The organism is Pararhizobium sp. DWP1-1-3, from assembly GCF_049896125.1.
Taxonomy (GTDB): Bacteria; Pseudomonadota; Alphaproteobacteria; order Rhizobiales; family Rhizobiaceae; genus Pararhizobium.
The window spans coordinates 50,790-104,508 of the sequence record NZ_JAFCTR010000004.1 but is presented as its reverse complement, the minus strand read 5'-3'; the positions used below and the strand labels follow the sequence as shown (position 1 = coordinate 104,508).

General features: G+C 59.0%; 65 protein-coding genes (2 of these 65 only partly in view). 29 read left to right on the top strand and 36 right to left on the bottom strand.

Annotated elements, in window-relative coordinates; genetic code table 11:
* Positions 1-216: the end of a hypothetical protein gene (locus tag ACP7BS_RS11575; protein ID WP_426238230.1), read on the top strand. 231 nt of this gene lie to the left of the window's left edge; 216 of the gene's 447 nt are visible here — the last part of the coding sequence; its start codon lies off the left edge, out of view; the stop codon is at positions 214-216.
* Positions 217-219: 3 nt separating this feature from the next.
* On the opposite strand, the gene ACP7BS_RS11570 is transcribed toward ACP7BS_RS11575, so the two are convergent.
* Positions 220-1,242, bottom strand: coding sequence for an SDR family oxidoreductase (locus ACP7BS_RS11570; RefSeq protein ID WP_426238229.1), 1,023 nt, complete (start codon positions 1,240-1,242; stop codon positions 220-222).
* 109 nt (positions 1,243-1,351) lie between these two features.
* On the opposite strand from ACP7BS_RS11570, the gene ACP7BS_RS11565 reads away from it, so the two are divergent.
* Positions 1,352-1,903 carry a TetR/AcrR family transcriptional regulator gene (locus ACP7BS_RS11565; protein ID WP_426238228.1) on the top strand — a complete coding sequence of 184 codons (552 nt, stop codon included), beginning with the start codon at positions 1,352-1,354 and terminating at the stop codon, positions 1,901-1,903.
* A 3-nt stretch (positions 1,904-1,906) separates the two neighbouring features.
* On the opposite strand, the gene ACP7BS_RS11560 is transcribed toward ACP7BS_RS11565, so the two are convergent.
* Positions 1,907-3,046, bottom strand: a complete 1,140-nt coding sequence (locus tag ACP7BS_RS11560; protein ID WP_426238227.1) for a DUF2336 domain-containing protein — start codon at positions 3,044-3,046, stop codon at positions 1,907-1,909.
* 78 nt (positions 3,047-3,124) lie between these two features.
* On the opposite strand from ACP7BS_RS11560, the gene ACP7BS_RS11555 reads away from it, so the two are divergent.
* On the top strand, positions 3,125-3,835 hold the full coding sequence (locus tag ACP7BS_RS11555) for a hypothetical protein (RefSeq protein ID WP_426238226.1): 711 nt from the start codon (positions 3,125-3,127) through the stop codon (positions 3,833-3,835).
* 9 nt (positions 3,836-3,844) lie between these two features.
* Here ACP7BS_RS11555 and ACP7BS_RS11550 read toward each other — a convergent pair whose 3' ends face one another.
* Positions 3,845-4,447 carry a flavin reductase family protein gene (locus tag ACP7BS_RS11550; protein WP_426238225.1) on the bottom strand — a complete coding sequence of 201 codons (603 nt, stop codon included), beginning with the start codon at positions 4,445-4,447 and terminating at the stop codon, positions 3,845-3,847.
* A complete protein-coding gene (locus ACP7BS_RS11545; RefSeq protein ID WP_426238224.1) occupies positions 4,447-5,031 on the bottom strand; it encodes a nitroreductase family protein in 585 nt (194 codons plus the stop codon). The genes ACP7BS_RS11550 and ACP7BS_RS11545 overlap by 1 nt, the downstream gene beginning before the upstream one ends.
* 112 nt (positions 5,032-5,143) lie before the next feature.
* Here ACP7BS_RS11545 and ACP7BS_RS11540 point away from each other — a divergent pair, with 112 nt between their 5' ends.
* Positions 5,144-6,151: a hypothetical protein gene (locus ACP7BS_RS11540; RefSeq protein ID WP_426238223.1), complete on the top strand. Its 1,008-nt coding sequence runs from the start codon at positions 5,144-5,146 to the stop codon at positions 6,149-6,151.
* Between the two features lie 4 nt (positions 6,152-6,155).
* Here ACP7BS_RS11540 and ACP7BS_RS11535 read toward each other — a convergent pair whose 3' ends face one another.
* On the bottom strand, positions 6,156-6,998 hold the full coding sequence (locus ACP7BS_RS11535; RefSeq protein WP_426238222.1) for a lysophospholipid acyltransferase family protein: 843 nt from the start codon (positions 6,996-6,998) through the stop codon (positions 6,156-6,158).
* Between the two features lie 209 nt (positions 6,999-7,207).
* Complete coding sequence (thrS, locus tag ACP7BS_RS11530; RefSeq protein WP_426238221.1) at positions 7,208-9,196, bottom strand: threonine--tRNA ligase; 1,989 nt, start codon at positions 9,194-9,196, stop codon at positions 7,208-7,210.
* A gap of 241 nt (positions 9,197-9,437) precedes the next feature.
* Here thrS and ACP7BS_RS11525 point away from each other — a divergent pair, with 241 nt between their 5' ends.
* The gene (locus ACP7BS_RS11525; RefSeq protein WP_426238220.1) at positions 9,438-9,650 is read left to right on the top strand and encodes an antitoxin MazE family protein; all 213 of its coding nucleotides are present in this window, start codon (positions 9,438-9,440) and stop codon (positions 9,648-9,650) included.
* A complete protein-coding gene (locus ACP7BS_RS11520; protein ID WP_426238219.1) occupies positions 9,647-9,994 on the top strand; it encodes a type II toxin-antitoxin system PemK/MazF family toxin in 348 nt (115 codons plus the stop codon). The genes ACP7BS_RS11525 and ACP7BS_RS11520 overlap by 4 nt, the downstream gene beginning before the upstream one ends.
* A 49-nt stretch (positions 9,995-10,043) precedes the next feature.
* On the opposite strand, the gene ACP7BS_RS11515 is transcribed toward ACP7BS_RS11520, so the two are convergent.
* Genes ACP7BS_RS11515 through ACP7BS_RS11505 form a run of 3 tightly spaced genes read right to left on the bottom strand, consistent with a single transcriptional unit; the run spans position 10,044 to position 11,414 of the window.
* Entirely contained in the window at positions 10,044-10,595 is a 552-nt protein-coding gene (locus ACP7BS_RS11515) for a DUF1697 domain-containing protein (RefSeq protein ID WP_426238392.1), read from the bottom strand.
* Positions 10,592-10,963, bottom strand: a complete 372-nt coding sequence (yidD, locus tag ACP7BS_RS11510) for a membrane protein insertion efficiency factor YidD (protein ID WP_426238218.1) — start codon at positions 10,961-10,963, stop codon at positions 10,592-10,594. Before yidD ends, ACP7BS_RS11515 begins: the two co-directional genes overlap by 4 nt.
* A gap of 1 nt (position 10,964) precedes the next feature.
* Positions 10,965-11,414 carry an iron-sulfur cluster assembly scaffold protein gene (locus ACP7BS_RS11505; protein ID WP_426238217.1) on the bottom strand — a complete coding sequence of 150 codons (450 nt, stop codon included), beginning with the start codon at positions 11,412-11,414 and terminating at the stop codon, positions 10,965-10,967.
* A 340-nt stretch (positions 11,415-11,754) separates the two neighbouring features.
* On the opposite strand from ACP7BS_RS11505, the gene folE reads away from it, so the two are divergent.
* From folE to ACP7BS_RS11490, 3 genes are all read left to right on the top strand, one after another.
* Positions 11,755-12,372 (top strand): GTP cyclohydrolase I FolE, encoded by a 618-nt coding sequence (gene folE / locus ACP7BS_RS11500; protein ID WP_426238216.1) that lies wholly within the window; start codon positions 11,755-11,757, stop codon positions 12,370-12,372.
* A gap of 24 nt (positions 12,373-12,396) precedes the next feature.
* Complete coding sequence (gene hisI, locus ACP7BS_RS11495; RefSeq protein ID WP_426238215.1) at positions 12,397-12,849, top strand: phosphoribosyl-AMP cyclohydrolase; 453 nt, start codon at positions 12,397-12,399, stop codon at positions 12,847-12,849.
* Between the two features lie 213 nt (positions 12,850-13,062).
* Positions 13,063-14,037 carry a patatin-like phospholipase family protein gene (locus tag ACP7BS_RS11490; RefSeq protein ID WP_426238214.1) on the top strand — a complete coding sequence of 325 codons (975 nt, stop codon included), beginning with the start codon at positions 13,063-13,065 and terminating at the stop codon, positions 14,035-14,037.
* A 72-nt stretch (positions 14,038-14,109) separates the two neighbouring features.
* Here the strand turns inward: ACP7BS_RS11490 and ACP7BS_RS11485 are convergent, their stop codons facing one another.
* Both ACP7BS_RS11485 and ACP7BS_RS11480 read right to left on the bottom strand, forming a co-directional pair.
* The gene (locus tag ACP7BS_RS11485; protein ID WP_426230105.1) at positions 14,110-14,538 is read right to left on the bottom strand and encodes a CBS domain-containing protein; all 429 of its coding nucleotides are present in this window, start codon (positions 14,536-14,538) and stop codon (positions 14,110-14,112) included.
* 254 nt (positions 14,539-14,792) lie between these two features.
* Entirely contained in the window at positions 14,793-15,527 is a 735-nt protein-coding gene (locus ACP7BS_RS11480; protein WP_426238213.1) for a rhomboid family intramembrane serine protease, read from the bottom strand.
* A gap of 425 nt (positions 15,528-15,952) precedes the next feature.
* Between ACP7BS_RS11480 and ACP7BS_RS11475 the strand changes: the two genes are divergently transcribed.
* Both ACP7BS_RS11475 and ACP7BS_RS11470 read left to right on the top strand, forming a co-directional pair.
* Entirely contained in the window at positions 15,953-16,597 is a 645-nt protein-coding gene (locus ACP7BS_RS11475; RefSeq protein ID WP_426238212.1) for a PAS domain-containing protein, read from the top strand.
* A 90-nt stretch (positions 16,598-16,687) separates the two neighbouring features.
* Positions 16,688-17,296 (top strand): PilZ domain-containing protein, encoded by a 609-nt coding sequence (locus ACP7BS_RS11470; RefSeq protein WP_426230102.1) that lies wholly within the window; start codon positions 16,688-16,690, stop codon positions 17,294-17,296.
* Positions 17,297-17,387: 91 nt separating this feature from the next.
* Here the strand turns inward: ACP7BS_RS11470 and ACP7BS_RS11465 are convergent, their stop codons facing one another.
* The 3 genes from ACP7BS_RS11465 to ACP7BS_RS11455 all read right to left on the bottom strand — a co-directional run bounded on the left by ACP7BS_RS11465 (position 17,388) and on the right by ACP7BS_RS11455 (position 18,693).
* On the bottom strand, positions 17,388-17,807 hold the full coding sequence (locus ACP7BS_RS11465) for a DUF1801 domain-containing protein (protein WP_426238211.1): 420 nt from the start codon (positions 17,805-17,807) through the stop codon (positions 17,388-17,390).
* 82 nt (positions 17,808-17,889) lie between these two features.
* Positions 17,890-18,276, bottom strand: a complete 387-nt coding sequence (locus ACP7BS_RS11460; RefSeq protein WP_426238391.1) for an ester cyclase — start codon at positions 18,274-18,276, stop codon at positions 17,890-17,892.
* A 192-nt stretch (positions 18,277-18,468) separates the two neighbouring features.
* Positions 18,469-18,693 carry a hypothetical protein gene (locus ACP7BS_RS11455; RefSeq protein ID WP_426238210.1) on the bottom strand — a complete coding sequence of 75 codons (225 nt, stop codon included), beginning with the start codon at positions 18,691-18,693 and terminating at the stop codon, positions 18,469-18,471.
* A gap of 130 nt (positions 18,694-18,823) precedes the next feature.
* Here ACP7BS_RS11455 and ACP7BS_RS11450 point away from each other — a divergent pair, with 130 nt between their 5' ends.
* A complete protein-coding gene (locus ACP7BS_RS11450) occupies positions 18,824-19,432 on the top strand; it encodes a transglutaminase-like cysteine peptidase (protein WP_426238209.1) in 609 nt (202 codons plus the stop codon).
* 268 nt (positions 19,433-19,700) lie between these two features.
* Here ACP7BS_RS11450 and ACP7BS_RS11445 read toward each other — a convergent pair whose 3' ends face one another.
* Positions 19,701-19,826, bottom strand: coding sequence for a hypothetical protein (locus ACP7BS_RS11445; protein ID WP_426238208.1), 126 nt, complete (start codon positions 19,824-19,826; stop codon positions 19,701-19,703).
* Between the two features lie 138 nt (positions 19,827-19,964).
* Here ACP7BS_RS11445 and ACP7BS_RS11440 point away from each other — a divergent pair, with 138 nt between their 5' ends.
* From ACP7BS_RS11440 to ACP7BS_RS11430, 3 genes are all read left to right on the top strand, one after another.
* The gene (locus ACP7BS_RS11440; RefSeq protein ID WP_426238207.1) at positions 19,965-20,699 is read left to right on the top strand and encodes a hypothetical protein; all 735 of its coding nucleotides are present in this window, start codon (positions 19,965-19,967) and stop codon (positions 20,697-20,699) included.
* Between the two features lie 197 nt (positions 20,700-20,896).
* A complete protein-coding gene (locus tag ACP7BS_RS11435) occupies positions 20,897-22,387 on the top strand; it encodes a D-alanyl-D-alanine carboxypeptidase (RefSeq protein WP_426238206.1) in 1,491 nt (496 codons plus the stop codon).
* An 84-nt stretch (positions 22,388-22,471) separates the two neighbouring features.
* Complete coding sequence (locus tag ACP7BS_RS11430) at positions 22,472-22,738, top strand: hypothetical protein (protein ID WP_060505114.1); 267 nt, start codon at positions 22,472-22,474, stop codon at positions 22,736-22,738.
* A gap of 63 nt (positions 22,739-22,801) precedes the next feature.
* Here the strand turns inward: ACP7BS_RS11430 and ACP7BS_RS11425 are convergent, their stop codons facing one another.
* Positions 22,802-23,239: a DUF1489 family protein gene (locus tag ACP7BS_RS11425; RefSeq protein WP_426238205.1), complete on the bottom strand. Its 438-nt coding sequence runs from the start codon at positions 23,237-23,239 to the stop codon at positions 22,802-22,804.
* A 71-nt stretch (positions 23,240-23,310) separates the two neighbouring features.
* On the bottom strand, positions 23,311-24,711 hold the full coding sequence (locus tag ACP7BS_RS11420) for an L-serine ammonia-lyase (RefSeq protein WP_426238204.1): 1,401 nt from the start codon (positions 24,709-24,711) through the stop codon (positions 23,311-23,313).
* 255 nt (positions 24,712-24,966) lie between these two features.
* Here ACP7BS_RS11420 and ACP7BS_RS11415 point away from each other — a divergent pair, with 255 nt between their 5' ends.
* The 3 genes from ACP7BS_RS11415 to ACP7BS_RS11405 all read left to right on the top strand — a co-directional run bounded on the left by ACP7BS_RS11415 (position 24,967) and on the right by ACP7BS_RS11405 (position 27,230).
* On the top strand, positions 24,967-25,659 hold the full coding sequence (locus ACP7BS_RS11415; protein ID WP_426230095.1) for a DUF599 domain-containing protein: 693 nt from the start codon (positions 24,967-24,969) through the stop codon (positions 25,657-25,659).
* Between the two features lie 86 nt (positions 25,660-25,745).
* A complete protein-coding gene (locus tag ACP7BS_RS11410) occupies positions 25,746-26,753 on the top strand; it encodes a heparan-alpha-glucosaminide N-acetyltransferase (protein ID WP_426238203.1) in 1,008 nt (335 codons plus the stop codon).
* Positions 26,754-26,756: 3 nt separating this feature from the next.
* Positions 26,757-27,230 carry a methyltransferase family protein gene (locus tag ACP7BS_RS11405; protein ID WP_426238202.1) on the top strand — a complete coding sequence of 158 codons (474 nt, stop codon included), beginning with the start codon at positions 26,757-26,759 and terminating at the stop codon, positions 27,228-27,230.
* A gap of 27 nt (positions 27,231-27,257) precedes the next feature.
* On the opposite strand, the gene ACP7BS_RS11400 is transcribed toward ACP7BS_RS11405, so the two are convergent.
* The 3 genes from ACP7BS_RS11400 to mgtE all read right to left on the bottom strand — a co-directional run bounded on the left by ACP7BS_RS11400 (position 27,258) and on the right by mgtE (position 31,346).
* A complete protein-coding gene (locus ACP7BS_RS11400; RefSeq protein WP_426238201.1) occupies positions 27,258-29,231 on the bottom strand; it encodes a PhoX family protein in 1,974 nt (657 codons plus the stop codon).
* Between the two features lie 136 nt (positions 29,232-29,367).
* Positions 29,368-29,754: a MerR family transcriptional regulator gene (locus tag ACP7BS_RS11395; RefSeq protein ID WP_060638414.1), complete on the bottom strand. Its 387-nt coding sequence runs from the start codon at positions 29,752-29,754 to the stop codon at positions 29,368-29,370.
* 164 nt (positions 29,755-29,918) lie between these two features.
* Positions 29,919-31,346, bottom strand: coding sequence for a magnesium transporter (gene mgtE, locus ACP7BS_RS11390; RefSeq protein WP_426230091.1), 1,428 nt, complete (start codon positions 31,344-31,346; stop codon positions 29,919-29,921).
* 257 nt (positions 31,347-31,603) lie between these two features.
* Between mgtE and ACP7BS_RS11385 the strand changes: the two genes are divergently transcribed.
* Positions 31,604-32,098, top strand: a complete 495-nt coding sequence (locus ACP7BS_RS11385) for a peptide deformylase (RefSeq protein ID WP_426238200.1) — start codon at positions 31,604-31,606, stop codon at positions 32,096-32,098.
* A gap of 35 nt (positions 32,099-32,133) precedes the next feature.
* Here ACP7BS_RS11385 and ACP7BS_RS11380 read toward each other — a convergent pair whose 3' ends face one another.
* Complete coding sequence (locus ACP7BS_RS11380; RefSeq protein ID WP_426238199.1) at positions 32,134-32,397, bottom strand: hypothetical protein; 264 nt, start codon at positions 32,395-32,397, stop codon at positions 32,134-32,136.
* 84 nt (positions 32,398-32,481) lie between these two features.
* Between ACP7BS_RS11380 and ACP7BS_RS11375 the strand changes: the two genes are divergently transcribed.
* Positions 32,482-32,871 (top strand): hypothetical protein, encoded by a 390-nt coding sequence (locus tag ACP7BS_RS11375; protein ID WP_426238198.1) that lies wholly within the window; start codon positions 32,482-32,484, stop codon positions 32,869-32,871.
* A 347-nt stretch (positions 32,872-33,218) separates the two neighbouring features.
* Here the strand turns inward: ACP7BS_RS11375 and ACP7BS_RS11370 are convergent, their stop codons facing one another.
* Positions 33,219-34,085 carry a hypothetical protein gene (locus tag ACP7BS_RS11370; RefSeq protein ID WP_426238197.1) on the bottom strand — a complete coding sequence of 289 codons (867 nt, stop codon included), beginning with the start codon at positions 34,083-34,085 and terminating at the stop codon, positions 33,219-33,221.
* Positions 34,086-34,297: 212 nt separating this feature from the next.
* Between ACP7BS_RS11370 and ACP7BS_RS11365 the strand changes: the two genes are divergently transcribed.
* The 6 genes from ACP7BS_RS11365 (at position 34,298) to ACP7BS_RS11340 (ending at position 37,807) form a co-directional block, all read left to right on the top strand.
* The gene (locus ACP7BS_RS11365; RefSeq protein WP_426238196.1) at positions 34,298-34,474 is read left to right on the top strand and encodes a hypothetical protein; all 177 of its coding nucleotides are present in this window, start codon (positions 34,298-34,300) and stop codon (positions 34,472-34,474) included.
* Positions 34,475-35,230: 756 nt separating this feature from the next.
* A complete protein-coding gene (locus ACP7BS_RS11360) occupies positions 35,231-35,413 on the top strand; it encodes a hypothetical protein (RefSeq protein ID WP_426238195.1) in 183 nt (60 codons plus the stop codon).
* 59 nt (positions 35,414-35,472) lie between these two features.
* On the top strand, positions 35,473-35,670 hold the full coding sequence (locus tag ACP7BS_RS11355; protein ID WP_426238194.1) for a hypothetical protein: 198 nt from the start codon (positions 35,473-35,475) through the stop codon (positions 35,668-35,670).
* Positions 35,671-36,188: 518 nt separating this feature from the next.
* Entirely contained in the window at positions 36,189-36,521 is a 333-nt protein-coding gene (locus ACP7BS_RS11350; protein ID WP_426238193.1) for a response regulator, read from the top strand.
* A 339-nt stretch (positions 36,522-36,860) separates the two neighbouring features.
* Positions 36,861-37,271: a response regulator gene (locus tag ACP7BS_RS11345; RefSeq protein WP_426238192.1), complete on the top strand. Its 411-nt coding sequence runs from the start codon at positions 36,861-36,863 to the stop codon at positions 37,269-37,271.
* Positions 37,272-37,513: 242 nt separating this feature from the next.
* A complete protein-coding gene (locus tag ACP7BS_RS11340; RefSeq protein WP_426238191.1) occupies positions 37,514-37,807 on the top strand; it encodes a hypothetical protein in 294 nt (97 codons plus the stop codon).
* A 349-nt stretch (positions 37,808-38,156) separates the two neighbouring features.
* Here the strand turns inward: ACP7BS_RS11340 and ACP7BS_RS11335 are convergent, their stop codons facing one another.
* From ACP7BS_RS11335 to ACP7BS_RS11325, 3 genes are all read right to left on the bottom strand, one after another.
* Positions 38,157-38,564: a DUF1515 domain-containing protein gene (locus tag ACP7BS_RS11335; protein WP_426238190.1), complete on the bottom strand. Its 408-nt coding sequence runs from the start codon at positions 38,562-38,564 to the stop codon at positions 38,157-38,159.
* A gap of 2 nt (positions 38,565-38,566) precedes the next feature.
* Positions 38,567-38,794 carry a hypothetical protein gene (locus tag ACP7BS_RS11330; protein ID WP_426238189.1) on the bottom strand — a complete coding sequence of 76 codons (228 nt, stop codon included), beginning with the start codon at positions 38,792-38,794 and terminating at the stop codon, positions 38,567-38,569.
* Positions 38,795-38,971: 177 nt separating this feature from the next.
* Positions 38,972-39,655: a lysozyme gene (locus ACP7BS_RS11325; protein WP_426238188.1), complete on the bottom strand. Its 684-nt coding sequence runs from the start codon at positions 39,653-39,655 to the stop codon at positions 38,972-38,974.
* A 331-nt stretch (positions 39,656-39,986) separates the two neighbouring features.
* On the opposite strand from ACP7BS_RS11325, the gene ACP7BS_RS11320 reads away from it, so the two are divergent.
* Entirely contained in the window at positions 39,987-40,841 is an 855-nt protein-coding gene (locus tag ACP7BS_RS11320; protein ID WP_426238187.1) for a Hint domain-containing protein, read from the top strand.
* A gap of 766 nt (positions 40,842-41,607) precedes the next feature.
* On the opposite strand, the gene ACP7BS_RS11315 is transcribed toward ACP7BS_RS11320, so the two are convergent.
* Both ACP7BS_RS11315 and ACP7BS_RS11310 read right to left on the bottom strand, forming a co-directional pair.
* Positions 41,608-42,138, bottom strand: a complete 531-nt coding sequence (locus ACP7BS_RS11315) for a hypothetical protein (protein WP_426238186.1) — start codon at positions 42,136-42,138, stop codon at positions 41,608-41,610.
* Positions 42,139-42,148: 10 nt separating this feature from the next.
* Complete coding sequence (locus ACP7BS_RS11310) at positions 42,149-43,483, bottom strand: hypothetical protein (RefSeq protein ID WP_426238185.1); 1,335 nt, start codon at positions 43,481-43,483, stop codon at positions 42,149-42,151.
* A 122-nt stretch (positions 43,484-43,605) separates the two neighbouring features.
* Between ACP7BS_RS11310 and ACP7BS_RS11305 the strand changes: the two genes are divergently transcribed.
* Positions 43,606-43,884: a hypothetical protein gene (locus ACP7BS_RS11305; protein ID WP_426238184.1), complete on the top strand. Its 279-nt coding sequence runs from the start codon at positions 43,606-43,608 to the stop codon at positions 43,882-43,884.
* Positions 43,885-43,939: 55 nt separating this feature from the next.
* A complete protein-coding gene (locus tag ACP7BS_RS11300) occupies positions 43,940-44,233 on the top strand; it encodes a hypothetical protein (RefSeq protein WP_426238183.1) in 294 nt (97 codons plus the stop codon).
* 209 nt (positions 44,234-44,442) lie between these two features.
* Here ACP7BS_RS11300 and ACP7BS_RS11295 read toward each other — a convergent pair whose 3' ends face one another.
* The 9 genes from ACP7BS_RS11295 to ACP7BS_RS11255 form a co-directional block, all read right to left on the bottom strand.
* Positions 44,443-46,491: a hypothetical protein gene (locus ACP7BS_RS11295; protein ID WP_426238182.1), complete on the bottom strand. Its 2,049-nt coding sequence runs from the start codon at positions 46,489-46,491 to the stop codon at positions 44,443-44,445.
* Complete coding sequence (locus tag ACP7BS_RS11290; protein WP_426238181.1) at positions 46,491-48,674, bottom strand: hypothetical protein; 2,184 nt, start codon at positions 48,672-48,674, stop codon at positions 46,491-46,493. Before ACP7BS_RS11290 ends, ACP7BS_RS11295 begins: the two co-directional genes overlap by 1 nt.
* A 190-nt stretch (positions 48,675-48,864) precedes the next feature.
* The gene (locus ACP7BS_RS11285; RefSeq protein ID WP_426238180.1) at positions 48,865-50,082 is read right to left on the bottom strand and encodes a tail fiber domain-containing protein; all 1,218 of its coding nucleotides are present in this window, start codon (positions 50,080-50,082) and stop codon (positions 48,865-48,867) included.
* Positions 50,054-50,533: an N-acetyltransferase gene (locus tag ACP7BS_RS11280; protein ID WP_426238179.1), complete on the bottom strand. Its 480-nt coding sequence runs from the start codon at positions 50,531-50,533 to the stop codon at positions 50,054-50,056. The genes ACP7BS_RS11285 and ACP7BS_RS11280 overlap by 29 nt, the downstream gene beginning before the upstream one ends.
* Positions 50,530-52,134: a hypothetical protein gene (locus ACP7BS_RS11275; RefSeq protein ID WP_426238178.1), complete on the bottom strand. Its 1,605-nt coding sequence runs from the start codon at positions 52,132-52,134 to the stop codon at positions 50,530-50,532. Before ACP7BS_RS11275 ends, ACP7BS_RS11280 begins: the two co-directional genes overlap by 4 nt.
* Positions 52,131-52,733: a hypothetical protein gene (locus tag ACP7BS_RS11270; RefSeq protein ID WP_426238176.1), complete on the bottom strand. Its 603-nt coding sequence runs from the start codon at positions 52,731-52,733 to the stop codon at positions 52,131-52,133. The genes ACP7BS_RS11275 and ACP7BS_RS11270 overlap by 4 nt, the downstream gene beginning before the upstream one ends.
* Positions 52,730-53,332, bottom strand: a complete 603-nt coding sequence (locus ACP7BS_RS11265; RefSeq protein WP_426238174.1) for a phage adaptor protein — start codon at positions 53,330-53,332, stop codon at positions 52,730-52,732. The genes ACP7BS_RS11270 and ACP7BS_RS11265 overlap by 4 nt, the downstream gene beginning before the upstream one ends.
* The gene (locus ACP7BS_RS11260; protein WP_426238172.1) at positions 53,332-53,499 is read right to left on the bottom strand and encodes a hypothetical protein; all 168 of its coding nucleotides are present in this window, start codon (positions 53,497-53,499) and stop codon (positions 53,332-53,334) included. The genes ACP7BS_RS11265 and ACP7BS_RS11260 overlap by 1 nt, the downstream gene beginning before the upstream one ends.
* On the bottom strand, positions 53,499-53,719 hold the 3' portion of the coding sequence (locus ACP7BS_RS11255) for a hypothetical protein (protein WP_426238170.1). 103 nt of this gene lie beyond the right edge of the window; only the last 221 of its 324 coding nucleotides appear in the window; its start codon lies off the right edge, out of view; it ends in the stop codon at positions 53,499-53,501. The genes ACP7BS_RS11260 and ACP7BS_RS11255 overlap by 1 nt, the downstream gene beginning before the upstream one ends.

The following is a 53,719-nucleotide window of genomic DNA, read 5'->3' as shown; positions in this document are numbered from 1 at the left end:
ACACAGCCTGCTCTCGATCAGGCGCATGCCGTCACGCCGGACGCAGTCCCGGCACCACCCACCACCCAACAAAAGCAGCCAAGCCTGCCCCGCCGGACATTGGCGATGGTGACCGGAGCCCTGCCGGATGCCTCGACCCTGCGCAACGCCGTGACAAAACCCGTCCACTATATCGAGGACGGCTATTCCTGGGTGGCGCGGAAGTTTACGAAGTAGCCCCTATACCAGCCCGGCAGCGATCAGGCTTTCGGCGCTGGCACGGATTGCCTCATCCTCCGGGCGAGGTTTCCATCCGAGCACGCGCCGCGCCTTTTCGTTCGACACGCGCGCGTCGCGGCCAAGCTCACCGGCAATCAGCTTCAGGCCGGGATCGAAGCGCGCGGCTAGTCTCGCAAGCCAGTTGGGAAGAACGAATTTCGGCAGCTTTTTCCCATAGGCAGGGAAGTCGTGTTTCAGGACATTGGCGATATCCCTGATCGATAGCGCCTTGCCGGCGATGATGAAACGTTCGCCGGCGGCCCCAGTGGTCGTCATGGCAAGAACGTGCGCTTCCGCAGCATCACGCACATCGACGACCGGCACGCTGAAATCCGGCATGGCGGGATAACGGCCCTTCATCAGGCTTTGCACCACACCGACCGACGTGCCTGCCTCGGCGCCCAGGATGGGGCCAAGGATCATGCCCGGATTGACGACGACCAGTTCGAGGCCGGTGTCGCGGGCAAAGTCCCAGGCGGCGCGCTCGGCTAGCGTCTTCGATTTGTAGTAGGGCGTGGCCAGCGGCCCGTCGACATCGGTCCAGTCGGTTTCCGTAAAAGGCGCCCGGCCCGGACCGTAACTGACGGCGGCAATGGAGGATGTCAGCACCACGCGGCGAACGCCGGCATCTCTTGCGGCCCGCAGCACCCGCAACGTTCCCTGTTGCGCTGGCAGGATGAGGTCATTTTCATCTTTTGGAACGCTTGACGGAAAAGGCGATGCCGTATGGATCACATCTGTTACGCCGGAAAATGCCGCATCCCAGCCCTCGTCCGACATCAGATCTACAACAACGAACGAGAGCTTCCCACCTGTGACACCCTTGGCGGACCGGATCGCGGCCTCGATGGACTTTGCCTTTTTCAGCGACCGCAAGGTTCCACGAACCTCATATCCGGACAGCAGCAATTGTGCTGCGACATGGCGGCCAAGAAAGCCGCCTACTCCTGTCACTGCGATCAGTCTGCCTGCATCATCACTCATCGTTTTACCTCTTCGCTGTCATTCTGACATTTTCGGTCTATTTTGTCAGTTTGACATTTTTAGTCCAAAGTGTCAATTCAGCGAGATGGACGACAAGAAGCAGCATATCATGTCGGCAGCGGCGGACGTTTTTACCCGCTACGGCTTCAAGAAGGCATCGATGCAGGACATTGCCGATGCCGCCATGATGTCGCGCGCAGCGCTTTACCTGCATTTCAAAAACAAGGACGATCTGTTCCGGTCGCTGATGACATGGCATCACGGCGAAGCGCTGAAGGCGGCGGAAGCGGCTTTCTCGTCCGGCCGGCCTTTCATCCTGCGGATGGAAACGGCGCTGACGGATTTCACCATGACGATCATGGCGCCCGTCAAGGCCAGCACGCACGGACTGGAACTGTTCGAGGCCAACATGATGCTGGCCGGCGACATCAATGCGGCAACCTCGCTTCGCCTGCATACGCTGATTGAAAATGCAGTGAAGGGCGCGATTTCCCAGGATGAGATTTCGCTCTCCGCAACCGGCCTTTCGGCCGAAGCGCTGGCCGATCTGCTCTATGTCTGTCTGGATGGAATCAAGAAAGCACCCAACGGGCTCGAGAAACTGGAGCAACGGCTGGCCGCCCTGATGCGCCTGCTCGACACGTCAACGCGCCCCTCTTGAACGTCAGGCGGCTTCCCTCGAAGCAAGCAGCGCATAGTCTCGGGCCGTCTGGCGCTGCTCGGCAATGGTCAGCTTTTCGATCAGATCAGCAAGACCGCCGGACGCATCGGATACCTCGCTTTTGCCGCGCAGTTTCGATAACAAAACGGCGGAGATCGTGGCCGTCATCGTCGGTGAACCAACGCGGTTTTCCTTGCGCCAGATCAACACCGCTTCGGCAAACAGCGCGCTGACATCGCGGCCAAGGCCGGCACTTTCGAACAAAGCCCGGATGGCGTGGATACGGCCGTCGGACAGGATCGAGCGAACGCGCTTGTCGGCGACATCAGACAGGTTGACGATGGCGGCTGCAAAAAACTCGATCTTGCCGGAACACAATGCGTTCAGAAGGAAAGCCGGCGTCAACCGCCCCGTCACCCGAAGATGCTCGACGAGATTGGGGATCTGATCAGCGTTAGCTGCCCCCGCCATGCCGACGGCAGCCTTATCGCAGGCTTCGCGGGTGATCCGCTCGATGCGGCGTTCGCCGATCGCCGCCTGCACCAGACCAAACCCGGAAAGGGCTGCGCCAACCTTCTCGGCCAGCGCATGCCGGGCATCGGCCGGCAGATCGTCGCGGTCGAGCAACGTATTGCGAACCGACCAGAGATGGCCGAGCCGGTCGCTCAGGCGCTTCAGCGTCCGGCAGGAAAACCGCGCCTGCTCGTTTTCGAGCAGGATCAGAACCTCTTCCTCGCCGCCGATTTCGGCGATGGCTGCGGCAACCGGCCGTGACATGGCCTGGCGGGCGGCAATGACCGCGCGGGTTTCCGGCGTGCCCTTGGCGGCGAGATCGACAAGGTCCATATCGTTGAGCACAGGAGAACGCGAAATGACGGCATAAGCGGTTTCAGGCTGGTCTTCGGCCAGCGACAGGATGATGGCCCGGGGAATGCGCGCGCAATCTGCAATGGCTTCGGCGAGCGCCAACCGGACTTTCGGCGAGGGGTCATCAAGCAGAAAGGTCATCGCCATTTCGGCCGCATGTTCGTCGAGCGTATTCATTTCTGCCGCAACATAGGCGCGGCCCAACGCGCTGGCCGCCCGAACCCGATCGCTGGTTTTTGCGGTCTCGACCCAACGAAGAAATGCTTGAATGATCACCGACGCCTCACTACACACCAACCAGCCACAATCCTGGTATTCCTACGTTAGCGATCAAAGGTTTAAGATTGGTTCACCATGTCCGTTAACCGCTTCGAAATGACGCTGCCGATGCTGTGCGCGGAACCGAAAGCGCTGCTGGCGCAGATCGGTACATACGAGACGGCGACCCTGATCCTGGATATCCGCAACGACTGGCTTAGCGGAGAGGCTCCCGAGGCGGTGCAGGCGATCCTCACACAGAGGCAATCGACGGCAGGCTCGACGCTGTTTCGCGTTGGTGGACCGGACGACGAAGCCGGACAGGCCGCGATCGAGCGGCTGGTGGCGCTGAGGCCGCATGGCTTGGTGCTTTCCGGCTGTGGCGGTGCCGCCGACATTCAGAAGTTCGACGTCATGCTGCGGGTCGCGGAGGCCAGCAACGGGATCGAGGCGGGGTCGGTGGCGCTGGTGGCGGAATTTGGCGAGAACCCGATATTCCTTCTCTCACCGGTATCGCTGAAAGATATATCCCGGCGCCTGAAGGCCATCATTTTCGACAGCGAAGGCCTGACGCGGGCGACGGCTAGCCAAGTGTTCAACGCCGCAGCGTCAAGGACCGGCGCGCCGCTTCTCCTCGCAGCTGCGGCCGCTGTCATCAAGGCGAGACAGGCAGGCATTGCCTCCTACGCACTGCTGCAAGACAGGGATGACGATCCGCAGATCACGCGCGATATCGCGCTTGCCGATGGCTTTTCCGGCGTGGTTGCGCGCAACGCCGAACAATTGGCGGCGCTGGCCGTAATTTAGGACGCCGGACTATCGTGTGGGCCGTAACATTTCGAAGACGTCGCCGGCATCGCAATAATCCATATAGCCCATCCTGCCGACCGGCCGGACCTTGGCCATGTCGAAGCGTCCGTCACGGATCGCCTCGTCGCGGATGTGAATGCCGACGACCTGGCCGATGACCACGTGGTTTTCAGAGAGCGTTCCGTCGAGCCCCTTTGGCTGGAATATTTCCGTGACCTTGCATTCGAGTGCCGCGTAAGCTTCGGCAACGAAGGGTGCCTGAACGAACTGGCCTTCAATGGGCGTCAATCCGGCAAGTGCGAATTCGCTCTTGCCATGCGGAACCGGAGCCGATGTGGCATTCATCGCCTCGCGGATATCGAAGCTGACGAAATTGGCGGTGAACTCACGGGTTTCCTCGATGTTGCGCACCGAATCCTTGCGGCCGGACGAGGAGAACATCACCAGTTTCGGTGCATCGCTGATCGCGTTGAAGAAGGAATAGGGCGCCAGATTGAGGCTGCCATCCGCGGCCCTCGATCCGATCCAGCCGATCGGCCGTGGCGAGACGATGGCCTTGAACGGATCATGGGCAAGGCCATGGACGTTTTGCGCAGTTGCATAAAACATCAGGCGTCCTCACCCACCCAGGTGACGATCTCGGTCAGTGCCGGTCGCGGACGTTCCGTCGGCGGCACCTGCGGCGTACCGATGTGAATGAAGCCCGCTATTCTCTCGCCGGACTGAACGCCGAGCAGCGGATAGGCCTTTTCATCGAAGGCGTACCATTCGGTCAGCCAGTTCGAGCAGAACCCGAGCGCGTTGGCAGCCATCAACAGGTTGAGGCAGACGGCCCCGGCCGACATCAGCTGTTCCCATTCCGGCACCTTGACATGCGGGGCCGCCCTGCTGACGACGGCGACGACGACCGGCGCGCGCGACAGGCGTGCGTTTTCCACCTTGATCATCTCTTCGGAAAGATCGGGTTTGGCTGCGAGCGCCATTTTCGCCAGTTCGGCACTGATGCGAACCCGCTCCTCGCCGCGATAGACGATGAAGCGCCAGGGCGCCAGCTTGCCATGATCGGGCACGCGCGATGCAAGCGTCAGCATTTCCTCGATTTCAGCCGTGTCCGGTCCCGGTCCACCCATCTGAAAGGCTGGAATAGACCGGCGGGTTGCCAGATAATCACGCAGGCTGATTTCAGTTTTCATTGCCGTCCATTTCCACTAGTTTGCCACCGCACGCCGCTACCACGAGGGCAGCCACGAAATTGCCATATCGGCGTTTCAAGTGGAGCCACACACTCAGGATGTCAACCACCCCATGCGCATCAAGGCCGGTCACGTTCGCGCTGTCACCATAGCGCTGGTTGTTGCAACAACTGGCGCCCGTGCGCCACAGGCGCAGGAGCTTGCCGACCCCTTCAAGGCCTTTCCGGCGATCTCCGCTCCGACCAAGAAAATGCCGAAGCTCAACAGCTTCAATCCGACGGTCCCGGATGCCGCGACGCAGGGTCCGACGGCGAAAGACATTCAATTGGAAGCGCATCTGACGGACAAGGGCAAGTCTGTCGAGCAGGGCCTGACCTGGCGCGTTTTCAGCCCTATTCCCGGCTCGGACGGCAAGCTGCCGCTGGTGGCCACGTCGGAAGGCGGATCGGCGGCGTTCCAGCTCATTCCCGGCGAGTATTTCGTCAACGTCGCCTTCGGCCGCGCTGGCGCGACGCGCAAGATCAGGGTGGCAGACGCCGGCTTGGTCGAAAAGCAGGTGCTGGTGCTGGATGCCGGCGGCGTCATGCTGAATGCGGTGTCCGGCAGCGACGTACGCATCCCGCCGGGCGAACTGAGCTTTTCGATCTTTTCAGCGGATTCGAAAGAAGACGGCGAACGGGCGCTGGTTGTCGCCGACGTCAAGCCGAACACGGTCATCCGGTTGAACACCGGCACCTATCACGTCGTTTCCAACTACGGCTCGGTCAATGCCGTCATTCGCGCCGATATCCAGGTGGAAGCCGGCAAGCTGACGGAAGCGACGATCCAGCACCGCGCCGCCAAACTGACACTGAAGCTCGTCTCGGAGCCGGGCGGAGAAGCGATTGCCGATACCGCATGGTCGATCCTGACCTCATCCGGCGACGTCGTCAGCGAAAGCGTCGGCGCTTTCCCGACGCTGGTGCTTGCCGAAGGCAGCTATTCCGCGGTGGCGCGCAACAACGAGAAGATTTTCCAGCGCGATTTTACCGTCAAGGCCGGCGTCAACACCGATGTCGAGGTCCTGCTCAACGACAAGGGCGTACAGCCCGCATCCGGTGCTTCCGACGCACAGGACTGAAGAACTAGGACGCAGCCCTTTTGAGAAACGGCTTGCGTGGCGGCGCCATGCAGAACACGCCGTCATAGATCCGCGTCAGGATATCCTTGCGATCGGCAATCGCACTCAGCTCTTCCCATGCAATCAGCTGGCCGATGCGCGACGAGATGGTCGTGCCGGACAGCCTGCGGAACTCGCGGATCAACAGCGAGATGCGCAAGGTCAGCGAAACCTTGCTCGCCAGGTGAAACAGCCTGCCGTTCTGGCCTTCGAAATAGATCGGGATGACGCTTGCCTTGGCCGCCTGGATGAGTTTGGCCGGAAACATCTTCCACGGCAGATCCTCGGCCCTGCCAAAACCCTTTCTTGCCGTGGCAACACCACCGGCCGGAAAGACGATCAGGGTGACGCCTTCCTTGAGGAGCCGCACGGCCTCGTGGCGCGTCTGCATGTTGATCGCCAGCGCTTCCTTGGTTTCTTCAAACGAAATCGGCAACGAATAGGGCGCCATTTCCGGCACCTTCAAGAGTTCGTTGTTGATCAGCACCCGGAACGGGCGGCCGAGCTGCTCGGCAAGCGACAGGACGGCAATGCCGTCGCCGATACCGAAGGGATGGTTGGCGACGATGACCACGGGCGTATCGGGCAGATGACGCGGCGGCCATTCGCCCTGGACACGGACGCGCACATCGATCAGGTCGAGCATTTCGCCGAAAATCCGGTCGCTCTTGCCGACGATGTTATGGCGCCACTGATTGTAGAGCCTGGCGTAGCGATTGCGCCCGGCAAGCCCTTCCATGGAACGGATAAACCAACGTTTCAGCCGTCGATCGTTCTCGTTGGCGTAAGACAGCTCTTTGAACTGCACGTTGTTCCCCGTTCCAAGAAAAGGTGCGTCCGGAAGGGACGCAGCACAGGTATTTCGATCTGCCGGATCTGCGTTCCGGCGGCGGACGCTTATTCCACCCATCACGCATAAACCGGATAGTCTGCCAATGTTACAGTTTTCTGACAGAAGACTGAAGGCGCGGCCCTGCCGCACCTTCCCGACGGGATCATACAGGCTTTCGCCGATGATCAGGCCTTGGCCTTGCTCCGGCGCTCGGCCTTGCGCTTGACGTCCGGCGGCGTTGCTTCCAAGACCAGCGAGGCGATTGCCTCGTCGAGCGTCATCGGCGTTTGCGCCTGCGAACCGAGCCTACGGATATTGACCGTCCGCTCTTCCGCCTCGCGCATGCCGCAGACGATGATCACCGGCACCTTGGTCACCGAATGCTCGCGGACCTTGTAGTTGATCTTCTCGTTGCGGAAGTCGGTCTCGACCTCAAGACCGGCATCGCGCAGCAGTTCGGCAACTTCACGGCCATAGTCGTCGGCTTCCGAGGTGATGGTGGCGATGACGACCTGCAGCGGCGAAATCCACAGCGGCATATGGCCGGCGAAATTCTCGATCAGGATGCCGAGGAAGCGTTCCATCGAGCCGCAGATGGCGCGATGGATCATCACCGGCTGGGTCTTTTCCGAGTTGCTGTCGATGTAGAAAGCCCCGAAGCGTTCCGGCAGGTTGAAATCGACCTGCGTCGTGCCGCACTGCCATTCCCGGCCGATGGCGTCCTTCAGCGTATATTCAAACTTCGGGCCGTAGAAAGCGCCCTCGCCCGGCAGGATACCGGTCTTGATGCGGCCTTCCGACTGCGCCTCGATCGTCTTCAGCACGTCCATCATGACGCTTTCGGCGCGATCCCAGAGCGCATCGTCGCCGACGCGCTTTTCCGGACGGGTCGAGAGCTTGACGACGACTTCCTTGAAGCCGAAGTCCTGGTAGACCGACAGGATCAGGTCGTTGATGCGCAGGCACTCGGCCGCCATCTGCTCGTCGGTGCAGAACACATGCGCATCGTCCTGCGTGAAGCCGCGTACGCGCATCAGGCCGTGCAGCGCGCCGGAAGGCTCGTAGCGGTGGACGTTGCCGAACTCGGCAAGCCGGATCGGCAATTCGCGGTAGGATTTCAGGCCATGCTTGAAAATCTGGATATGGCCGGGGCAGTTCATCGGCTTCAGCGCGAAGACGCGCTCGTCGTCGGTCTCGTCACCGGCAACCGTCACCTTGAACATGTTGTCGCGGTACCAGCCCCAGTGGCCGGAGGTTTCCCACAGCGACTTGTCGAGCACCTGCGGTGCGTTGACTTCCTGGTAGGTGCCGGCCAGCCGCCGGCGCATATAGGAAACCAGCGTCTGGAAGATGCGCCAGCCCTTGCCGTGCCAGAAGACCACGCCCGGGCCTTCTTCCTGGAAATGGAACAGGTCCATCTCGCGGCCAAGCCGGCGATGGTCGCGCTTTTCGGCTTCGGCGAGAATGTGCAGATACTGGTCGAGCTCTTCCTGCGTGCGCCAGGCGGTGCCGTAGATGCGCGTCAGCATCGGGTTGTTGCTGTCACCGCGCCAATAGGCGCCGGCAACCCGCATCAGCTTGAAGGCATTGCCGATCTGGCCGGTGGAGGCCATATGCGGCCCACGGCAGAGATCGAACCAGTCGCCCTGATAATAGATCTTCAGGTCCTGATCGGCGGAGATCGCATCGACCAGCTCGACCTTGTAGGCTTCGCCCTTGTCGGCAAACACCTGACGGGCCTTGTCGCGCGGCCAGATTTCCTTGGTGAAGGGCTTGTTGCGCTGGATGATCTCCTTCATTCGCTTTTCGATCTTCGGCAGATCGTCGGGCGTGAAAGGTTCATTCTTGGCAAAATCGTAATAGAAGCCGTTTTCGATTACCGGGCCGATGGTGACCTGCGTGCCCGGCCACAATTCCTGCACGGCTTCGGCCATCACGTGGGCCGTGTCGTGGCGGATCAGTTCCAATGCTCGGGCGTCTTCGCGGGTGACGATCTCGAGCTTGCCGGTGACGACCGGATCGGACAGGTCGCGCAGCTCGCCATCCAGCGCGATGGCGATGGCTTTCTTTGCAAGCGACTTGGAGATCGATTCGGCGACGTCACGGCCCGTCGTGCCAGCGGCATAACCGCGGACGGAACCATCGGGAAATGTAAGGGAAACAGCGTCAGACATAATAATCTCCTATCCAGTCCCGCCAACGAATGCGGGTGGTATGGGTGGAAGCCGGTCATGCCGGCGCGTGCGGTGCGCGGTATAAAGGGAAAGTAGCGGGATTGGAAGGGGTGGTGAGGTCATCTCCGTGAGTGCTTCGTTCAAACGTTAACCGGCATCAATGCAAATCGCTTTCGGCAATGATTGAATCAGCCTGCTTTTCTGCTAAGTTACATGTAACCAGTATTTTGAGAGAACCTCCATGCCCTCAAAACCCTCACGTGTAAAAGTCGGTGAATACCGGGCGCGATTGCGCGCTCAAGGCCTACGGCCGATTCAGATCTGGGTACCGGATGTGCGCTCGCCTTCGTTCAAGACCGAGGCGCGCCGCCAGTCGCTTGCGGTTGCGCAAAGCGCCGAGGCCGAAGACGATCAGGCCTTCATCAATGCGGTCTATGACCCGGGCAATGAATGAGGCGCGGTGACATTTGGACCGTTGCCGGCGGCGCGGATTATGCGGGCAAACCGCGCCCGGTCGTCATCATCCAGGACGACAATTTCGATTCGACGGCGTCGATAACCATCTGTGCGTTCACATCGGACGAAACCGAAGCGCCACTGTTTCGGCTTCCTGTCGCGCCGAGCGCACGCAACCGCCTTGTTGCGGTATCCCGCCTGATGGTCGACAAAATCACGACCGTGCCGAAATCGAAAATCGGACGGCAGATCGGGCGGCTCGATGACGAGGACATGCTGCGGCTAAACCGTGGCCTGCTGGTCTTCTTCGGGCTCGCTGGCTCGATGAAGCAACAAAATTAAAGCCTCGCAGGCGCGGCCATTGACCGGCCGCAAGACCCGCTTGCCGATGTCAGTCGCCTTTTGCGTCCGGCATCGCATCGAGCATCGCGTTAAGTCCGTTGACGGTGTTGGCGTTGCGCAGCGTACCCACGCCCAGCTTCTTCGCCGTCAGATGGGATAGAAGCTTCGTTTCGCTCGGCTTTCCGCCGAAATCGATCCAGAGATCGCCGTCAACCAGGGCAAGGCGCAGCTCCGGCGGGGCGATCTTTTCGAGTTTTTCGAGATGTGTGGTGGTGAGTGGCTGGCGCATGACGCGCACGACGGCAACGCTGCCGTCGCTTTCGGGAAATGGATTTTGGCAGGCAAGCCGTTTCCAGCCACTGGCGCCTCGGACAATGATATCGACATGTTTTCCGAAATGCCGGCAAAACCCTTCCTCGAGCCGCGCCTCGATCACCGCGACCGGTTCGCTGGCGGTCTCGAAGACCAGGTTTCCGGTCGATACAAGCGTACGGGTGTTGCGAAAGCCGAGCCCTTCGGCCATCGCCCGAAGCTCCGACATTACCACACGGCGCCCAGTGCCCAGCACGATGCTATGCAGAAGCGCGACATAGACCGTCATTGCGCCGCCGCCGGCCGCCAATACCGCCATGGCGTATACCAATGCTTCGACGGCGCGAGACTTTCCGGCACCGGATCGAGGCCGCTCGTTCCCCCCGGCCCGCAGCGCATGAATCGGAACAACACCATCCAGCCGCCCGGCCAAAAACCGTGGCGGGCGATGGCCTCGTAGCCGTATTCAGAACAGGTGGGGATGTGGCGGCAGGAATTGCCGATGAAGCCGGACAGCGTCAGCTGGTACAGCCGGATGAAGGCCATGCCGAACAAACGTCCGGGTGTCTTTCGAAATGGCCCCGCATAGTTGCGGCCCGAATAGGGCCGTCTGACGTCCCCGGTCTCATGGCCCTGACATCCCGGTTCGCCGCACATTTCAGCCGGCAGCCTTGACCAGGCGCGCGGCTTCGATCTGGCCGATCGCATCGACGACGGCATCGAAGGTCAACATTGTCGAGGCGTGTCGGGCCTTGTAATCCCTGACGGGTTTGAGGAAGCGCATGTCTGCGAAACGGCCGGATGGCCCCTCGCCGTCCGCCTTCAGCATCGCCAGCATGTCTTCCCGCGCCTGACGGATTTCCGAGGATGTGGCGCCGACGACATGGCGGGCCATGATCGAGGATGACGCCTGTCCGAGCGCACAGGCTTTCACCTCATGGGCAAAGTCGGTAACCGTGTTGCCGTCCATCTTCAAGCCGATCTTCACCTTCGAGCCACAGAGCTTGGAATGGGCGCTGGCCTCCGCGTCGGGATGGCTGAGCGTGCCGCTTTTCGGGATATTGCCGGCAAATTCCAGTATCCGACTATTGTAGATTTCATCCATCATTCGACGTGATCCGATGCATTTTGCGCGCTTTCAGGTAATCCGCGCATGATTTTCTATCGTATCTCAGAAAAAAACACAGTGTCTCCATCTGCGCCCCTTCCACATGTATCCCGGCATATTATATGGTATGTCGTGTGGGGGCGACAGGTTCGCAAGAGCGAACAGTTGCCTGTTGTTTGGGAAACCGTGCCGGATGATCCAGAGCCCTTAACCTCTGCAAATCTGAAAGCCCCGGAGCCCGCCGACGGAAACCAGACCTGAAAACGTCAGGTCAATGGCCAATGGCGAGTTGTCCGAAAAGATAAACGTCAAGTAACGCTTGTTACGCCAAGAGGCCATTATGGACGCCATAGTCAAGAATTTTCCCGCTGTGACCACGACTGATGGCCGGCCGAGCCAAAAGGAAGCCGAGGACGCCGTTCGCGTTCTCTTGCGCTGGGCTGGTGACGATCCGGCCCGTGAAGGGCTTCTCGATACCCCTGCCCGTGTCGCCAAGTCCTACAAGGAACTGTTTTCCGGCTATGACCTTGCTGCCGAGGACGTGCTGGGCCGCACCTTCGAGGAAGTCGGTGGTTTCGACGATATCGTGCTGGTCAGAAATCTCGACTTCTTCTCGCATTGCGAACATCATATGGTTCCGATCATCGGCAAGGCGCATGTCGCCTACCTGCCGGACGGCAAGGTGCTCGGCCTGTCGAAGATCGCCCGCGTCGTCGATATTTTCGGGCGCCGCCTGCAGACCCAGGAAACCATGACGGCGCAGATCGCCAAGGCGATCGACGACACGCTGCAGCCGCGCGGCGTTGCCGTGATGATCGAGGCCGAACATATGTGCATGGCGATGCGTGGCGTCCAGAAGCAGGGCTCGACCACTTTGACCACCACCTTTACCGGTGCCTTCAAGACCGAGCCCGCCGAACAGGCCCGCTTCATGACCATGCTGCGGGGCTTCAAATAAGCTCCGTCAACCGGAGCCTTTCCGATGACACTTGAATTCGACCGCCCGTCCACCGACAAGGCGGAACTGGAATCCGGTTCCGCTTTCACGCCCCGTTTCGACACCAATGGGCTGATCACCGCCGTCGTCACCGATGCCGGCGACGGCACGCTTTTGATGGTGGCGCACATGAACGCCGAGGCGTTGGCGCTGACCATTAAGACCGGCATCGCCCACTATTACAGCCGTTCGCGCAAGAGCCTCTGGAAAAAGGGCGAAACGTCCGGTAACCTGCAAACAGTCGAAGAAATCCGCACCGACTGCGATCAGGATGCACTGTGGCTGAAAGTCCGTGTGGCTGGCCATGACGCAACCTGCCATACCGGCCGGCGCTCATGCTTTTATCGTGTCGTCGGCGCCAAGGATGGTGTCACGTCACTCAATATCATTGATACCGAAATTCATTTCCATCCTGACGAGATCTACCGCAAAAATTAATCATCTGACGCTTTTTGGCTCAGCTTTTTGGATGGATTCACGATTTCGCAACCAAACTGGGAGCGTAATCTTGACAAAGAGGATGCGTTCCGCCGGGAACACCCGGCATGCAACGCCATCCTGTAGAGTAAGTTCTTACGGCATGCGCTTGCACAGCAGTAATGCGAGACGTGACGGCCTGTAACAGTGTGTTCTGCGGCATGGAGGTGCCGGATGTTGAACTGGACATTCAATCGTAGCGGTATCACCGCAGATGCCTCAGTGCCCGGCGGACCTTCCCACGCTCTGGCGGCTCCTCCCCCGTCCGAACAAATCAAACCGCCGAAATCCAAGATAGCGCTGGCGCTTGGTGGCGGAGCTGCACGCGGCTGGGCACATATCGGCGTTTTGAAAGCGCTGGACGAGGAAGGTATCGAAGTCGGCATGATCGCCGGAACGTCGATCGGGGCGCTGGTTGGCGGCTGTTATCTGGCTGGAAAGCTCGACGAGCTTGAAACCTTCGCCCGCTCTCTGACCATGCGCCGCATTGCCGGCCTGCTTGATTTCGCCATCGGCGGTGGCGGCCTGTTCGGCGGGCTGCGGCTGACGAAACGCATGCAGGAACACCTGCAGGACATGTCGATCGAAGACCTCGACCGGACGTTCGTGGCTGTGGCGACCGAGGTCAATTCCGGCCATGAAGTCTGGATCGGTCAGGGTTCGCTGATCACGGCTATCCGTGCGTCCTATGCGCTGCCAGGCATCTTCGAGCCGGTCAAATGCAACAATCGCACCTTGATGGACGGCGCGCTGGTCAATCCGGTCCCGGTATCGGTCTGCCGCGCCTACGAGCAGCAGCTGGTCGTTGCCGTCAACCTAAACTATGATCTTTACGGCCGCTCCGCCGTCATCAAGCACAATGCGGGAAGCCATGCGGCCGAGCAGCCGCCGAGGCCGAAGCACCCGGAAGGCCAGGCAGGACGGCTGGGCATGACCAGCGTCATGGTCCAGGCCTTCAACATCATCCAGGATCGTATATCGCGGGCGCGCCTTGCCGGTGACCCGCCGGATCTGGCCCTGCATCCCAAGCTCAACGATATCGGCCTTTCGGAGTTTCACCGTGCCGGAGAGGCGATCGATCGCGGCTATTACGAAACCAAATCCAAGCTCAGCGAATTGCAGCGGCTTCAGGATGTGATGCTGCGATAACACCGGCGTCAAAGTCGGCATCTGCCGCGCGGCCGTTAAGGCAGCGCGGCATTTTTATCAGCCATGGTCAGATCAGCCAGCGATATAGGCCTTGATCTGCGCGGCCTCGTGTTCGATCGCCCGGATATGATGGCGCACGGCATCGCCGATCGAGACGATGCCGACAAGGCGGCCGTTCTTTTCCACCGGAAGGTGGCGGGCGCGCATGTTGTTCATGATCTCCATGATGTCGTCGATGCTCATGTCCTCGGTGCAGCTATGCACTTTCGACCACATGACGGCGGACACGGTCTTGTCGAGGCAGTCGGCACCGAACTTGGCCATGGCGGCAACGACGTCGCGTTCCGTCAAAATGCCGGCGATCTTGTCGCCCGGCTTGACGATGATGACGGCACCGATACGATTTTCACTCAGCAAGGCGACCGCCTGGCGCACTTTTGCCTGCGGATCGACCGTCACCACCTGACGGCCTTTTTCGTTCAATATTGCCTTAACAGACATTCAAACCCTCCCGTTTCAGCGACCTGCATCTGACCGGGATATTGGCGAACCGCATGGGCGCTCCTCGCGCTGCGGTTATGGACCAATTCGCAAGACAGACATCATTCCTGTCGCGTTATCTGCCCATTGGCACCAAACCGAACTCCGCTCGATTCAGCACCTTCGGAGGTGAATGGTGCGCTACAGACCGGCGAAAATCAAGCGTTGTCGGTGACATCGTCAATCTTTCGAAAGGCGGCGACGGTTTAAAAAGCTCAATGGCGCAGATCGAAAAGGCCAAAAAGCAGGAAGCCGAACAGGAAGCCGCCAATATGCGCTTCCCAGGCAATGCCCCCAGCCCCGCCAAAGGCAAAGACGCCGAGGCCGATCAGGAAATTGGTCAGGAACCAGATACCGGTAAAAACCACGACCGAACGGTTCGACAACGCCTCGCCGACGGTCAAGCGGCGGTTGAGATGGGCAAACTGCCTGCTGATGCGGCCGCTGGGAGAAAAGACGAACCGCGCTGCGGCGCCCATCAGGCCGGCGACCACTCCGGAGGCGCCAACGACAAAGATGGTTTCGCCCCAATGGAAAGCCACATGCAGCGCGACTGCGGCGACAGCCGAAAGGCACCAGAAAAGCAGAAAGCGCAACGGTCCGATCCGGCGAATAACCGGGGCGCCGAACGCCACCATCCAGAATCCGTTGAAGATCAGGTGCTCCCAGGAGCCATGTAGCAGGGAATATGTCAGGGGGCTCCAGAGCCAGGCATAATTCTGATCCGCCAGAGGGTGATCATACCGGGCAGGCCAGAACGCGAAGTTCAAGATCACTTCGCTGTCAACCGCAGCCGACAGCAAATAGGTGCGCACAACATGGATGGCCACCAGCAGCGCCAGCATGGCGACAAGACCTGACGGCAGGTTGAAGGCCGGTTCGCTGACCCGCACTGCATTGCCGGCTTCAGCGCCCTGCGGCGGCGTCGCGCCGTCGGTTTGGTCTGTCATGCTGCTCACGATTCCTTCCGCCGGTTCATCCTCAACCGGGCTCACATGTCTCGCTCTATACGATTCACGGTCCCGTCAAAAGCGGCGAGATGCGCGGCACTTGTTCGCATAGCTTGCGGGCGGAAATCAAATCAACAGGATTTGCAAGTTCGAACCCAGATGTTCCGGCGAAAAAAAGGCCGTCCAGTCAAAAACTGAACGGCCGGTGAGCCCCCAAAAAACCCGAGCCCTAAGTCAGTGTGCCGAAGGCAACCCTTCGTGAAGTGATGTCCTGTCATGCCATCGGAGCCGGACGCTTTCAATCTAAACCAAACATTAACCTTAATATCGCGCTGGCACGGAAATCGCAGTGTCATCCCTACGGGCGTGTTTTTGTCCCCGGATGTGCCAAAGCGGCACAAACATGTGTCGAATGGAATGAGAGCATGCGCAGCAAGACCGCCATAGAGATCTACGCCTATTGGGACGAGTTGCGCGGGCATCGCGAGGTGCCGGCCCGCAGCCAGATCGAGCCTGGTCATATTCGCAACATCCTGCCGGATCTCTTCATCCTGGAAAAAACACCGCGTGGCGATATCCGCTTCCGGCTTGCCGGCACGCGCATCTGTGCGCTGTTTGCCCGCGAACTGCGTGGCTCGACATTCGATGCGCTGTGGCTTGCCGACCAAACCGGCCGTCTTGCCCGCATCGCCGGTGATGTGATGGCGCAGAAAACGCCGGTCGTTCTTTCGGCATCATCCCTTGCCGGCACCGCCGACCGTCTGCCGACCGAAATCATCCTTTTGCCGTTGCGGTCACCGGATGGAGCCGTGGACCGGATCATCGGCGCCTTGGTGCCGCTGTCGAGGCCGCTTTGGCTGGAGGCCACGCCTGTCAATTATCTCGATCTTGGCGGCATTCGCGTCCTCGATATCGCCAAGACCAACCTGTTTCTGCAGGACCGGCCGGAAAAGCCCCTGCCCGCCTCCCGCCCGCTGCCGGGCCGCCAACCGATGACCGATCACGGCATCGCAAGCGCCATCCGCCGCGTGCTTCATCTCCGGGTGTTCGAGGGCGGCCGCAGGGATTAATACGGCTCGAATGCAGGCATACAAAAAAACCTTCTGTTAACTGGAAGAAGGTAAAGCTGTGGCTTGGATGGACATCGCACAAGTGTGGTCATGTATTCGTTTCAGCAATCGCAGACGGCCGGCCCCAAGCAGCACAACGAAGGCGCTTTCCAGCGTGTCTCGGTGAACCTGACTGGCCGCCTCATGCTTGCCAACCACGACGAATTCGAATGCACCGCCATCGACATGTCGCCGGGTGACGTGCTGTTCACCTGCGATGCCCGGCCGCGGGCCGGTGAACGCATCATCGCCTATGTCGATCATGTCGGCCGCCTGGAAGGCACGGTGTCACGGCTTGCCGAGAATGCTTTCGTCATCCAGATCAACGCCACCGACCGCAAGCGCGAAAAGCTGGCGGCGCAGCTGACCTGGATTGCCAATAAGCACGAACTGGGCCTGCCGGAGGACCGGCGCCACGACCGTTTGGCGCCGCGCAAGACCCGCACCGATATCACCCTGGAAGACGGCAGCAAATATGTCTGCCGGATCATCGACCTGTCCCTGTCAGGGGCCGCCGTCGATATGGAAACCCGGCTTCCACTCGGCACCGCCATTCTGCTCGGCAGCATGAAGGGCCGCGTCGTGCGTCATTTCCAGGAAGGCGTGGCGATCGAATTCCTCGGAATTCAGTCGCGTGAGGCTCTGCGCGAATTTCTTTAGGTCCGCCGCGCCTTCGCCGGAACGACCGGCGTTGCGTCGGGCACGCCATCAATCCCCCAAACAATAGACGGCACAGGATGGAGCGACAGTGTCAGACCTGCGTGGTCTTTTGCGCCTTCGGACGCGGAGCAGCGTTCGCCTTCTTCTCCTTCTTGTTCCGATTGTATGCCGCAGCCGAACGAATGAGCTCAGTCAGAGCACGCGGATCGATCGTATCACCCTCGAAAACATCGATCGACCACCAGACCTTTCCTGCGAAACCGTTGTTGAACAGATTGTCCGGATCCGGAAGGCTGGCGCCGTGGGAAAAGGTCAGCTTCACTTTCTCCTTATGGGCGTTGCCGACCACCATGTTGCCGTCGCAAGACCAGACCGGGCTTCCCATCCACTTCCATTCCTCGATAATGTCCGGATCAGCTTCGAGAATGGCCTTGCGCAGGCTGGCGAGTGTCGCGCCGCGCCAATCGGTGAGACCGTCAATCAGCGCGTCGATATTTTCCGATGGCGTCATGGTTTCGTGCCTCGACTTGAGCCTGTGCCTGCAGAACAATTCTATCCAAGGACACCGACGCCGGCAACGGCGCACGCACTGGTTAGAGTTGGGCCTCGATCGCCGTCTTGTCGATAACCGACCAGACATTGGCAATCTTGCCGCCTTGGAACTGGTAGAACACGTTCTCGGTGAAGGAGATTCTCCTGCCGTTGACGGGGAGCCCCAGGACCGTCCCTACCGGCGTGCAGTCAAACACCAACCGGCTCGCGATGAAAGGCGGATCCGAGATCAGCAGCTGAATGTTGAACTGCAGGTCCGGAATGTCGCGATAGTCACATTCGAGCATGCTGCGATAACCTGCCAAGCCGATCCGCCGGCCATTACGGCAAGCCTCATCCCCAACGAACCGCCCCAGGTTGGGCCAATCCTGCATGTTCAGACAGGCGATATAGGCTTTGTAGACATCCGAAAGGGCATTTTTCGTCACGGCACCTGTCTCCCGTTTTTCGCGTTGCCGGCCAACAGTCCGGATAGCCAGCGCCGCCCTGCGGTTGATGCGACCCAATATGATACAAATTCTAGCCCAGATCAGTGCCGGTTTGGCGAACACACGATCCAGCCGCAATTTCTCGTGCCGAAATAGAGAATATTTTTTTCCGATTTCCCAGCATTTTTCAGCTTAAATCGGCAGCTGCTTTGGTAAATGAAGTGCAAACGGCTGGTTGCCTCTCTCTTTCGGCATGCGTGGTTGTTCCACGTCGCCGCCGCGATCGTCCTGCGCAGAACGTGGTTTACCTCCTGAAACCAACATGTTCTCCGCGAGATAGATGGTTTCGCCCGGCTTAACGGCATTGAGCCAATACGGGAATTCCTCAAATTTTATATAAGTTTGAATCAAATACATCTCGATATTTATTCAAGTTTAATTTGAATTTTCTACTTATTTCAATTTGTTTTGTACTTTATTTTACTTCCAATTTTCGCGAGCAGTAAAAAACTCGGTGTCATTGTCACTCCAGAACGGGGAGACAAGCATGACAACGACATCATTCCTGAAGGCCAGCCTCATCGGCGCGTTTCTTTCTGCGGCAGCGGCACAATCGGCTTTTGCCCTGCCCGCCAACATGATCACCAGCGGCGCCACCAATCCGCCAGTCGGACACTACGAGTTCTGCCGGAGCCAACCGCAGGAATGCCGCGCCAACCCTGGCAGCGACGGACCTCTGGCCCTCACCCGCGAAGGGTGGAAGAAAATTCTCGAGGTCAACTACGACGTCAACGAATCCGTGGCGCCGCTGACCGACAAGGAAATCTACGGCGTCGAAGAGTATTGGGCCTATCCGGACAAGGTTGGCGATTGCGAAGATTACGTACTCCTGAAACGCAAGCGCCTGTTGCAGGCCGGATTCTCGCCCTCAGACCTTTTGATCACTGTCGTCCTGCAGCCGAATGGCGAAGGCCATGCCGTGCTCACCGTGCGGACCGATCGCGGCGACTTCGTGCTCGACAACATGCGCAACAAGGTGCTGCTGTGGTCTGAGACCGAATACACCTATCTCAAGCGCCAGTCGGAACAGAATTCCGGCCGCTGGGTAAAGCTTCAGGACGGCCGCACCGTGGCTGTCGGTAGCGTCAGCCAGTAAGGCGGCCGCATGCCAGACATTCGCAGCCCGGCTCAGGATGCCCGGGCTGCGCGTAAAAAGGGCTTCGGTCAGTCCCCATCCCCGTCCCAGACCAAGGCCCTGCTGGCCGGTTCCGCTGTCCCCGGAACCGGCCTTTTTCTATTGCCCGAAGCGCAACGGACCATCTGTTGGCAATAACCGGACACTTTTGGCGACGACGGCCGTAACGATAGGCCGGGCCGAAAGCGATCATACCGGCAATGGCGACTTCGGCTGACAGCGGAAAACTTCACCGGTCGGCCATTGTCCCTTCACCCATCGGCCAAGGCCGCGCCGTGGTGCGGCTGATATCCGGCACGAGGAAAGAAGTGCCGAAACCGGCAACAAGCAGAACGAAGAACGCCGCTGCATTCATCGAAAATTAACCATGTTGCGCCAGCGTTACGATGCTTCTTCACTCCGCAAGTTCCGTGCCACCTCCCATGTTTCATACCGGCGCAAGCCAGCCGGGCGACGATACCGCCTGTAACGACAGTAAGACCGCGAACCCTCCATGACAGCCAACTCCGCAGCCGCCGGCCATGACGATCACGCTCCGCTGATCTCCACACGCTTCGTCTCCATGCTGACGGCTGCCGTCGTTGGACTGGCAGCCTTGACGGCAACGATCAGCCTTGCCGGCCGTTGGTATGGAGAAAGCCTGGCGCTGGCCGGGCACACGACCAGCACGGAGCCCACCGATATCCTCATCGGGCAGGATCATCTGCGGATTTCCTCCAATTTCATCCGTTTCGAACAACAGCGCGTGACCGGCCGCGCCGACCGTGTCGATCTCTACCTGACGTGGCCAGGGCTGCAGGGATATACCGACGGGACGCGCGCTCTTTTCAATGATGTCAACAAGCCGCAATCGCTGCTTTTCCTCGATATTTCTCAGAGCACGATGTCACGCGACATGTCGGGGCGGATCGAGCCGATCTACCGGCATCTCTTCAGCGGTAAAATGCTGCCGGGTCCGGCGGGGCTGGTGCGTCACGAGATGAAACAGAACTCCGGCTACGGCCAGGAAGTCTTCTTCACCGCGAACCGGGATGGCGATACGCCTTACGCCGTGCGCTGCATGATGCCGGCAACACCTGCCCTGTCGAGCAGCGCCGATTGCCAGCGCGATATTCACATCGGCCGCGATCTTGTTGTGCTTTACCGGTTTTCCAGCCAATTGCTGCCACAATGGCACGCCATCGACACCGCCATCACAACATTCCTGAACAAAAGACTGGTCCCTTGAATATCCGTCAGCCCCCCCGGTCATCAGCCTGATTTCCCGAACGCAACGCCCGTGGACCGGCTGTACCAAAATGCAAAGAAGACGTCAGACAGCAGAAACCAATCATTCATCATAAACCGATTGGTAACGCTATCCCGATAGAGTTTCGAGAACAGTCGTTTCTGGAGGCCACCCCGGACGGCATCTGTGAAAATAGAATGAAGAGTAGTGTAGTGTCCAAATCCATATTCAACGGCTCCGCTCCATATTCCCCCGTGCTATTTTTCAGGAAGGCATGCCGGGTACTTCTGGTATCGCTGGCCGCCACGTTCACGGCAATTCCCGTCGCCTTTGCCGCGCAATATGCGGGTATCGTGGTCGACGCGAAGACCGGCAAGGTTTTGTACAGCGAAAATGCCGACAGTCTGCGCTATCCGGCGTCGCTGACCAAGATGATGACACTGTATTTGACCTTCGAGGCACTCGAAGCCGGCAAGATCAACAAGAACACGCCCGTTCCGTTCTCCAAGAATGCATCGGCTGAACCGCCATCCAAACTTGGCGTGCGTTCCGGCAATGCGATCACCGTGGAACAGGCGATCCTTGCTCTGGTAACGCGCTCTGCCAATGACGCGTCAACCGCACTCGGCGAGTTGCTCGGCGGCTCCGAAGACCGCTTTGCCCGCATCATGACCAACAAGGCCCGTGCGCTCGGCATGACCCGCACCACCTATCGCAACGCCAACGGCCTGCCGAACGACGCGCAGATGACGACGGCGCGCGATCAGGCCCGGCTCGGCATGGCGCTTCGCCAGCATTTCCCGCAATACTATTCCTATTTCTCCACCCGCAGCTTCCGCTTCGGCAAGCAGACGATCGGCAACCACAACCGCCTGCTTGGCAATGTGCGCGGCGTTGACGGCATCAAGACCGGTTACACCCGGGCTGCCGGCTTCAATCTGGTAACCTCGGCCCAGGCAGACGGCCGCAGCATCGTCGGTGTCGTTCTGGGCGGCAAGTCCGGTGGCGCCCGCGACGCACAGATGCGCGCCCTCGTCGCCAAGTACATGCCGGCCGCCTCGCGCCGTGGCGGTGGCAACCTCGTTGCCGAAACTGCGGATGCACCCACCATGCAGGCGCAGGCTGTGACCCAGCCTGCCGAAACGGAGCAGGCAGAAACCGTCGTTGCCGCCACCGGCGGAAGCTTCAATCTGCCGAACAATGGCCCGGTGCCGGATTTCCGCTACAGCGGCGAAACCACGAAGAGCATCGAAGTTGCCTATGCAGCACCGGTCAAGGCCAGCACCAATCCACTGGTGAGCCAGAAAATCATGCCGAATACGCTGGAAGCACAGAGCCGCAAGCTTGCCAAGGCGGTCCCGGCTGCCGATGTCGATAATCAGATCACCAATTCCGTTGCCAAGCAGGCAACCGAAACGGCTGCAGTCGCCGACAATGCGCCGGCCGGCTGGGTGATCCAGATCGGTGCGACGCCGGACAAGGGCCAGGCGATGACATTGCTTGAAAACGCCAAGGACAAGGGCGGCAAGGTGCTGCGCGGCGCAACCCCCTTCACGGTGGCTTTCGCCAGCGGAGACGGCCATCTTTACCGGGCGCGCTTCGGCGGTTTCTCCGATCAGAACAAGGCTCTATCCGCCTGCAAGACGTTGAAAAGCAAGGGCTTCGCCTGCTGGGCCAGCCTGCAGTAACAACAGCACACAAGTTTCGATCAGCGGCGTGTTGTGTTTACCGCTGATCCTCCTCGGATTTGGTTTTGCGTAACGAGGTTAGTTATGGGAATGAATGAGAATGGATCGGGCATGACGCCCGCACCGGACAAGAAGCGGAAGTCACCGCGGTCCGGCCTGCACCCCTTGCATGAAGCCGCCATGCGGATCGCCGAACTCGGCAGCCGCCCCCGGTCGAAGACCAAGGATCTGGTGACGCTGCTTTTGACGCATGGGGCACGGGCATGGCGCTCGACACAGCCGGACGCACAAATCCATGTGCATGTGACGTCGCCATCCGGCCGCTATCCGATCCGGCTGCGGATCCGGTAACAACGTCATGGAAAACGATCAAAGCCCGGTTCTGCCGGGCTTTTTGCATTTTGATCTCAGCTTTCAGAGGAGGCCGAGTTCAGCCAGTTCGCGGCGCAGGTCGAGCGGCATGTCCGCCGTTCCAGCGCCCAATGCCGACAGATCGCGCGGCGCTTCATTGTCCTGGAGATAGCGCCAGCCCTGAAACGCCCGGCGCGGCTGATAGGTGGTTTCGATGACTTCCGGGCCGAGGATCAGGTTGCAGCGGCCGATGCCCTCGCCGTCGGTGAAGGTTTCGATGCCGGTCAGCCGCTGGCGCGCTTGCACCTGCCCCTTGATCACCCAGTAGAGCGATCCGCCGTCCAGCAGTTCCTCGACACGCTTCGGCACCATGCGCGTGGTGTGGTAGGAATGCGGCTGCAGACCGGCGGCAACGGCCGTGAATGCTTTGCGCGACACCCATTCGCGGAGGTCGTCAATCGATTCTGCGCCGACGCAGAGCTTGATGAGATGCAAGGCCATGGCCGGAGTTGAACACCCGCAAAGCGGTTGCGGTCAAGCTTGTTCTCGACCGTTCCACAGATCGGTGCCCGTCAGCACTCGACAACGTTGACCGCAAGGCCACCCGTCGACGTTTCCTTGTATTTATCGTGCATGTCGACACCGGTCTGACGCATCGTCTCGATGCAGGCGTCGAGCGGCACGAAATGCTGACCGTCGCCTTTGAGCGCCAGGGAGGCTGCCGTAACGGCCTTGACCGCCCCCAGCGCGTTGCGCTCGATGCACGGAACCTGGACGAGACCGGCGATCGGGTCGCAGGTCATGCCGAGATGATGTTCCAGCGCGATTTCGGCCGCATTCTCGATCTGCTCCGGCGTTCCACCCATGACGGCGGCAAGACCGGCCGCCGCCATGGCAGACGCCGAGCCGACCTCTCCCTGACAGCCGACTTCGGCACCGGAGATCGAGGCATTGAACTTGATGATGCCGCCAATCGCAGCCGCCGTCAGCAGATAGTCGCGAATGCCGTGATGATCGGCATCCTCATGAAAATGCAGGTAGTAGCGGATCGTCGCAGGAACGACGCCGGCGGCGCCATTGGTCGGCGAAGTGACGACGCGGCCGCCGGCCGCATTTTCCTCGTTCACCGCCATGGCGTAAACACTCAGCCAGTCGTTGGCGAGCAGGGGATTGATCTTGTTGGAGCGCCACTCGTCCTGCAGCTTGTCATGGATCATGCCGGCGCGGCGGCGCACCTTCAAGCCACCGGGCAAGATTCCGGAACCTGTCAGTCCACGGTCGATACAGCTTTTCATCGCGGCCCAGATGCGGTCGAGGCCTTCGTCCAGATCCTCCGCGGACATCGAACATTCCTCGTTCGCACGCTTCATCTGGGCGATCGACAGGCCGGAATGCCGTGCCATATCGAGCATCTGCTTTGCGGTTGAGAAAGGATAGGGAACCTTGACGCCGCCCGGCTTGGTCTTGCTCGCCTTCATCGCTTCAAGTTCCGTATCGGTAACGACGAAGCCGCCGCCGATCGAATAATAGACGCGCTTCAACAGCAAACGTCCGTCCTTGTCGAAGGCGGAAAAAGACATGCCATTGGCATGACCGGGCAGCGGCACCTTCTTGTCGAAGACAAGATCGGTCTTTGGCTGGAATTCGTACGCAGGATGCCCGGCAGGGGTGATGCGCCCGGTGCGCTCGACTTCGTCGATGATCGGATCCATCCGGTCGGGATCGACACGGTCCGGGCGCTCGCCCATCAGACCGAGGATCACCGCCCTGCCCGTTCCATGGCCGATGCCGGTAAAGGCCAGCGAACCGTGCAGGCTCGACTTGATCGAGGTGACGGTGGCATTGACGGGGCGCGGCCAGTCGCTCGACAGGATCAGGTCGAGAAAGCGGTTCGCCGCCGACATCGGGCCCATCGTGTGCGAACTGGAGGGGCCGATACCAATCTTGAAGACATCAAAAACCGAAAGAAACATGCGAACTCCGCCCCGGGACTGCTGGACCGGACAAGATTGCCGGACCACGATCATTGCATCGAAACTAGGCCATACTGCGCTGGCCATCAGGCGATCAACCGACATCCACTCGCATGCGTGCGACACGGGCGGTTGCTGGGTGGCTGTAGCACGATTCCTCGTTGATAAGTCGCCATGCCCGGCTATGGATTTCAAGGGGCGGGGTAAACTTTCGCGATACCTTGCAATTTCGGCAAAGCATGCCAAAAACGAGGCATGACACTGACAGACTATATCGCATTGGCGGTCTTTGCGCTGCTGTGGACCGGTTACAACTGGGCCACGGACGGCAAGGTGCAACTCAAGCGCATCTCCCTGACGCGCCTGATGATGGAGAACCGCCGGCGCTGGCTGCTCAACTCCCTCAATCGCGACCTGAAGATGATCGACACGCAGATCGTCGCCGGACTGCAGGCGGGAACCGCTTTCTTCGCCTCGACGACGATCTTTGCGCTGGGCGGCTGCTTTGCGCTTCTGGGCGCCACCGACCAGGTCCAGGCGATCATGAGCGACCTGCCCTATGTGTTCCATGGCGGGCGCACGGCGTTCGAATTGAAGGTCGGCGGCCTTGCCTGCCTGTTCGCCTACGCCTTCTTCAAATTCGCCTGGTCCTACCGCCTGTTCAATTATTGCTCCATTCTCGTCGGCGGCATTCCGATGATGTCGGACATCATGCAGGATCGCGAAGGCGCCGAACGGGCCGCCGGACGGGCCGCCAGGATGAACATTCTTGCTGCCAAGCATTTCAATGCCGGCCTGCGCAGCGTCTTCCTGTCGATCGGCTATCTCGGCTGGTTCATCAGTCCCTATGTCTTCATCGCATTGACGGTCTTCGTCATTTTCGTGTTGACCCGCCGGCAATTCTATTCGGAAGCGCGCGAAGCCCTTCTTGACGACACAAACCCCTGAAAGTCTTGGGCGGAAAGACCCTGCTATGCGTTGCGCCTGACGCAAGCTCGCCGCGCTATGATCCCGCCATTCGAAAAGATAGAGCCATGTCCATACCCAACGCAGCCACCGAAACCGACACCGTGACGGCACCGCCGGTCGCCACAGAACGGCGTGGCCGCATCTGGGCGATCGATGCGCTGCGCGGATTTGCGCTGATCGCGATGGCGACCTATCACTTCTCCTGGGATCTCGAGTATTTCGGCTATCTCGATCCGGGAACCGTCGGCACCGGCGGTTTCAAGATCTACGCACGGATGATCGCCAGCAGTTTCCTGTTTCTGGCAGGCATCGGCCTTGTGCTTGGCCATTATCCGGTCTTCAAGCCCCGGCCCTTCGCCATCCGCTTTGCCAAGATCGCCGCAGCCGCGCTGGTCATCACCATCGCGACCTGGTTTGCCTTTCCCGACAGCTTCATCTTCTTCGGCATCCTGCATTCGATTGCCGCGGCAAGCCTGATCGGTCTCCTCTTCCTGCGCCTGCCCGCCATCCTGACGCTTCTCGCTGCCGCTGCAGCATTTGCGGCACCATTCTACCTGCGCTCGGACATTTTCGACACGCCGGCACTCTGGTGGGTCGGACTGTCGGAGATACTGCCGCGCTCCAACGATTACGTGCCGCTGCTTCCCTGGCTGGCACCGTTCCTTGTTGGTATCGCCAGCGCCCGCATTGCGCTCCGCTTCGGGTGGTTTGAAAAACTGCGTTCCGATGGCAGCGCGCGTTGGAAAACGATCCTGACTGCCGCCGGCCGTCACAGCCTGATCATCTACCTGGTGCACCAGCCGCTGTTGTTTGCCCTTGTCTTTGCCTATTCCCTGGTTTTCCCGGCGGCCAAGCCCGATCCGGTCGAGACTTATCGAAACAATTGCGTGGCCTCCTGCAGCCTGCAGGAAAACGCGGCGCTCTGCACCACCTTCTGCGGCTGCACACTGGACAAGCTGATGGAAGAGAACCTCTTCGAGCCGCTGAACGAAGGCAAAATCGACGTCAAGACGGATGAGCGCATTGCGCGAATCGCCCGGCAATGCACCATGGAGTCACAACCCAAGGAATAGGATATGAACGCCTATCGCGCCAAGCCGCTGACCTACCCCTGGCCTCCATTTCTCTATATGGCGGCGTTTGCGGGGGCGGTCGGCTTGGGGCGGACATTGCCGATCGCGGTCATGCACGGCCATGGATGGGTTCCCTGGCTGTCGGGCTCGCTGTTGATCATCCTGGCCGTCTGTCTGGATGTCTGGGCGGTGAAGACATTGATCGAACGGCGCACGGCGGTGATGCCGCATCGCTGTTCGTCGCATCTGGTCACCTGCGGACCGTTCCATTTCACCCGCAATCCGATCTATCTCGGCTACACCTTGATGATGGTCGGCTTCGGCCTGATCACGCTCAATCCCTGGTTCTTCATCATGGCCAGTGCTGCCGTTGCGATCATGACGCTGTTTGCCGTCCGCAACGAAGAGCGGCATCTCCTGTCGCGCTTCGGCTTCGAGTTCGAACGCTATTGCCGCACCACCAGCCGGTGGATCTGAACCCACCGGCCTCGATACGTTACGGCTTCAGTTACCAACAACACCCTTGTCGTCGCGCGTGATGACGATCAGAGACGGGCGCGCCGGCATGCCATCGGCAAAATCCGGCCAGGCGGTTCCGGCGTCGGCGATCGCCGTTGCATCTTCATTGTCGGCCAATCGCAGTTCACCCGGATGCTGTATGGAGACGAAGACAGCCGTGCCATCCGGCGTGAAGGTCGGCGAACAGCACTCTGAGCCGACCGGGGCGATGTAGAATAGTTTTGGCAACGCCCTGCCCGGTCCCTCGGTGTCCATCACATACAGCGAATCGGCGATGCCTTCCGGCGGCGGGCCATCGGTGGTCACCCAAAGCCGTCCAGCCGGATCGACGCCGAGATTGTCGGGATCGGTAAACCAGCCCGACGCTGTCGTCGCAGGATTGAACATCGCCTCATCCTCGGGCTTTGCCGGATCGCCGCAAAGTACAAAGACATCCCATGTGAACGTGTCGGCGGCATGATCCGGCTTGTCCGGCGCACCCGGCGGAACGAGTTCGAGCAGGTGTCCATGCGGATTTGGTCCGCGCGGATTGGCTATATTGACGGTTTCACGCTCGCCGCCCTTGCCAGCGGCCAGCCGGTCCTCGTTTTCGGTCATTGCAACGTAGAGCTTTCCCGTACCATGATGCGGCACGAAGCCTTCGGGCGCATCCATCGGCGTCGCACCAACCAGATCGGCTGCAGCGCGGGTATTGAGCACGACATCGGCCTGCGTGGCAAAACCTGCCTCCGCCGTCAGAGGCCCCTGTCCTGCCACCAGCGGCAACCAGACCATGGTTCCGTCGCTTGCGAATTTGGCGACGGACAGGGTTCCATTATCGAGCAGGTCCTTGTTAGCCGCCCGGTCTGCCGGGTTCCAGGGATCGCGGGTGACGAAGCGGTAGAGATATTCGAAATCGTCGTCATCGCCCATGAACACCACGACGCGGCCATCCGGCGCCACCGTCACCTGCGCACCCTCATGCGTCATGCGGCCGAGCGACGTGCGCTTCACCGGTTTTGCCTCAGGATCGAACGGATCGATCTCGACCACCCAGTCAAACCGCATCCATTCGTTCGGCTCTTCCTCGAACTTGAAACGTGGATCGACGCGGCTGACCGCGTAGATGTCGTTCTCGTCTTCGTCCCAGCCCTGCCGCTCCACCAGTTCCTGATTGGGCAGCGTCTTGTAATCGCCGGCAAAGACGTCCATCGCGCCTTCTTCGCCCGACAGCATGGTGCCCCAGGGCGTGATGCCGCCATTGCAGTTGGAGATCGTGCCGAAGACTTTTTTTCCGGTCGGGTCGGCCTTGGTCTTCAGGCGGTCGTCGCCGGCAGCCGGGCCGGATATGTCCATCTCCGTGCCCATATGGATACGGCGATTGTATTTGCTGTCGAGAACGATCTTCCAGTCCCTGCCGGTCTTTGCCACCTCAAAGACGCTGATCCCGAGACAGCCCATCAAGGCGCGGATCTGGTCGTCGGTCAGTTTTTCGCGATAATCCTCATCGGTGAGGCCCGGAAACATCAGGAATGGCGAGGCATATTCGTGACTGACGACCATCAGGCCGTGGTCCGACGATGCCGAGCCCTGCGGCAGCGGCAGGAACTGCGTGAAATCGTTGTTATAGCCGAACTGGCGCTCCGCCGCCTTGCCGTCGAGACTGGCAATGTCGAACGCGGGGCTATCGGGAAACAGCGCATCACCCCAGCGGGCAACAATCTGGCGGCTGTAACCTTCCGGCCAATGATCGGCGGTATCGCGGACCCGCTGCAATTCCTTGAACGTCAATGTTGATGGACTTGCGGCCTGCACAGGCCGTGCCGAAAAGCCATGGCCGACGGCGGCGATGGCGGCGGATCCGAAAAGGCCTTTGAGCACCGTGCGGCGATTGACACCCTCGGCAAGAATTTCACCGTAGGATGAAGAAAACGCGCGGCGTGGGTTCGGCCGGGCGCGGGTTTTCTGGCGGTCTGACATGAAAGCCTCCGATTTCTGTAACGAAGGCGATATGGCATGCAGCCGTGAACGTGCTGTGACGCACAAGACTGCGCCTCTGGGCGGCTGCGTTCGGTTTAGCTGGTTTTACACTCGAACCAGCAAGAGCCCCAGATGATCAGGTGCCGACGCCGATTTCGGCCAGACGGGTCAGGCAGGCCTCCTCGACATTGCCGAGTTCTTCCAGCGTTTCCTCGATGTCCTTGCGCTTCTGGTTGAGTTCGTCGCGCTTCTCTTCGACACGCTTCATGAGCAGGCGCAACTGACCGGCCTCGCCCGGCGGATCCCGGTAGACCTGGATGATTTCGCGGATTTCGGCGATGGTGAAACCGATACGGCGGCCGCGCAGGATTTCCATGATCAGGCGGCGGTCCGCCGAGCGGAACAATCGTGTCCTGCCGCGCCGCTCCGGATGGATAAGCCCCTCGTCCTCATAGAAGCGCAGAGTCCGGGTCGAAACTCCGAATTCCCGCGTCAGCTCCGTAATGGTATAATACTTGTTCACGCCTGCCTCGCCTTGCGCCGCAATTGCGAAAATCGGGCGACATACGCCTGATAGTGCCACTGCGGTTGAAGTGTCGCACCGGTGCAAGGCCAGATATCAGGCTGCAACGATGTCAAAAGGCAGCTTGGTTGACTTTGACGTAAAAGTCAAACTTTGCCAGACCGTCAGGTGACGCGAAACCACCAGGTGGCAAGCCCCAGAAACGCGAAAAAGCCGGTGACATCCGTGACCGTCGTGACGAAAACCGCCGAAGAGACAGCAGGATCGGCGCCAAACCGGTCAAGCAGCAGCGGGATCATGATGCCGGCAAGCGCCGCAGCAATCATGTTGATCAGCATCGCAGCCGCGATGATGCCGCCGATATTGTAATCCTGGAACCAGGCACCGGCGACGACACCGATCAGCACGCCAAACAACAGCCCGTTCAACAGGCCGACACCGGCCTCACGGCGAACGATGCGCCAGGCATTGTGAATATCGAGATCGCGGGTGGCAAGCGCGCGCACGGTGACAGTCATCGTCTGCGAGCCGGCATTGCCGCCCATGCCGGCAACGATCGGCATCAGCACGGCAAGCGCAACGATCTGCTGGATTGTCGCCTCAAACAAGCCGATGACCGAAGCGGCGAGAAATGCCGTGAAGAGATTAACCAGAAGCCATGGCACGCGCGAGCGCGACGTGCTGCCGATCGAATCGGACAGCTCTTCGTCGCCGACACCGCCAAGCCGCATCAAGTCTTCTTCGGCTTCCTCCTGGATGACGTCGACGACGTCGTCGATGGTCAGAACGCCGACCAGGCGGTTGTTCTCGTCGACCACGGCGGCTGACAGAAGGTCATATTGTTCGAACAGCTGCGCCGCCTCTTCCTGGTCCATCTCGGCCGGCACCGGATGGTTGGTCTCGCGCATGATCGTCTCGATCTTGACCGAGCGCTTGGTGCGCAGCACGCGGTCGAGATCGAGCGCGCCGAGCAACTTGAAGGTCGGATCGATGACGAAGATCTGGGTAAAACTCTCGGGAAGGTTTTCGTCCTCGCGCATGTAGTCGATGGTCTGGCCGACCGTCCAGAATGGCGGCACCGCGACGAACTCCGTCTGCATGCGGCGACCGGCCGTGCTTTCGGGGTAATCGAGAGACCGCCTCAGCCGCACCCGCTCGGTAAACGGCAGTTTCGACAGGATCTCTTCCTGATCCTCCTGGTCGAGGTCCTCCAGAATGTAGACGGCGTCGTCGGAATCCATTTCCCCGAGCGCTGCGGCGATCTGCTCGTTGGGCAGGTGTTCGACGATATCGAGACGGATCGCCTCATCGACCTCGGTCAGCGACGACAGATCGAAATCGTCACCCAGCAGCGAAACCAGCGCCCGGCGCTGATCCTGCTGTATCGCCTCCAGGAGGTCGCCCATTTCGGACGCGTGCAGGCGCGCAACGTGCTGGCGCAGGTAGAGAAGATCGCGATCGGCAATGGCAGCACCGACATGCATCAGATAGTCGGAGCGCACCGAACCGTCTTCGGCGTAGATATCCGAGCCGTCATACATATCGGCGTCGGGGGAATTGCGGTCTCTGTCCTGGTCGCCGGTACTGCTCATGTGCCTGCCCTCAAAAGAATTGCAGCCATCCAAGACGCCGGCGTGAAACCGGACGGGAGCAGGAAGGCAATGTCATCGACCGGTGGACGCAGCCCGCTTGAAGATCCGAACCGCCCAATCCTGCTAGCTGAACAAACCCGTGAGGTCCACAACCCGATACGCTGCTACTCTGATCGTATCGCCGTTTTTGCGCAAGCTGTTGCAAAATCATGCGAAATGTTTAGCTCTGGCGGATTGAAAAGCGATGGAGGCAACCCTTGTCCCGACGACCGATCCTGCGTTTTCCAGATCCCCGGCTCTCCATGCCTGCCGGTGCCGTGGTGCAATTCGACGCGGCGCTGGCGGCAGACCTGCTCGACACCATGCGCGCAGCGCCCGGCATCGGCATCACCGCGCCGCATATCGGCGTGCTGCAACGCCTGGCCGTCATCGAGCTCGATGCTCCGTCCGGCACAAAAATCTACGTCAACCCGGAAATCACATGGTCATCGACTGAAACCACAGCGCATGCGGAGGGCAGCGTCTCGATGCCGGGAGTAACGGAAGACGTTATCCGGCCGAGCCAGGTGCGCGTGCGCTATCAGACGTTACGTGGTGAGGTGAAGGAAGATGACGCCGACGGCTTGTTGTCCATCTGCCTTCAGCACGAGATCGACCAACTCGACGGCGTCTTCTGGCTGCAAAAACTGTCGCGGCTGAAACGCGACCGGGCGATCAAACGCTTTGCAAAACTGGAGAAAAACAGCGATTAGGCCGGAACCGCCGCTCTATTCCCGGCCGCAATGCGTCAGCCGAACACGCGGCGGAACCAGCCGCTCAGAATAGCCGCCGGGGAATAGCTCAGCGGCTCGATGCCGATCGCAGAATATCCCGCCTTGGTCAGGTAGAAATGCTTCGCGCCGGCGCGTTCGCGATAGCGAACATATCCCATGTTCAAGGCCCGCATCAAAATCGGCATCTGATTCTGATGCCAATCGATCTCCGATGCGGGCACATTTTCGGCTCCCGCATCATAAACCAGCATCAGCAGATCCTTGAGGTCATCGGCCATTACCAAATCTCCCGTTGCGCCGCGGTTGCAGCTTGAAGCTGGCGAAGGGTGGAACCAGAGCCGCCGGCAAGCGTTCCAAACCACATGAATTTAAACTGGCAGTATATTCAAGACAATTTTGACTGGCTCGGGCACATCGTCGAAGCATTGTGTATTGCTGCCGTCGTCACGGCTCTCGGCCTCGTGCTCTTCAAGCGCCGTATCGCGCTCATCATCGGCCTGGCTTTTGCCTCGGGGCATTTTCACGGGCGGGAAAAGCGTGATTTCGAAGTCTCCGTCCACATGCGGCCGCCGCACCTTCGTGCCTACGAAATCTGGAACTGGTCCTGGGATCAGGCCACCGACTTCTGGCCGGTTGCAGCCGTTATTCTGATCCTTCTCGTCATCGCCGTCAGATATAAGGCAGCCTCTCCCAGCGCCGAACACAGATTGACGCCACGACCGCCGCAAACAGCCCATCGCACCAACGAATGATCACTTTTTTGGGTCTGTGCCGACGCGGAGACTAACCCATTCAAAAGACACAAAAAAACCCGCAAAAAGCGGGTTTCTTGTTTGGCTTGAAAGCCAAATGGTGCGGTCGAGAAGACTCGCAATAATCGCTCAAAGCCTTAGTTTCCGGTCCTCCCGTGGTCCAACGGCGCGCTTTTGGGGGCAATAGAAATCAATAGGTTACCATTCTGTGGTCCAACACCCGGACAGGTTCTGTTCTCGCCCTCAGCGCCATTCATCCACACTTTTCGGCGCCTGTGGATAACTGACATTTCCCAATCCGATTAGGCGAGAACCTCCCCACGGGGCGGGCCAGGTGTTCATGGCTTTCAAGCCACTCGCGCCGGCATCTGACGCCTTTTTTTGCACTTCCTGAACCACGTGATAGCGAGCGCTTTCCAGAATGGAACTTTGTGTGTGGCGGCAAAGATTTTTGCCTCGTCCTCTGCTGTAAAGAGGAGATCGACGATTGCGCTCGTCAGGTCTTCTGGTGTGATAACATCCGTATATTGGCTGTCAGTCATCAACACCTCTACCGCCTTGATTTGGGGCGCTGTCAGTGGCCCGCGCTCGGCATTTGCAAGAACCTCAAGAATTTGCCGGGAGAGTTTTGTACCCCGACGTCCAATTAAATGCTCAATTGATTTTACGGCTATCGTCTCCCTTGCGCCGACGACGCCGTTTGTCGTGCTGTAAGAGTTTGGGCTCCGCATGACTTTAACCCCTGCACGTTTGCACACGAGTTCGAGGGTTTGTGCATCTTCGTTCGCTGCGGATAGTGCAGCTTGGTGCAGTTGAAGTGTCGTCACATTCAAGCGGTCGGTGTTCTGCCCTATAAATGCCTGCGCTTGGGATATGGTATCTTCAGCCTCGACGATCATCACCGGGATCTGGCTGACATTTGGATTACTTGCGGCCGCAATCGCAGTGTGCTGCCCGTCGAGGACCTTTAACACTGTTTGCCCCTCGACCGAGGAGTAGGCGCAAATCGGCGGTTTGTATTTCGCCCAGTCGAAGCGCTCTACGATGCGCCGGATCTGCGTCAGTCCTTTCTCCCCGATGGATCGTTGGTAGGCCGGATCAACAAAGAGGTCGGTGGGATATACGAGCTCGAAGATCGGCATTCCTGTCGGTGGAACACCAACATCGAGTCCTGCGATGCTGATAGGAGATATCTGCCTGATGTTGTCCTGCATGTGTTCTTCCAGTTGGCGTTTAGCGTCGTGGAAGTACGCCTGCTGACGTCCGACGAGTCCATTTCGGCTGCAGATTAGGCTTTCGAAAGTTCGAATGCCCACAGGCTAGTGCCCTAATTTGGCGCGCATAGGTGCAAGGCGGCCATTGACTCACACGTGCAATCTGTCACGTTGCCCTCTTAGGGCGTGGGGACGTCCTGCAGGGGGAAATAATGAAAATACGCATTGTAACGCTGGGGCTCGCCCTCGGCGTGCCTACTATTTTGTCTGGCTGTTCGACGACACAGGCGCAATTTCAAAAGAATCCAAAAGGCGTAAGCAAGGGTGCCCTGTGCAGGACCTTTCTTGAATCTGGTGATCCATATTTTCGCAGGGATCTTGAAGCCTAATTAGTCCGCCGTGGCGTCAATCCATACGACTGCCCGGCAATGGTTCAACAGCAAAACCAGCAGCGGCTGCCATTGTTGCAATGGCGCTCATCGGTACGGCAGTGGCGGTCTGTGCAAACAACGATTGCGGCGGCGGCAGTTCCTATCCATCCTACCGAGGCAATTGCCAGTATGATTGGCAGCGGGATGCTGCTGGCAACAGATGCGGAGGACGGAGTGCCTACTCGCGGCCCGGCGGATATTGAGCAAGTTCCCTAGATCTTCCGATTGACTTGAAATGGACGCATCAATGGACCATATTGGCTCACAGAACTCGCCCACAGTATTTGACCACGGATGTACTGGCACTTGCTGTGTGGCGATTTGAGAGGTCGGGCAAACGCTCGGCCTTTTTCTTTGCCCGGTCGATTGATTCCCGCGTCCCGCTCAATAACGGTCCCTGATCATGAAATTAAGTCCACCGAAGCGCTTCGACTTGCGTAGGAACTCTGATGGTTTTTGGACTGTTTACGACATATTCACGGGCAAGCCAGCGGCCGTGAACGATATCGCTCTGGACAGACTTGACGCTGTACAGGCTGGCAAATGGGTTACCCAGCTCAATCTTCAATTTGCTCAGCGAGCCGGAGGGACGATCCATTGAGTTCCTCCACAGATTTAGTAGCCGAATTTATCCGTGCAGCAAACGGTCCTATAACGTCGGGCATTGATGAGCGCCGACGGTTGATCGAGCGGGGTGTACGAATGGTGCGTGAGATGCGTATCGAGACCGGCGTCCGCCCCGGTCGTCGAGCGAACGATCCGCTGCGAGACATTGAAATAGCGTCACTGATGGCGGAGGCCGCCGGAAACAATGATGACCTGAAGGGTGTTCTGCTCGACCTGGCAGAGATGATCCGCACGCTGAAAATCGTGCTTGATGCGAAGGGCGAGGTTTAGGAAGGCCAGTAGCGGAACCATCCTCTACTCCTGCCGTTTTCCCGGAAAGGAGAACGCCAATGTCCATCGAAGATTACGCCAAATCACTGCTTGCAGAGGTAACCGGACCTGAGGACAAGCAACCACCGGCAGGCGTGGATGACGGCAGCATGGTCGACGAGCAACGCCGACAAAAAGCGAAAAAGCCGAAGCCAAACGAGCCGGATCCGGAGGAAGTCCAGTATCCAGGGTACTTCAAGGACGAGGGCAGCCTCTAGCTCGTCAGTCAGGAAGTTTTAATCTGCCATGTTGGCTCCCACGCGGCGCAACCGAGTGGCCTGCATCGAACGCCTCGTGGCCGACCACTGGGACGGACGAGCGGTCGTCTGTAACCGAGATTGCGGTCAGCGACTAATCCTAGAGAGATGCAGCAGGTGTAACGCCTGTATACTCTGAAAGGTATCCAGAAGTCGCTCAGCCTCGACAGTCGAAATGCTCAAGTTTCTGAGACGCTCTATCAGCATATGCTGCTTCCCAATGATGGTCTCACCACGGAGCACGTGACGTCTGACCATTTCGATTTCGGTTTCGATATCGGCGTCCATCCAAAAAGAATACGCCATGCTGACCAAACGGCAAATCTGGCGATTCGATTGAGGATGAAACAGCCGGTACACGGGAACTTATTGGATTGTGGAACCCATTTGCGATCTGATGTATTTTGGGGGTGAATGTATCGCTGTGAGGGAACATGACGGGGACTTCCCACGGAACTACAGAGCGCAGGCGCTCCGTCTTGGTCGTTGAAGACGAATTGTTTATCGCGCTGCACCTGCAAGACGTCCTCGAAAAAGGCGGGTTTCGGGTGCTTGGCCCGGTCAGTTCGGTAACGCAGGCGATTGAGCTGATTGACAAGGAACGCCCCGATACTGCGGTATTAGATGTCAATCTAGGTGCTGAAAACGCTGCCCCGGTCGCATTCCACCTTAAGGAGCTAGGAGTGCCGTATGTCCTGGCTTCGGCGAGGGACACACGCGGGCTGGCTTGGCATCCCCTCCTTGCTGACGTCGTAAACCTTGGAAAGCCCACCAATTCCCAGCGTCTCATCGACGCGATACGAGCCCTGTAGTAAGCTAAGGCATTCAAAAAATTGCGAGACAAAGCCGACGTTGCCGACGTCTACGAAGTCGCTTGATCGTCCGCCAACTGACGTCTCCGTGGGAACAAAGCAGCCATACCTTAGTTGCTTATTCGCCGGTGCCCCTCCTCGGCACAAGGTCAACTTCGCCCCGCTTTTGCGGGGTCATTTTCGATCAGCACCGCAATGGCCCATTAGAAACGTTGGGATTCAATTAGTCTCTTGAGTGGTTGTGGTGTATATTGACCATACCGGTCCCACTACATCCATTTTTCGGCTGTGACTGTTTAAGAGACAATCTGCTCTTGCCCACCCTATTGGAGCAGAGCCATGCCTCACCGCGACCTATTATATATTAATGAAGCGAATGCTAATCTTATCCTCATCCTTGAGGACGAGCCGCTGATCGCGATGGACTTCGAACAAATACTTAAAAACGCGGGTTTCACGACCCACATTTGTTATTCCTGCTCGGAGGCGTCGGCTTGGCTCGCCGATCATTCTCCTGATGCAGCGATACTGGACATTTGTCTGAAAGATGGGTCATGCACTGGGGTGGCATCGCGTCTCCACCAAGATTCCATTCCATTTATTGTCTGCTCTGGGTCTACCCAGGACGAAATCGATCCGATTCTCATTCGTGGAGCCTGGGTGAGTAAACCGTGCCAGCCCAAAATCTTGGTGAATGCAATCAAGAATTCCATTGCCGCGATGCTTGCACTACGGGAGCCGATCGCATGACCGAGGTAAAAACCAGACGGCCACGAGGTGCGTCGCCTCGCGGAAATTTCGAAACGGCGAAGATATATGCGGTTTCGTCAGAAGAAGCCCGCCTGGCCGCAGAAAGACGGAAGACAGAAGCTTTGAGACAAGCCCGCCTCCGGCAACAACTCGAAAACCATCCTTCTAACGGAAAATAGCGTTTTAGCGCCTCCCTGGAACAATCGGAATTCGCTGCGGTTTCTTTGCATGGAGGAACCACGATGATCAATACCCCGAAACTTCCGGTCACCCACGAGGACCGACATCTACTCTGTCAGGAGGAGGTTGACGGATCGCTGCAGGTCATAATTGATCGCGCAACGACCAACGGCTGGGGCACCATGGAAACGATCGGCGCCATGGAGGAAGTCCTGAAAAATCTGCGGATTATGTACGCAGACAATCCACATCCCGACGAGGACGCGGCGGACAGTGGTGATGCAACCGACCTCGGTGCGTACCCTTCTGCCGATAGGCTGGTCAAAGCCTATGTGGATGAGACGGAAAAGCCATGAGCATCTACGCTTGGACGATATCGAAGCCTGGCCGTCCAAATGCCAGAAATGTCGGCCATCTAAACGAGATGCTCGAAAATCTGCGGGCCCTGAACCCGACTGGGTCAACACCGCCTGGATTCGTCACTCTAAATGCGAGGGTGCCTGATCATGGGGTCTACACGCATAGCGAAGGCGGTAGAGAAGAGTGGTCGGTGAGTTGGACGATAATAGACGGCTAATCCTAGGGGTTGATTTCGCGGCTGGGAATTGACAATCCTCACACAATGTCTTCATTTGCCCACACCCGTAGACCTCGAACGCTGTGGGTTTTGAGGAGCCTCCCGGCATTGCTGGTGAGGCTCTTTTTTTACGGGATTTTCAACCAGTGCCGAATTCCCGAGACGGCCGTCTCGCTCATGTAGGCGACTATTCCACCTATCGTCAGGCCAGCGAGGGCGATCAGCCCTGCCATGCCGAGCCCTAGCGTCTTCATGCGCTGCCACTCCGCAACTGTTGGGGACACAGCCTCTTGATTTTTCTCCACTGTCTCTTTCAGCGCTTGGATTTCCCCCCTCACCTGAGCGTCGATCTGACCTCTAACTGCTATTGTCGTTTCCATGTGGGCTATCTGCAGGGCCTGGTTGTCGAGCCGCTGGTGGATCACCGCGCGGCTTTCATGCGCCATTCCTTTTTCATCTTTGAAATCGACCCGAAGGCGGTCGACGCCCTCTTGCAATTTCCCAAGCGCGAGCATGATGTCGTCATTGGATGCCATGATTATTTCCGGCACCCATGCTGCGCATTACAGGTAGCATTATGTGCCGCGACCTGCCGGGCAAATTCAATATCGTTGGCGATGATGAACTGCCTGGAAACAGGCGCCGGCGTGAGCCGCTCAAACCCGGCGCCATCGAGGGCGGCCGTGCTACTGGCACACCCCATCAACAAACATGCCACCCAGAGCAGCACACAAGCCACCAGCGGATAAGTCACGAACTTCGGCATTGGTCTTGCTCCGCTTCTGAATGAGTTCGATTGATTTCTGGAGGGCGTCGGCTCGCTCAAGATCCCGGCCCTCATTACGAGCTGCAGGGAGAAGCCAAAGCGTGTTCGCGAGCTGGAAGATGACGAAAGCGAGCACTAGCCCGCCCACGCCGCCGACGATGGCCGAGACTTTGCTGATCACGACCGTACCTTGCGATAGATGCCGTAGATCGTCAGGGAGAGGATCACGAGCGCAACGATGATCCGAGCCCACTCCCCGCTTGTCAGATCATCGTGCTGCTTGGTCACGGCGTCTAAAACGTCAGGGAGGACGGGAACGATCGATGTTGCCGCCCCGCCCGCGCCCGTGCCGACGATGACCGCCACATCTTTCTTATTGACGGCCTTCGTGACCGATACGGTGTTGCTGGCGACGAACTGGCCCTTGGCCCACAGGCCAGCTTCAGCCGAGCGCCGATTGACCAAGCCCTTCGACTTCTTGCCCCCAGCGTTGACCCACTTCATCAGCTCGGTCGGGACAGCATCGAAGTCGCCAGTGTTGAGCTTCTTGAGCAGCGTGGACTTGTGAAGGGCGCCGGTATTGAAGTCGAAGGAGACGAGGACGGCGAACTGGTTGTCAGTCAGAGGCACCTTGACCAGACGTTCAACGCGGGCCTCGAATACGGCGAGGTCATTGCGGAGGATGTGCTCCGCCTCAACCTCGTTGATCCGCATTCCAGGCTTGACGTTGGGAATGCCTGCTGCCGAGGTGTGGCCGAAACCGATGGTCCAAACCCCAGCGATGTCCTTGTAGGCGACGAGTTCACAGCCTTCCCACTGTTTGATGTGCGAAAGCCCCGCCGCGTTGATGCGTCGTGTCATGATGATGTCCTTTGATGTTGGAACAAAGAATTGATACGGTAGTTTGTACGAAAGCTGGTCTGCGGAGTGGATTCCCAGGGTCGGCTGAGGCCTAAACCACCCGCGCCACTGAGTTGTTTGGCCTCCCCGGACGCAAGTCCCCCGCTTGGGTCCGGTCTTTGCCCATCGCCGGGCATGCGGGCATCAGACTGCCCCGGACGGCCCCGCCCCCCCCCAAAAATACTCACATTGAGCTACGGCGGATGCCCCAATGGGCTATTTCAAGTTTGTCCAATCGGATGCAACATCTACCTCGAACTTTTAGTCGGCTCGACGCCGGGAAGGAGAGGACATGACAGGCAACGACCCGCAAAATCAGAGTAATCTCGAGCGGCGCCATTTTCTCGGATTGGCGACGGCCGCGACTGCAAAAATCGCTCTCGTAGCAGCCGCGATATCTTCATCTTCGGTCACCCACGCCCAGGCAAAGTCGTGGTGGAAAACGGGGGGCGACCACCCAGGCAAAGGCCATGGCCAGCCCGGGGGGAATGGACAGTCCGGGGGCAGCGCAATGTGCTTTCTACGGGGCACGTCGATCGCAACCCCGACAGGCGAGGTCTTCATTGAGGACCTTCAAATCGGCAATCTCGTTGAAACAGTGGGCGGAAACGTTCGGGCGGTGAAATGGATCGGCCGCCATTTCTACAAGCGAAGCGGCCTAGCCTGGAACGACAACGTCGTGCCGATCCGCATTTGGCGGCACGCGCTTGGCCACAACACACCTCATCAGGATCTCTATCTCTCTCCCGGCCATGCTCTTTTCATCGGTGGCGTGCTGATTAGGGTTAAGGACCTAGTCAACGGGACTTCGATTGCGCCTGCGCCTCACCGCGAGACGATCGAGTATTATCAGATTGTTCTGGATAGCCATGACGTAATCCTCGCCGAGGGTGTTCCGGCCGAGACGTTTCTTCTAACTTCCAACAACATCGAGGGCTTCGCCAACTTCCGAGAATTCACGCGCCTCTATCCTGGCGATCAACATCGTTCCATGGTGCCGTATGCGCCAATTGTCGGGCTGGATTCCGGCCGCGAGCACCTAAAGGCGCTTCTACCTCGTCGCGTCCGTCGTGCCTTCAAGATGCGCGAACCGGTTCAGGATATCTTTGGGCGTATCGCCGCTCGCGCCGGGCAACTGGCCGGTTAAAACCGCGACCAACCAAGACCGCGAGACGAGCGATGACGCCTCTGGCCCTGTTACCCAAAGGTGGCGGGGCCAAGACGTTTGTCCGGCCCGCTTCAGGATCAAACCCGCCTACAGATGTCCTCTGATTTTGATGCGATGGAAAGATTCGGGCAAGCCGCGAAACGTACCGACCATCGACCTTAGAGGTCCGGCGGGATGTCCCCGCGTTATGATCATGAGATCAGGATGGTTTACGACTGGGAAAGGCCGCGCCGGCTGAAGAACATTCGGCATATTGCGGTGGCGATGAGAACTACTCTGGCATCGGCTTTGATGGCGGCAATTGAGACGTACTCCCTGGTCGCTTAGGCGGTTACCGCCAAAAAGGCACTTGGAAGTTGCGGTAAATCTGGCACAATAAATCTGCCCGAGAGGGTTCAGGTGTGACGGTTATCCATAATCGCCGTCGGACGGGCGGTCGGAAACTTAACCCGTCTCCGGAGCGGGTGACCGCTTCGGGCACCTGTTGTTTGTCCTTTTGTGGGTATTGACGTTCTGCCGTGCCGCACCAAATCTGTGCGAAACTGAGGGGCAGGAATGACATACGATTGGGATGGAAAGCGCCATTGGCTGATCAAGGCGGCCCGGATAACGACGGGCGTTGCCTTGACGCTGGCTATCTGCAGCCTTCCAATTCTCATGTTTGTTTGATATCGCCCTGCCGCTCCATGCGGTGATACGTGAAGCGAAAGTACCCGGTCGCTTTCGGTCAGGCGGCGACCGGGTTTCAGGCTGTCCAGATCGTATCGATCTGCGCCGACGTCTTGCCGGCAAACGTTGCAACCATGATCACGAACGGATCGAGACGACCAAAGCTTTGGGTATCCTCCCAGGCGATCTGCATGTCCTCTTGTTCGCTCTCATCCTCGATCGCAGCAATCGCATTATTGATCACCGCTGTCGTCATGCCTGCAGCCTTGAAACGATTCCGGAAGGTCAGACGCGGGAGCGCAGGCATTAGCGCCCGAAGCTCCTCCGGCGTTGGCTCCGGCGGCGGAACGTATGGCCCGATCACAAATTCAGGATTGTCGAGAAACCATTGGCGAATGGCCGGAGACAGACTGTAGGGGTCTGTCGGATTGGTGACATACGGAACTTCACTCTCGATCCCATCGAACTCGACAATGATAATCGCCTGTATCGTGCCGATATTGTCCATGTAGTGGGCATCGATGACGCGAATGAACGTTAGAGAGCCAACCGGAGAAAGGACGCTCTCAGCTTCTTGTGTTGTCAATTCAGCTTCTTGCACTGCCATAACTACCTCCTCAGAATATCTTGGTAACGGCATACAGGCCGCTGGAGTAGCGCCCGGATGCGCGCCAGGTGCCGGGGAGCGCAGATCCAGCGCCGCTATCGCCCAAATTCACGTAGGCTTGGCTGTCACCTGTAAACAGGCACGGCGTGCAGCCCCCGTTGCGGCTAATGCCGGAACTGGCAATCAATGCAATCGTCCAACCAACCGGAAAGTTGATTTCGTTTGCATTGGTCGTGTTGACTATCTGAGCGATGCTCGACGACGCGATGCCGTTGATCGTTCCCGTGATATTAATGGGCCAGTTGGCGCTCTGGTTGGATGCGTCGATCTGGACGCCGAGCTGACTTCCAAGCCATCCAATATAGATTTTGTTGGTACCCTGGCCGCCGCCTCCGCCCTGTTGGAGAGGCGTAAACCCGAGACGGGACGGTATGTCAGCAAAATACGCGCCTTGCTGTCCATCCAGCAGATCGGCGTCAAGTCCTGAACCGGCGCCGTCGTTACCGGCGGTCCAAACGGTATCACCTGCCCATGTCATACTTCCGGTTCGAGGCATGACCAGATTTCGCAGGAAAGTCCCGGCCGCATCGTGGACATTGATGAAGTTGGCGCCAGTCGATAGCGTATTCCCGAAGGCACCCTGAATGACACCGGCAGCAGTCCGTAGCACTAGCCGACGGTCGCCAGAACTGTTGTCAACAAAGTAGTCGCCGCCAGTCAAAAGGACGTTTCCCGTAAACGTCTTGGCCGACATGGTGCTGGGCAAGCGCGCGTCGGGTATCGTGCCCGTGAGGTTGGCAGCGTTCTGGTAGAAGGCTCCCTCCTGTCCATCAAGCAGGTCAGCGTCCAGTCCCGAGCCGGCACCGTCATTCCCCGACGTCCAGATCGTCTGCCCGTCCCAGGTCATGCTTCCTGTCGGCGGCAACTGGAGCTGCTTTAGAAACGTCCCTGCAGCATCATAAAGTTGATGGAAAATAGTGCTGGGAACCGCGCCGTGAACCAACCGACCGCGCACCACGCCTGCGGCGTCCTGAAACGCGAGAATGCGATCAGACGCGTTCTTGATAACCACCGCTCCAGTAAAGGTCTTGCCGGTCTGCGTCGCCGGTAGCCGTGCATCCGCGACCGTCCCAGAGGTCAGATTGTCGGCATTGTCGGTTCCAAGAGCAGCGCGCGCTCCGGATGCTGTTGATGCCCCGGTACCGCCGGCAGTGATGGGACGTGGGTTATTCGCATCAAGCGAAAGATCATCCACGAGGGCATTGTACGGCGCCGACTGGATGGTCGTGTTCGGAACGCCCTTCGTCCCGGCCGGGGGGCTATATACTCCACCTACTCTTGGCATGGGCATTCTCCAATAGAAAAAGCCCCGCGATTGCGAGGCTGGAAACGTCAGATTGTAGCTGTAGGAGGACTCGACTCTCGCCCTGATTGATTCAATGATCTCGGAAAAGAGGGAGATCAAATATGACGGTTAAGAGCTCAGAGGAAACTTATTTCGTTGACCTGACTGAAGGTCGGGAGCTTGTCGTTAATGGCATTGCCACGGGCGGTTTCTGGGGCAGTCAACATGTAATGTGCCTTTCGACTACCCGTGCAGGAGTCGACGAGAACGGCGCTCTTCGGGCAGAGACAGCCATTGTCGCGCGTCTTCGGTTTGACAATGATGTGGCAAAGCAACTTCGTGACGCTCTTGATCAGCAGATTGCCGCGCTGGTAGCTCCTCCGAAGGAAACTGCCAATTGAACTTTCCATGCTGTTCTACCTTTTTTCAATTTGATTGACTTCTGAAGGGGCGTTCGTGCGCGAAGACGATTTTGCATCAGTTGCTTTTATCTCAGCCGGTTGCCTGTTGTTTTTGGCTGGCATCGGCATCGGATTGCTCCAATGCTACTGGTATTTGCAGAGTGGAGTTTGGACGGAAATGTCGGTATTGGAGGCCGTGTGGATGTTTCGCGGCCAGTCGGTATCGAATGACTGGTGGAACTACCCTCAGCAGTGGCTTGGGCTACACAAGATTTTGTTACAGGTACCCGCTGGTCTTGCGGTGTTCGTTGCGGGATTTATTCCGATCAGCATCGGCTCCGCCTCCTAGTTCACTTCCCTAGTGTTTTAAGGCATTGTCACCTCATGATCCGGATCGTTCAAATCGCATGTGTCGTCGTGACTGCCGCCATCCTGTGGGTGATCGGACGGGGGATTGCTTGGGGGATTGATTCAGGCGGTTCCGTTTTCACGAACGGATTCTTCTGCGGAGCAGTGTTTATGCTGCTGTTCTATGGCCTTTGCTGCTGGCTGGACCCGTCATCGCGCCCGCGCGGTTCCGCCCCCAAGCAGGATTGATTTCGTAAGGGCCTCGACCAGGGCGGGATTGCCGCCGCTGCGCTGAGCCTTTGCAAGTGCATCAACCATCGCAGCCCGATTAGTCACCATCGCTTCAGCCAATGAAGCATTTGCAGCCTCGCGACGACTTCCAACGATCATGTTCATGATCTTGTCTGCAGCTTTTACACCTGTTGCCCGTGCCGTGCCGCTGAGACCGCCAGCCGCGAAGGCATTCCGGGTAAAGTTCGGGTCGCCCTCGCCGCCAAGTTCGGCCCTGTGCGCCTGTCGACGAGCAGTTTCGCTGTTCATCATGACCGACTGTCGCGTACCGGCAAATGTCCGTTCGTTGTCCAGCACCTGAAACAGCCGATCTGCCCGATCCTGCCCGAACAGCGTTGCAAGACGGTCCCGGTTCCAATCGCCTTCGCTCTTGATGAGATTGTTGAGCTTGGCAACGTCGTTCGCGTTGGAACCAAGAATGCGGTCTACTTCGGCCCGCGCTCCCTGTCTCAAGCGTAACGGCGCCGCCGATGGCCCAATCTGCCTTCCCTGTGGCAGAGCGCCATGCTCAAACTCCTGAGCCAGCTCTGCCGGCCGTGGCGCTGTGCGACCGTGGTCGAGAACTGTTTGGCCTCGGGTCAGGGCATCGTTCTGACGTGCAAGCTCCGCATAGGAGGCATCTGCTTCCTTGATACGCGGTACCGCCCGTATCAGCCCATCGTCGAGCTGCTGGCGGACTTCCGACAGGGCGTTGATGACCTTGGGATCAACCTCGCCAGTCAGCATGCCGTCAATCGCTTGGCGCGTCTGAAACATGACGCTCGGATCTGCGGAGAGCTGTTCCGTGCCTTCTATGTTCAGCATTCCGCGAACTCGGCGTAGTGCAGTCTGGGCCGGGCCACGTAAACGGCTGACGGACAAATCGATGTCGTCGGCAATCGGCGTCATATCATAGCGCGGCGCATTTTCGAACGCTTGACCATACGCAGGCCCTACCGCGCGCTGGTTGGCGGCAATATTGCCTTGAACTTCGCTGGGTATAACGTTCCGTCCCATGCTGTCGTCGACGGCGGCACCGATACGGGCGTTTGCTCCGGTGTTTCGGGTATCGAGCGCCGACCGCATGATTTCCTGAGCGCGACCGGGCATGGAAGCCAATGCACCGGCTTGGCCCTGAAGGTTTGGCCCCAGGTCGGCAATCATTCCGTTCGGGCCAAGCGTATCGAGACGGGCGCGCATAGCGGTCTCATCCATGCCGTCGCCCATGATGGCCTTTGCCAGCTTGGCAACTGTGGAGGCCTTGGTTCCGGCAGCTTTGGCGACCCTCCCCAGCTTCAGTCGATCCATCGCGGCCCGAGCGCCAGCACCAACAACTTTTCCCGTGACTGGCCCGAAAAGGCCAGTGCCGCCACCCCATTTCATCCCGTCGATGACAGCATCGGGATTGCCACCGGATCGCACAGCCTGGTCGGCTCCACCCACGGCCGAGCCACTCCCAGCGGCCGCCAGTGAGCGCATGAACAGATTTCCAGCCCCACCCCCGAATGCCGCTGGCGCTGCCGCAATCATCGGCAAGGTACCACCGACTGCGCCAACGAGGTTTGCACCCATCGTCACATTCGGATGCTGTTCCTGCGCGGTTTCGGTGAGCGCCTGGGCCTCTTTGAGGTTCGTGGCATAGTCTTCACCGTTTATCAGAGATGAGAGCCCTGCAGCGCCGCGCTGGGCGGTCCCAAGCAAAACTGGGCCAGCAATAGGCACGCCGTCGAGTATCCCCGTCAGGGCGGCACCTGTCGCACCGTTGACGCCTGACATCCGCTCTTCTCGATCGACCAAAGCCGCGCCGTCTTCAAACGACAGATGCTGGCCGCTTCGCTGGGGCGATTGCTGACCCATGCCGATCTTGGCGTTGAAGTCCGCGCGCGGCATGTCCGAATAAAACTTCGTATGCAGCGCGTCGGCCAGCTGCTGATCCGACATGTCGTCGTATTGCGGATATTGAGCCCGCACTTCTTTGATTGTCGGCATCAGCGGATACCCAGCGGGTCTACGGTGTTGTCGCCGCCGTAGGTCGGGCCACCATCGCGGGCCATGCCGTCGGTGACGGTTTGACGGTTGCGGCGCTTCATCTCGATCGTTTCCTTGTTATCTCCCGGCTGTGGGAAATACTGCTTGTTGGCATTGTCGAACTCTTCATTGGAAATGACCGCGCCCGATTCACGGCGAAGCTGGGCGTTGATGAAATTTCGGCGCGCCTGGTCGAGGTTCTGGAATTCGTCACTGACCATGTAGTTTCCAGCGAAAGGTATCTTGCTGGCGAGCGTATCAACGATGCCCTGACCAGCCGCACCGTGCTCATCGATGACAAGCCCGGACTCCTTCATCCGATCGGCAAAGGTCATTGCCTTCTTTTCGTCGATGGTGACCTTCGGCTCTGTCAAAGGGATCATGGCCGACTGTTTCCCTAAATTGGGCTGCGCTTGCGTCTGCGGCACAGTGTTGCCTTGGGTCGGGCCTGCCTGCGGCTGCCCACCATTACCCTGCCGACTAAACACTCCGTCGGGGGTCAGGAACATGATTTCACCATTCGGACCCGTGATCGTTTTGCCGGCGCCAAGTTGCTGTGCCTGTTCCGGCGTGATTGTGTTCGAATCCATCAGGCCATTGAGCGCCTGTGCTTCGACCGATTTTCCATCGAAACGGAACTTTCCATCTTTGGGAGCCGCATCGGGTGCGGATATCCAGGCTCCGCTATTTGGATCGTAAAGCCTGCCATCCCCGGCATTGATCAGCGACTGCTTGTCGCCCTTTGCCTTCAGCGCTTCGATCTGGGCGCGCTTGTAGTCCATTTCCAATTGTGTTGATGGATCACTGGCCTTTATCGAACGTTCGCGGACAGCCGCCGCTTCCTGCATCTGCTGTTCCGCCATAGCCTGAAGGATAGCCTTTTGCTCTGGAGCAACGAATGGATTCGACAGTGCGGCAATCAGTCGAGGATCGAGCCCCAGCGCGTTTGCTCCCTGCGGTTTTTGCTGGACACTCGATTGCTGCGACGGCTGCTGCTGTGCAGCCTGACGGGCCTGCGCCATCTGTTCATCCGTCGCCGGGCGTCCACCCATGAGGGCCGGCATTATTCCGCCGGTCGCGCCCATGAGTTGCTGTGAACCCCGGAACTCGGCCGGGACGAACGGACTGTCTGCCCGGGCCTGCGTGGGGGTGGATTCTCGACCTGGAAACTGGGCAGCATAGTCAGGAGTAGCCTGAAACGCCGCAACCTCGTCAGACAGTGAACCCGGCTGTTGCGTTGGGGAGATAGCTTCGATTGCGGCCGCTGCGGTTTGCGGCTGGCTACCGTTTCCGGGCATGCGCAGCCCTTGTGTGTCGTACACCGCCATGGGGTTATCGATCTGGGCGCCCGGTCCGGAATATGGAACGGCCCCGCTGGTGTCGCCCCGCATGGCAGCAAGCCGCGCAGCATCCTCTGGTGAAATCGAGGCTGGCTCAGCAAGCATCGCGCCTCGGTCAACCGGCATCGGGGTCATACGGGCAGAAGGATCGAGGCTGGCGACCTCCTGCGGCTGCGCATCGGCGAACATTGCCAAGGCCTTAGCACGATGGCCAGCCATCTGCTGGTTGACCTTGTCGGCCACGGTACCGGGAGCACCGCCATTGTTGGCATCGGAGGCACCATAGCGACCCACACGGCCGGCATTGATGGCGGAATAGATATCCATCATGCCCATACCTGGCTGAACGCCGGCGTCCTTCAAGTATTTGGCCACCGCGCCATCCGGCCCCAACTGCGAGCCGACGGGGTTTTCCCAGTCAACACCGTACTTCTTCGCCTGCGGCTCCCCGAACTGGATAAGCCCCTCATGCTGGCCCCATTGCGTGACAGGACCCTTCTTTCGGGGATCAAAGGTTCCTGCAGTCTCGTAGGAGATGGCAGTGGCAAGATCGACAGGATCAATTCCGAGCGACGACGCAGTTGAGGCTATGCCGCCCTTGATATCGTCGGATGCGAAGGTCGATGGTGTGGCCGGAATGTTTCCGGCGCTGTCCACTTTTGGCATGGCATTGCCCATGGCCGCAGGCACGAACGGCGACCCACCCACAAGCGGATTGAAGACATTGCTCGTAAAATCGGCCGCGCCGTCCTTCTCCACCTTATCGAGCCGGCGCTTGCCGATACCGGCGCCAACACCCTTCATGACAGCGGCAATGCCCTCGTAGGTGGTCTTCGGCGTCTGTCCCATGATCTGCTTCTGGAGCGCCTCGATCGTCTCGCGCTTGCGCTTGAGAGTCCCTGCGGTCTCGCCTGTGTTTCCGCCAAATATGAAACCGACCATCAGTAAAGGCCTCCGTTATGCCGTCTGGTGAACAAGGTAGCCATGACTGCCATCACATCGCGAACATGCCGGCGAGACCGCCGAGCAATGCCCCCGCGCCAGCCTGCTTGGTGTTGTAGGCGCCCAGACGGTTTTGATAGTCCTGGCCGACGAGGCCTGCGTAATCGACGGTTGGGATCGACTGCCCCTGGGTCGGAACGAACGACGGCCCCGTGATCTGGGAGCCAGACATCAACGCCGCGATTTCATTCAGTGGCTGGTTGCGAGCCGCATAGGCCTCGTTGAGTGCCTGGGTCCGCTGCGTATTCTGCGCAGCAATCTTCGCCTGTTCCGCGTTGAATGCCTGATCCTTCAATGCATTGTTGCCGGATGTCGCCTGCGTCGTGTTGTCAAACATCTGCTGTTCGGCCGTATTCCCGAACTGAGCACCAGCCAGACCTTGCGTAAACTTCTGCTGCTGGCCAGCGTTCGCAAACGTCCCCTTGCCCATGATCTGGTCATAGAGCTGTTGCTGAGCTGAGTTCTGGAACTGTGCCCGCTGCGCCTCCAAGCCGACCATGCGCGATTGCTCCTGCCCGCCAGCAAGGATGGCGCCATACCTCGCATCATTGGATTGGCGGCTGGACTCATCGACCGCTCGGTTGAACGCTTCCGATCCCGGCATCAGTCCTTGATTGGCAAGCTTCTGCTCGAGCGCCGACCGATCATTCGCCAGTTGTGGATTGATCCGCGAAAGAAGCGCGTCTTCAACCTTCTGACGATCGGCGCTGAAATCGGAATTGTAGGTCTTGGTGATGTCGCCGGCGTTTCCCAGCTCGGTCTGAACCTTTCCCGCATCGGGCAACGACGTTTGCAGCTTCGGTCCGGTTCCATACTGCTGATATTGCGGCAACCCAAGGCTAGCTGCGTTACCCCCGGCTGGCAGCTTGTCAGTCGAGAAAGGATCATTCAGCAGTTCGCCGAGCCGGCTAGATTGCTGGACTGCGACGTTTGCGAGGTTGCCCTTCGTGGCGTCGCTCTTGTCCTTCAGCTGCTGCTGTACGGGTGACAGCGTTTGCGTAGCGGTTGTAGTCGGAATGTCATACATCGCGCCGTTCAGCGGGTCGCGCCATTTAGTGGACCCCGTCTGCGAATACGTCAAAGCCCCGTCGGGCGTTACCTGGTTGATGTTGCCGATCTGACCGTTCGCGATGGCCGTGCCGATATTCGTCGCGGTCTGTGCCGATGCGGTTTCTTTCGGATCAGGCGCTTTTGGCGTGGACTTGCCCATCGGCAGATTCCTTCGAATTGACGCGGTGGGAGCGCCAGTTTTCAATTGTCAGGGTGAAGATGATTTCGGCTTCTGAGATTCCACGAAGGCGGGGTATGCGATACGCCTCAAAACCGAAACGGACCGCAATCTCGCACATTACTGTGTTGCGTTCGGAGACCCGCAGAACAACCAGCTGGCATCCAAGATCATCAAACGGGAACGAGAACATTGCCCGGATAACGGGTTTGGTCAGCCAGCGCTTGCTAACCGACGCGGATGAAATCTCGATCACGCCGCTCTCAGGCTGCCAGTTATGATAGACGGAACCGGCGATCAGCCTTTTCCCCTCAAACACTCCCATCGTTGCGAATTTCTCGAAGCCCCTTGCGAGGCCACTGTGAGACGCGACGAAGTGACCGACGATTTCATTTCGTTCAGCCGAGCTTGGTCCAGACCAGACGATGTTCATGCGCTTGCTTGGCCCACTTCAGTCTGTAGATTCGCGAGATCAATCTCGACGTCGAGCCGGACGTCTCCACCCGAGGCGATCACACAGCCCACGGCAAGGTGGTCTCCTGTCGCTCTGACATTCTGCCGGTACTTGTACCGCGTGGAAGAACTGACGCCGTCCCATGTGGCAACATCCCAAAGACCGTTGTTCCACTCAGACGATAGCGAGTTGCCTATTGAGACGTTCGCCGAGGCCGGCGCGGTGATATCGAAATCCGCCCGGGCAAACAGCTTGACCTTCGGCTTTGTCTTGCCCCGAAAATACATCTGGGCAAGCGTTGCGGTCTTGCGCTGCCCGTAGGCGCCGCTCGCTGTGAACTGTGAAAGGTACACCGCTTGGAACACAAGGCCGTCATCGGAGCCCGTCGTATCGGCCTGCCAGCAGTAGCCGTCGATCGATCCGAAGAACAGGCTACCCTGATAGCTTGCGTAGCAGACGGCCCGCCAGTTCGAGATGAATGACCATTTCCCGGTCAGGACGTTCAGAACAAACGTCTTGTCGCTGATCACGCTGTTTTCGGGAAAGCTGATGAAAACGAGGTTCTGCTCGATCCATTGGGTTAGGTTCCAACGTCCACCGGTGGAATTTGCGGCCAAGCGCCACTCATCCTCAATCGGGCGCGACACCGAGACGAGGCTGAGTGCCTCACGGTCCCGCGTGAACACCTGAGACATCGGCGTGAGACCATCGGTGTTGGCAACGAGTATGTCGGCCCCTGCCCGGATCCACGCATTTTTGCCGACCGGCTTGCCGATCTGATAAATGCCCTTGAGCGCAAAATCCGTTGCGGGGTCCGAACCCATGTAGACCGCCACTTCGCCCTCTGTTGAGACGAAGACGCACATATCACTCAGGCCGTCGCCGCTCTCGATCGACCAGGAGAAGGCAGTCAGCAGCGATCCGCCCTTCTTCAGAACGCCACCGAGCGGAAACACGACAGCCGCGCCACCGATCTGGTTCGTTGGAAGATAGTAGGCATCGAGCGTGCCGTTCTTCAGGTACCATTCGCGGTTCTTGAATATCCAGCCGTAGTTCATTTGCGATTCAGTCGAGCCGTCTGCAAAGGTCATTGCCGGCGTCGTCACCCATGTCGTTCCGTTGAACATCTGGCGCGGGTCAGAGCCGTTGACGCATACGAGGAAGGCCCCCGCCGCCGTGGCGTGCTGGAAGGTAGACCAATCCGAGCTTGTCATGCCGGATACCGATGCTGCTGTCGTTGTCGGTGGCGCAGCGGGAGAGCTCATCTCAAAAATGGCCGTATCGGTTGCCATGAACAGCCGCTCAATGCCGCCATACTTGTACTTGAAGGCGGAGCGCAGTGTGCCGCCCCCCGCTGCCAGGCCCTTCTTGACCGAGCCCCCACGGACCCGGCACCCCATCAGCGTTGGCAGCATGTTGAGCAGGATCGATGCGGACCCTGGTGTATCGGCCGCCATGTCTCGAGTTGTGACCAAGCCGCCTTTGGGAGCTGGATAGGTCAACGGCTGCGAAGATTGCGGGGGGCCGCCCTTCCCGCCTCGACGAGAGGAAGGGACACGACCTGGTCGAACGTTCATCATTGGTCGCCCCGATCTGCTCTGATTTCAGCGATGAGGTCGGCCTCGAACTCCGAGAGGAAGTCGTCGAATTCGAAACCCTTCTGACGGCGCCAGCGCCAAAGGAGGTTCTTGACGAGCAACCGTTCAGGAAACAGGACAGTGTCATCATCGGCGGAGAACGTGTCTCGCTCGACACCGGCATTGGTCTTGATCCAGTTCTTCGACACGTAGTCCATGACCGCCGTCGCGGCGAAGGACACGGGAGAAATTCCGATCGTGTTGGCCTTGATAAAGAAATATGGCTGCGCGGACGGAACGGCGCTGATCACAGTCCACTGACCACTGCTGAGAACGGGTCGGGCAAATTCGCCCGCAGGTGACCGCAGAGCGCCACCGGGGGTCATCCGGTTATAGTCATCCGGCAGGACATAGGAGGCAGCAGACGGCGTTACCTGCTTCAGCATGCGCTGCCAATCGACACGGCGTGCAATCTCGGCGCCGGCTTCGGTTGCCAGCGCCATCATGGTCTTGGCGTTCTGATCGTCGGTACCGTAGACGCTCGTAAAGGGATCGAGCCCGACGACATCACCAACTTCATTGATCGCGGTCAGAATGGTCATGGCGTTGGTTCTCCGATGACGACTTGGCCGTTGCCCCAGCGTGCGCGCTCATCATTGATCCGAAGGCCGAATATCGCCTGATCTTTGAGCGCCTTTGCCGATCCTGCCTTCTCCGCGTCCCGTTCCCAGATCGCGATTTCCTCGACAACGGCGTAAAGGTAGACGTCGGGCGCAGACGTCAGCAGCCAGTTGGTTGGGTTCGAGAGTGTTAGCCCCGGCAGCTTCGCGTAGTATGTGATGCCGATGTCGCCATCGGTGGTGGGTCGCACCCTCAATTGGTTTCCCACGACCGCGTAGCCGATCGGGTTGCCTCCAAAGCTCTGGAAACGGCTGCTTAGCTCCTGAAGCGACCAGGAGCGCAGATTGCGACCGTCGGCCGATAATGTCTGCCTCATCTCGATGAAGTCGTCCGGTAGGTCACCGTCACCGGTCACAAGCGTGACCACTGCCGACTTCTCCATCGCGCCAACGCGCAGGACCCGGTTCAATTTCGTCTCAGCAAGGCCAACGAAGCGCGGCGTGAGATGCGCAATGCCATTGTTGCCGGAATAGTCACCGGCATCCATCAGCAAGGCACTGTAGTCGGAAATCCCTGACATCAGACGACCTTCATTCCCGACGCCGCTGCCTGATATTGGCGCGATCTGTCGATGATCCGTGAAATCTCATCGTTGATCCGGCGATGCTCTTCCGGATCCACGTCTGCTGGAGGCTTGCGCTCTTCAAGGGCGCGTATTTGGCCCTGAACTCTCTGGTGATCGATCATCAAACAGTCGCATCGAACGAGCGCCAGGCCCGGTTGTCGCCGTCGTTCAGCCATTTCTTGACGAACTGCTGATCGCCTTCGGTCTGCGCCTGGACGAGACCGGCGTCATAGGCGACGTTGAGCGGCACGGAGGCGATTTTCACCCAGTCGCCCATCTGGTTGCCGGATGTCTCGTTCCGGGTGAAGGTGTTCTGCTTGATCAGGTCATCGACCGGATAAT

Coding starts and splice junctions, on each gene's coding strand:
- ACP7BS_RS11570 (WP_426238229.1), bottom strand. CDS start 1,242: ATGAGTGATGATGCAGGCAGACTGATCGCAGTGACAGGAGTAGGCGGC.
- ACP7BS_RS11565 (WP_426238228.1), top strand. CDS start 1,352: ATGTCGGCAGCGGCGGACGTTTTTACCCGCTACGGCTTCAAGAAGGCA.
- ACP7BS_RS11555 (WP_426238226.1), top strand. CDS start 3,125: ATGTCCGTTAACCGCTTCGAAATGACGCTGCCGATGCTGTGCGCGGAA.
- ACP7BS_RS11550 (WP_426238225.1), bottom strand. CDS start 4,447: ATGTTTTATGCAACTGCGCAAAACGTCCATGGCCTTGCCCATGATCCG.
- ACP7BS_RS11545 (WP_426238224.1), bottom strand. CDS start 5,031: ATGAAAACTGAAATCAGCCTGCGTGATTATCTGGCAACCCGCCGGTCT.
- ACP7BS_RS11540 (WP_426238223.1), top strand. CDS start 5,144: ATGCGCATCAAGGCCGGTCACGTTCGCGCTGTCACCATAGCGCTGGTT.
- thrS (WP_426238221.1), bottom strand. CDS start 9,196: ATGTCTGACGCTGTTTCCCTTACATTTCCCGATGGTTCCGTCCGCGGT.
- ACP7BS_RS11525 (WP_426238220.1), top strand. CDS start 9,438: ATGCCCTCAAAACCCTCACGTGTAAAAGTCGGTGAATACCGGGCGCGA.
- ACP7BS_RS11520 (WP_426238219.1), top strand. CDS start 9,647: ATGAGGCGCGGTGACATTTGGACCGTTGCCGGCGGCGCGGATTATGCG.
- ACP7BS_RS11515 (WP_426238392.1), bottom strand. CDS start 10,595: ATGACGGTCTATGTCGCGCTTCTGCATAGCATCGTGCTGGGCACTGGG.
- yidD (WP_426238218.1), bottom strand. CDS start 10,963: ATGTGCGGCGAACCGGGATGTCAGGGCCATGAGACCGGGGACGTCAGA.
- ACP7BS_RS11505 (WP_426238217.1), bottom strand. CDS start 11,414: ATGATGGATGAAATCTACAATAGTCGGATACTGGAATTTGCCGGCAAT.
- folE (WP_426238216.1), top strand. CDS start 11,755: ATGGACGCCATAGTCAAGAATTTTCCCGCTGTGACCACGACTGATGGC.
- hisI (WP_426238215.1), top strand. CDS start 12,397: ATGACACTTGAATTCGACCGCCCGTCCACCGACAAGGCGGAACTGGAA.
- ACP7BS_RS11490 (WP_426238214.1), top strand. CDS start 13,063: ATGTTGAACTGGACATTCAATCGTAGCGGTATCACCGCAGATGCCTCA.
- ACP7BS_RS11485 (WP_426230105.1), bottom strand. CDS start 14,538: ATGTCTGTTAAGGCAATATTGAACGAAAAAGGCCGTCAGGTGGTGACG.
- ACP7BS_RS11480 (WP_426238213.1), bottom strand. CDS start 15,527: ATGACAGACCAAACCGACGGCGCGACGCCGCCGCAGGGCGCTGAAGCC.
- ACP7BS_RS11475 (WP_426238212.1), top strand. CDS start 15,953: ATGCGCAGCAAGACCGCCATAGAGATCTACGCCTATTGGGACGAGTTG.
- ACP7BS_RS11470 (WP_426230102.1), top strand. CDS start 16,688: ATGTATTCGTTTCAGCAATCGCAGACGGCCGGCCCCAAGCAGCACAAC.
- ACP7BS_RS11465 (WP_426238211.1), bottom strand. CDS start 17,807: ATGACGCCATCGGAAAATATCGACGCGCTGATTGACGGTCTCACCGAT.
- ACP7BS_RS11455 (WP_426238210.1), bottom strand. CDS start 18,693: ATGTATTTGATTCAAACTTATATAAAATTTGAGGAATTCCCGTATTGG.
- ACP7BS_RS11450 (WP_426238209.1), top strand. CDS start 18,824: ATGACAACGACATCATTCCTGAAGGCCAGCCTCATCGGCGCGTTTCTT.
- ACP7BS_RS11445 (WP_426238208.1), bottom strand. CDS start 19,826: ATGAATGCAGCGGCGTTCTTCGTTCTGCTTGTTGCCGGTTTCGGCACT.
- ACP7BS_RS11440 (WP_426238207.1), top strand. CDS start 19,965: ATGACAGCCAACTCCGCAGCCGCCGGCCATGACGATCACGCTCCGCTG.
- ACP7BS_RS11435 (WP_426238206.1), top strand. CDS start 20,897: ATGAAGAGTAGTGTAGTGTCCAAATCCATATTCAACGGCTCCGCTCCA.
- ACP7BS_RS11430 (WP_060505114.1), top strand. CDS start 22,472: ATGGGAATGAATGAGAATGGATCGGGCATGACGCCCGCACCGGACAAG.
- ACP7BS_RS11425 (WP_426238205.1), bottom strand. CDS start 23,239: ATGGCCTTGCATCTCATCAAGCTCTGCGTCGGCGCAGAATCGATTGAC.
- ACP7BS_RS11420 (WP_426238204.1), bottom strand. CDS start 24,711: ATGTTTCTTTCGGTTTTTGATGTCTTCAAGATTGGTATCGGCCCCTCC.
- ACP7BS_RS11415 (WP_426230095.1), top strand. CDS start 24,967: ATGACACTGACAGACTATATCGCATTGGCGGTCTTTGCGCTGCTGTGG.
- ACP7BS_RS11410 (WP_426238203.1), top strand. CDS start 25,746: ATGTCCATACCCAACGCAGCCACCGAAACCGACACCGTGACGGCACCG.
- ACP7BS_RS11405 (WP_426238202.1), top strand. CDS start 26,757: ATGAACGCCTATCGCGCCAAGCCGCTGACCTACCCCTGGCCTCCATTT.
- ACP7BS_RS11400 (WP_426238201.1), bottom strand. CDS start 29,231: ATGTCAGACCGCCAGAAAACCCGCGCCCGGCCGAACCCACGCCGCGCG.
- mgtE (WP_426230091.1), bottom strand. CDS start 31,346: ATGAGCAGTACCGGCGACCAGGACAGAGACCGCAATTCCCCCGACGCC.
- ACP7BS_RS11380 (WP_426238199.1), bottom strand. CDS start 32,397: ATGGCCGATGACCTCAAGGATCTGCTGATGCTGGTTTATGATGCGGGA.
- ACP7BS_RS11375 (WP_426238198.1), top strand. CDS start 32,482: ATGAATTTAAACTGGCAGTATATTCAAGACAATTTTGACTGGCTCGGG.
- ACP7BS_RS11370 (WP_426238197.1), bottom strand. CDS start 34,085: ATGCAGGACAACATCAGGCAGATATCTCCTATCAGCATCGCAGGACTC.
- ACP7BS_RS11365 (WP_426238196.1), top strand. CDS start 34,298: ATGAAAATACGCATTGTAACGCTGGGGCTCGCCCTCGGCGTGCCTACT.
- ACP7BS_RS11360 (WP_426238195.1), top strand. CDS start 35,231: ATGCGTATCGAGACCGGCGTCCGCCCCGGTCGTCGAGCGAACGATCCG.
- ACP7BS_RS11355 (WP_426238194.1), top strand. CDS start 35,473: ATGTCCATCGAAGATTACGCCAAATCACTGCTTGCAGAGGTAACCGGA.
- ACP7BS_RS11345 (WP_426238192.1), top strand. CDS start 36,861: ATGCCTCACCGCGACCTATTATATATTAATGAAGCGAATGCTAATCTT.
- ACP7BS_RS11340 (WP_426238191.1), top strand. CDS start 37,514: ATGATCAATACCCCGAAACTTCCGGTCACCCACGAGGACCGACATCTA.
- ACP7BS_RS11335 (WP_426238190.1), bottom strand. CDS start 38,564: ATGGCATCCAATGACGACATCATGCTCGCGCTTGGGAAATTGCAAGAG.
- ACP7BS_RS11330 (WP_426238189.1), bottom strand. CDS start 38,794: ATGCCGAAGTTCGTGACTTATCCGCTGGTGGCTTGTGTGCTGCTCTGG.
- ACP7BS_RS11325 (WP_426238188.1), bottom strand. CDS start 39,655: ATGACACGACGCATCAACGCGGCGGGGCTTTCGCACATCAAACAGTGG.
- ACP7BS_RS11320 (WP_426238187.1), top strand. CDS start 39,987: ATGACAGGCAACGACCCGCAAAATCAGAGTAATCTCGAGCGGCGCCAT.
- ACP7BS_RS11315 (WP_426238186.1), bottom strand. CDS start 42,138: ATGGCAGTGCAAGAAGCTGAATTGACAACACAAGAAGCTGAGAGCGTC.
- ACP7BS_RS11310 (WP_426238185.1), bottom strand. CDS start 43,483: ATGCCAAGAGTAGGTGGAGTATATAGCCCCCCGGCCGGGACGAAGGGC.
- ACP7BS_RS11305 (WP_426238184.1), top strand. CDS start 43,606: ATGACGGTTAAGAGCTCAGAGGAAACTTATTTCGTTGACCTGACTGAA.
- ACP7BS_RS11295 (WP_426238182.1), bottom strand. CDS start 46,491: ATGCCGACAATCAAAGAAGTGCGGGCTCAATATCCGCAATACGACGAC.
- ACP7BS_RS11290 (WP_426238181.1), bottom strand. CDS start 48,674: ATGAAGGGTGTTGGCGCCGGTATCGGCAAGCGCCGGCTCGATAAGGTG.
- ACP7BS_RS11285 (WP_426238180.1), bottom strand. CDS start 50,082: ATGGGCAAGTCCACGCCAAAAGCGCCTGATCCGAAAGAAACCGCATCG.
- ACP7BS_RS11280 (WP_426238179.1), bottom strand. CDS start 50,533: ATGAACATCGTCTGGTCTGGACCAAGCTCGGCTGAACGAAATGAAATC.
- ACP7BS_RS11275 (WP_426238178.1), bottom strand. CDS start 52,134: ATGATGAACGTTCGACCAGGTCGTGTCCCTTCCTCTCGTCGAGGCGGG.
- ACP7BS_RS11270 (WP_426238176.1), bottom strand. CDS start 52,733: ATGACCATTCTGACCGCGATCAATGAAGTTGGTGATGTCGTCGGGCTC.
- ACP7BS_RS11265 (WP_426238174.1), bottom strand. CDS start 53,332: ATGTCAGGGATTTCCGACTACAGTGCCTTGCTGATGGATGCCGGTGAC.
- ACP7BS_RS11260 (WP_426238172.1), bottom strand. CDS start 53,499: ATGATCGATCACCAGAGAGTTCAGGGCCAAATACGCGCCCTTGAAGAG.